Raw genomic sequence first — 57201 nt, 5'->3', positions numbered from 1 at the left:
GGTATTGGGGATGTTTTTCACCTATCTGGTGGTCAAGCGCCTGTCGCCGCGTTATGCGGTGCTGGCGGCGCTGCTGATCGGCACTGCATTGTCCGGCGTCATGGGCCTGCTGGATTTCAGCGGTTTTCATCTGGAAGTGGCCACCCCGGTCTGGACCACCCCGCACTTCTCCCTCGCGGCGACCATCAGCATCGGCATTCCATTGTTCGTGGTGGCCATGACCTCGCAGAACATGCCCGGCATCGCCGTGTTACGCGCAGATGGCTACAACGTGCCGGCCTCGCCGCTGATCACCACCACCGGCATCGCCTCACTGTTGCTGGCGCCATTTGGCTCCCACGGGATCAACCTGGCAGCGATCAGTGCCGCAATCTGCACCGGGCCACACGCCCATGAAGATCGCAACAAGCGTTACACCGCGGCCGTCTGGTGCGGGATTTTCTACGGGATTGCCGGGGTCTTTGGCGCAACGCTCGCAGCGCTGTTCGCCGCCTTGCCAAAAGAGCTGGTGCTGTCGATTGCCGCGCTGGCGCTATTCGGCTCGATCATCAACGGCTTAAGCATCGCTATGGCGCAAGTGAAGGAGCGTGAAGCGGCATTGATCACCTTTATGGTCACTGCGTCGGGGCTGACGCTGTTTTCCATTGGCTCGGCATTTTGGGGAATTGTGGCGGGGGTGATTACGTTAATGATTCTGAATTGGCGCAATGCCTGAAATGCAAAAAAAAAACGGCGACCTTCAGGTCGCCGTTTTTTTGAACATCAGGCTACCGGATTGATCGGCTTTTCCGGGTACCAAACGTCCAGCAACGGGCTGACTTCTACGCTGGTCAGCTCGGTGCGGGCTTTCAGCCAGGCTTCAACGGCGGCGCGTTGTTCAGCGCTGACCGAGCCACGTTTTTGCAGGCAAACCAGACCGTAGTCGTCGCCGCCAACGTAGCCGAGGCCGTTAGCTTCCATGGCTTCTTTCAGAAACGCGTCGAGGAAAGCGTCAACAGCCTCATCAGCCAGATCTTCTTTGAAATCCAGGTTCAGTTCGAAACCCAGCTCTTGAAATTCATCGACGCAGAGTTTTTTGCGCAGACGCTGGGAACGGTTAGTCGCCATTGGAACAATCCTCAAAAGTAATAACGGGCGGCACTTTAGCAGTTTAAGCCGTGGTTTGCCCGATTCTCTGGCGGCTTGCGCCTACCGCCGGTAAAAAAATAGCGGATTCGGCCCTTTGGATACGGCACAAGCCGCTACTCCTTGGGGCATAATGCCGACACTTTCGCGACCACCGAGGGAATTTATTCTCATGCCCTCATCTTTTTCCCCCTCGGCAGTAGGGTTTTATTTCAGATGATCAAATCTTTGCGTCCATTGCTTCTCGCCAGCCTGCTTGTACCGCTGGCCTTCCCTGTTTCCGCTGCCCCGGTCAACACCACCCTGCCACCCAGCGTTGAAAAAGCACTCAAAGCCAGCAAGCTGCAGGACAGCGCCCTGTCGCTGGTGATGATCCCACTCAACGGCCCGGGCACACCGACCGTTTTCAACGCTGACGTTTCAGTCAATCCGGCCTCGACCATGAAACTGGTCACTACCTACGCCGCGCTGGAAATGCTTGGCCCGAACCACCAGTGGAAAACCGAGTTCTACACCGACGGCACCCTCAATGGCGGCATCCTGCACGGCAACCTGTACCTCAAGGGTGGCGGCGACCCAAAGCTGAACATGGAAAAACTCTGGCTGCTGATGCGTGACCTGCGAGCCAATGGCGTGCAGCAAGTTACCGGTGACCTGGTGCTGGACCGCAGCTTCTTCGTCCAGCCGCAACTTCCCGAATTCAATGACGATGGTAAAGACGAGAACAAGCCGTTCCTGGTCAAGCCCGACGCGCTGATGGTCAACCTCAAGGCCTTGCGCTTCGTAGCTCGCAACGACTCGGGCAAGGTGCTGGTGTCGGTCGAACCACCGATCGCCAGTATTCGCATCGACAACCAGGTCAAAGCGCTTAGCGGCAAACAGTGTTCCGGGGGCGTGCGCTACAACCCGGTAACCCAGGCCGACGGCAGCGTGAGCGTGACCGTTGCAGGCCAGTTGGCCGACGGCTGCAGCTCGCAGACGTACCTTTCGCTGCTCGATCATGCGACCTACACCGCCGGCGCCGTACGGGCAATCTGGCAGGAACTGGGTGGCAGCATCCAGGGCAAGGATCGTCTGGCCGCCGTACCAAAGGATGCCAAGGTACTGGCGCGGGCGTTCTCGCCGGACCTGGCGGAAATCATCCGCGATATCAACAAATACAGTAACAACACCATGGCTCAGCAGCTGTTCCTCAGCCTGGGCGCGAAATACCGCACCGATGCCGATGCTGACGATGCAAAAGCCGCACAACGCGTAGTGCGTCAGTGGCTGGCGAAGAAAGGCATCACCGCGCCGCACCTGGTGATGGAGAACGGCTCAGGCCTGTCGCGTGCCGAACGGGTCAGCGCCCGTGAAATGGCGAGCATGCTGCAGGCGGCCTGGAGAAGCCCGTACTCGGCCGAGTTCGTCAGTTCGCTGCCGATCAGCGGCATGGACGGCACCATGCGCAAACGCCTCAAGACCACCGCGATGCGGGGTGAAGCACACGTCAAGACCGGCACCCTGAACACCGTGCGCGCTATCGCCGGTTTCAGCCGCGACAACAATGGCAACACCTGGGCAGTGGTTGCGATCCTCAACGATCCGGCACCTTTTGGTGCGCATACGGTGCTCGATCAGGTGCTGCTGGACCTGTACCGCCAGCCGAAACTGGCAACGGCCGAGTCGGCGCTTTAACGTCTTTCAGATCAATCATGTGGCGAGGGGGCTTGCCCCCGCTGGGTTGCGCAGCGACCCCAAGATCAGTGAATGCGGTTTTTCAGACGTAATGTGTCAGACGGTTTTACGACGGCTTCGCCGCCGAACGGGGCGGTTCGGCGTTCCGACAAGCCCCCTCGCCACAAAAGCTTGTGCGTACCGGCCTACACCAGTTCCATCTCAACCCGATCCCGCCCGGCCTGCTTCGCCGCATAAACCCCCGAGTCAGCGCGCAACAGCAAGGCATCAGCCCCCTCCCCGGAACGCCAACTGGCGATACCAAAGCTGGCAGTCACCGTGCCCAGGCCCTCGATAGGCGCATTGCGCAAGCTCTGCCATAGCTCGACGGCCAACGTATGGGCATGCTGCCCGTCGGTGTCCGGACACAACACCATGAATTCCTCGCCTCCCAGGCGACAGAACACATCGGTGCGCCGCAAGCGTTGGCGAATGCGCTGACAGATCGCCTGCAACACCCGATCGCCGGCCGCGTGGCCGTACACATCATTGATGCGCTTGAAGTGATCGATATCCAGCATGATCACCGCCAAGTCCCCGACACCTCGCTCGACGCGGGCCATTTCCATGGTCAACCGCTCCTGGAAATAGCGTCGATTGTGAATGCCGGTCAGCGAGTCGGTCACCGACAAGGCGCGCAGCTCTTCCTCGACCCGCTTGAGGTCGGAAATATCCGAAATGTAGCCATGCCACAACACCCCGCCGCCGGGCAGTTCTTCCGGCGTTGCCTCACCGCGTACCCAACGCAGACCACGGACCGGCAACTGAACGCGGTACTCTTCGCGCCACGGGCTGAGCTTTAACGAAGAGACCCGGATCGAGGCACGCACCCGAGCGACATCCTGCGGATGGATCCGCTCGAAAATAGCCTCGGCGTTCTGTTGCAGTACGTCCGGGTCGATTTCGTAAATATCGCGAATGCCATCACTGGCGTAGATCACACTGAAGCGCCCGTCTGCCGCCATCTTGAATTGATAAATGCCGCCCGGCACATGAGCGCTGAGTTTCTTGAGCAGTAAATCGCGCGCGGCCAACGCTTCATGCACGCGTTTACTCTCGGTAATGTCGATGCAGATCGCCAGATTCCCGACCCACAGCCCCTGCTCATCAAGCACTGCGGTGGCGAGCATGTTCACCGTCAGATGGCTGCCGTCCTGGCGCACCAAGGTCCATTCACGCGCTTCATGCCCACCCGCTTTGCCACCTTCCACCAGCATCGCCTGACAGCCCGGCACCGGCTTGCAGTAACGCTGACTGAGTTCCACGGCTCGCGCTTCCAGCTCAGCGGGCAGATGCAGGCTTTCCAGGGTCGCCTGTCCCAACACATCGACACTGCGATAGCCGAGCATATGCTCGGCACCGGCATTGAAAGTTGTGATCACACCGCGCAGGTTGGTGGCAATCACCGCCACTTGGGTCGCCGCGGCCAGTACCCCGCGTAATTGACCATGAGCGCCGCTCAACTCCTGTTCTCGCAGGCGCAACTCGCGGGTACGTTGCTCGACCAGCGCCAGCGCTCGTTGCCGTTGACTGACCAGAATGTAGAGCAAGGCACTGAGCAGCACGCTCAACAGCGTCCCCATCACGATCAGGCTGGCAACTGCCGAATGAGTGGCATGTTCAAACACGCTGCTGGTACGAATATCGAGATCGTAGACATGTTCGCCCAGTCGCAACATCGAGCTGTAATGCAGCGGCTGATTCGCCACCGGGTTGGTAGATTCGTAGAGCGCTTGCGCCTGAGCGCCCTGTGCCCGATCACGAATCTGCACCACAAGGTTGTCCTGCCCGGGCAACGGAAAACCATCGACTACCAACTGACGCATGCTGATCACTGCCAGCACATAACCAAGGGGCGTAGCGTCATGAGCTGACGCTGCGGTACCGCGCAAAACCGGCTCGACCAGCAGCACGCCATGGGCATATTCAGGATCGACGCCAATCAGCAGCGTGGGCTCGGACACCGCCATCGCGTTGAGGGTGCGGGCCCTTTCCAGCGTTGCCCGACGTGTCGGTTCCGAGAGCAAATCAAAACCCAGCGGCGCGGCTTTTGAGCCTAGCGCCTGGCTGTACAACACCGGCGCGTATTCATCGCGCAAGGCGGCAGGTTGCAGCTCTGCGGAAGGTGTCAGATCGCGGATGGAAAATCCTGCTTTACCTTGTTCGCGCACCCGTTGCTCGAACGCGGAACGCTCACTGCGGGCAACCAGCGGCGCCCAGGCGTAGGCCTGAGTCCTGTGCAACAGTGCTTTGGTAAAGCCGTCGAACTCCTCACGGGAAACCGACTCGGAGTTGACGAAGAATCGCCGCAGGCTATCAAGGCGCTGCTCCTGATCGTCGAAACGCTCGGCAATCCGGCTCTTGCGCTCGCTGACCAGCATTTGGAAACGCTGTGCCATCTGCTGATGCTGCGCATTGAAGCTGGCCCAGGCGAGCAGCCCCGTCAGTACGCCCCCGGCCAGCAACACCAGCAGCGCAACGAGCCAGGCCGAAACATCTTCACTGATCAAGCCCAGGATCTTGGGTCGTACGGCGTGCAACGGCATAAGCGAAACTCAAAACGCCAGCGTGCTTTGGCGTCACCTTGGCTTTGAGTGATGTTATAGCCATTAGCCATTAGATTAGCCAGCGCAAAAAGACCACAGAACCTCGAAAAATCAAGGCTCTGTGGATCCAATCAGGCCTCAGCGCGCCATGATTTTCCAGGCGCGATGGATCTTGCCGTTGCGGGCAAAGTCCGGGTCGATGGTTTGTGCGGTGATCTCCTCGACGGCATAGCGCGCCGTGAGGTTTTCTTCGAGCTGGAACTTGCGGAAGTTGTTGGAGAAATACAACACACCACCCGGCGCGAGGCGGGCCATGGCCAGGTCCAGCAACTGCACGTGGTCGCGTTGCACGTCGAAGATCCCTTCCATGCGCTTGGAGTTGGAAAAGGTCGGCGGATCGATAAAGATCATGTCGAACTCGTCACGGTTGGCTTCCAGCCAGGCCATCACGTCGCCCTGCTCCAGACGGTTCTTGTCGGAGAAACCGTTCAGCGACAGGTTGCGTCGCGCCCAATCGAGGTAAGTTTTCGACAGGTCGACGCTGGTGGTGCTGCGTGCGCCACCCTTGGCTGCATGAACACTGGCCGTCGCGGTGTAGCAATACAGGTTGAGGAAGCGCTTGCCGGCCGCCTCTTTCTGAATCCGCAGACGCATTGGACGGTGATCCAGGAACAGGCCGGTGTCGAGGTAGTCGGTCAGGTTGACCAGCAACTTCACGCCGCCTTCGTTCACCTCGGTGAACTTGCCCTGCGCGCTCTGGCGCTCGTACTGCTTGGTGCCGCTCTGACGCTCGCGACGTTTGACGACCACGCGGTTTTTGTCGATGTTCAAGGCCTGCGGAATGGCTGCCAACGCATCGAACATCCGCGCCGAGGCTTTTTCCGGATCGATCGACTTCGGCGCCGCATATTCCTGCACGTGGACCCAGTCGTGATACAGGTCGATGGCCATGGAGTATTCCGGCATGTCGGCATCGTAAACGCGGTAGCAGTCGACACCTTCACGCTTGACCCAATTGCCCAGCGCCTTGAGGTTTTTTTGCAGGCGGTTGGCAAACATCTGCCCGCCTTCGCTCAGACGTGGCTGTTCAATAACGGGAGCCGGTGCCGGCGCAGGCTTGATCGGGTTGCCGTTCTTGTTGTACTGACGCTCTTGCGGCTCGGCCGGCGACTGATCATAAGCCGCCTGCTCGCGTTCGGCCTGACGCTGCTCCGGGGTACGACGCTCCCCTGTGACGAACTGGTCCGGCAGTACTTTGATCAGCAGCAATTTGCACGGCAAGGCGCCGTTCCAGAACGAATACTGTTTGTGGCTGCGAATACCCATGCGCTTGCCCAGGTCCGGTGCGCCGGTGAACACCGCCGCTTCCCAGTTCAGGCAGGCCTGGCGCAGACGCTCGCCGAGGTTCTGATAGAGATAGAGCAAGCTCGCCTCGTCGCCCAGACGCTCGCCGTACGGAGGGTTGCAGATCACCAGGCCTTTTTGGTTCTGGTCCGGACGCGGCTCGAAGGTTGCGACTTCACCCTGGTAGATCTTGATCCACTCACTCAGGCCTGCGCGCTCGACGTTATTGCGGCCCGGTTGAATCAGCCGTGGGTCGGCTTCGTAACCGCGAATCCACAGCGGCGGCTTGGCCAGACCGGCAGCGGCGCGGGCGACGGCTTCTTCGTGAAGTTTTTTCCACAGCGCTGGCACGTGACCGAGCCAGGCGGTGAAGCCCCACTGCTCGCGACGCAGGTTCGGCGCCATGTCGGCAGCGATCATCGCGGCTTCGACGAGGAATGTACCGACACCGCACATCGGGTCAGCCAGGGCGCCGCCTTCAGCCGCAATGCGCGGCCAGCCGGAGCGGATCAGAATCGCTGCCGCGAGGTTTTCCTTCAGCGGCGCCGCACCTTGCTGCAGGCGATAGCCGCGCTGGTGCAGGCTGTGGCCGGATAGATCGAGGGACAGAATCGCTTCGCCACGGTCCAGGCGCAGGTGAATGCGCAGGTCCGGATTGAGCTTGTCGATGGACGGACGCTCACCCGATGGGGTGCGCAGCTTGTCGACGATGGCGTCCTTCACTTTCAGGGCGCCAAAGTGCGTGTTGTCGATGCCCGAGCCGTGACCGCTGAATTCGACGGCCAGGGTGCCGTCATTGAGCATATGGTCTTGCCACTCGATATCCAGCACGCCGTGGTACAGGTCTTCGGCATCCTTCATCGGGAAACGCTTGAGTACCAGCAGCACCCGGTTAGCCAGACGCGACCACAGGCACAAGCGATAAGCCGTTTCCATGTCGGCCATGCCGCGCACAGCCGACGTGTGCTCGCGCGCTTCCTCAAGGCCAAGCCCGACGGCTTCCTCGATCAGCAGGCCTTCGAGGCCCTTGGGGCAAGTGAGGAAGAGTTCGTAACGATCCGACATGGGAATTCCAGGGCCTTTAGCAATAAGTGAACGGACAACGCATTGACCGCTCGGTTTTCAATCAAGCGCTTTTCTTGAAGAGCGCTCGCGTGGCACGAAAGTGTGCCGCCCCACCCTGGCCACACAGCCAACCAATCGGTTGAATGAGCTTAGATGCCCGGGCAGATAAAAAATTCTGTGCAACAAAATGTCATAACTCGACCCTTCGTCGAATAGTACCCGAGTGCAACGGGCGGACATTTTTACTCAATCATTAGCCTCATCATCCAGTGAAAGGCTGATCATAGCGAGCTTTGGTCAATGAACACGGGAATTACATCGTGTTACTTATGGCCTTAGCATCATTATCGTTACGTCCTTATGACAAAACGATCATTCCCTCGATGTGACGCATTGGTTAGAACTCAACACAGGTTGACGCCGCAACGACGTCAACACCTTGGCTCGTGACGCCGGCAGCGAGCCACCAACGGCAGAAATTTTTCTGCCTGACCTCAATCGAGGTCGACGCGACAAATACAGTCAACAAGTGAGGGAAACACCCTATGAGAAGACTTAAGCGTGATCCGTTGGAAAGAGCATTTTTGCGCGGATATCAATATGGCGTTGGTGGAAAATCCCGTGAGCTTTGCCCCTTTACTCTACCGTCGGTACGCCAAGCCTGGATCAACGGCTGGCGAGAAGGACGCGGCGACAACTGGGACGGTATGACCGGCACTGCGGGAATCCATAGACTCAACGAACTTCACGCCGTCGGCTAAAACAGGGCACACACTCCGACACGAAAATCTGAACAGGTAACGACTTAACCACGCACGTCCTCTCCGGACGGCGGGCTTCGGCCCAAGGGCTCCTTCGAGGAGCCCTTTTTTATTCCTGCAATCAACTCAAAACCAACGATGAAATACTGTGTGGCGAGGGAGCTTGCTCCCGCTGGGCAGCGAAGCGGCCCCTATCCAGACACCGCGTTATTCCTGATGCACCGCATTTGCTGATTTTAGGGCCGCTTCGCGCCCCAGCGGGAGCAAGCTCCCTCGCCACAAAGGCCTCTCGCCACGTGGGTTGGGGTTATCTCAGGGCGGCGATGGCATCCACCGATTCGCGAATCAACGCAGGGCCTTTGTAAATGAAGCCAGAGTAGAGCTGCACCAGACTGGCGCCCGCAGCGATTTTCTCAGCCGCGTGCTTGCCTTCGGTAATACCGCCCACCGCGATGATCGGCAAACGCCCGGCCAACTCGGCTGCCAACACCTTGACCGTGTGAGTGCTCTTGTCGCGCACCGGAGCGCCGGACAAGCCGCCCGCCTCGTCACCGTATTCCATGCCTTCGACGCCTACGCGGCTCAGGGTGGTGTTGGTCGCAATTACCGCGTCCATCCCGGTGTCGATCAGCGCTTGTGCCACCTGAACGGTTTCTTCGTCAGTCATGTCCGGTGCAATCTTGATCGCCAGCGGTACACGCTTGCCGTGGCGTTGAGCCAGATCTTCCTGACGCTGACGCAAGGCTTCGAGCAGTTGCTTGAGCGAATCGCCAAACTGCAGGCTGCGCAGGCCCGGAGTGTTCGGCGAGCTGACGTTGACCGTTACATAACTGGCGTGGGCGTAGACCTTGTCCAGGCAGATCAGGTAGTCATCGACCGCACGCTCAACCGGCGTGTCGAAGTTCTTGCCGATGTTGATCCCCAGCACGCCCTTGTATTTGGCCGCTGCCACACGCGCCAGCAGATGATCGACGCCGAGGTTGTTGAATCCCATGCGGTTGATGATCGCCTCGGCTTGCGGCAAGCGGAAAATCCGTGGCTTGGGATTGCCCGGTTGCGGACGCGGGGTGATGGTGCCGATTTCAACGAAGCCAAAACCCAATTGCGCAAACCCGTCGATGGCCGCCCCGTTCTTGTCCAGACCGGCCGCCAGCCCCACCGGGTTTGGAAAGTCCAGGCCCATGACATTCACTGGCAACTGCGCTGGCGCCTTGCACAGCAAGCCATTGAGACCCAAACGCCCACCTGCGCCGATCAGGTCCAGGGACAGATCGTGGGAGGTTTCCGGGGAGAGTTTGAACAACAGTTGGCGGGCCAGGGTATACATGGGCGGATTTGACTCGGTTGGCGGCGAAATAAGGCGGCGATTATAGCCGTGCATCGGGGTCGCAAGCGAGGTGCGTGATGAAATCAGCCATCAGTGGCATATGCCTTGCACTGGTACTCACATCGGCACCCATGCCAATGGCGGGATGCGTGCCAGGTAACGATTAAAAAGGACAACGGCGTCGTCACCTGGCCTGGTTTGCACTTGGGGCCTGGGTACGGCGCTTTTTTCATGCAAGGTGCTTATGTGATGACTGAACCTGAAGCAGGACCGCTGGCCTGGGTCAATGGCAGCGATGCCCCGGAAAAGACCGCGATCAACCTCGGTTTCATGGCCCTGAGCGACTGCGCATCCGTGGTGGTTGCGGCGACTCAGGGCTTCGCCCAACCCTACGGGTTGACCCTGAACCTAAAGCGCCAGTCGTCGTGGGCCAACCTGCGGGACAAACTGGTCAGCGGCGAACTGGATGCCGCCCACAGCCTCTATGGTTTGATCTATGCGGTGCATCTGGGCATCGGCGGCGTCGCCGCGACGGACATGGCCGTGCTGATGGGGCTGAATCAGAACGGCCAGAGCATCAACCTTTCTCATGGCCTGCAAGCGCTGGGCGTGACCGGTCCTGAAGCGCTGGAACGTCACGTGCACCAAAGTCGCCCAAAACTCACCTTCGCCCAGACCTTCCCCACTGGCACCCACGCCACGTGGTTGTATTACTGGCTGGCGAGCCAGGGCATCCATCCGTTGCAGGATGTCGACAGCGTCGTGGTGCCACCGCCACAAATGGTCGCGCACTTGCAGGCCGGACGGATCGACGGTTTCTGCGTCGGCGAACCCTGGAGCGCCAGTGCGGTGAAGCAGAACCTCGGCTTCACCCTGGCGACAAGCCAGACCATCTGGCCCGACCACCCGGAAAAAGTCCTCGGCTGCACCCGCACCTTCGTCGAGCAATACCCGAACACCGCACGGGCACTGGTCATGGCAATCCTGGAGGCCAGCCGCTTCATTGAACAAAGCACGGAAAACCGCCGCAGCACCGCGCAACTATTGAGTGCTGCCGAATACCTGGATGCACCGCTCGACTGCATCGAACCGCGCTTGCTGGGCGATTATGCCGACGGCCTGGGCAATCGCTGGCAGGACCCTCACGCGCTGCGCTTCCATGGCGGCGGCGACGTCAACCTGCCGTACCTTTCCGATGGCATGTGGTTCATGACTCAATTCCGGCGTTGGGGCTTGCTGCGCGAAGACCCGGACTATCTGCAGGTGGCGCGTCAGGTCCAGCAACTTGGTGTCTATCGCGATGCCGCCAGTGCGCTGGGCATCGCGGCCCGGGATCAGGAAATGCGCAGCAGCCAGTTGATCGACGGTAAAATATGGAATGGCTCGGACCCGGCGGCGTATGCCCGCAGCTTCAAGCTGCACGCCATGGCCGACACCCCCGCTCTTCTCGCCCGCCGCTGACAGGAGGCTGCAAATATGTTGCGTATCCTGCTGATCAACGACACCGCGAAAAAGGTCGGGCGGCTCAAGGCCGCGCTGACCGAAGCCGGGTTTGAGGTGATCGATGAGTCAGGCCTGACCGTCGACCTGCCTGCGCGCGTCGAAACGGTGCGTCCGGACGTGATCCTGATCGATACCGAGTCACCGAGCCGCGATGTGCTGGAGCAAGTGGTGCTGGTCAGCCGCGACCAGCCACGGCCCATCGTGATGTTCACCGACGAACACGACCCGGACGTGATGCGCCAGGCGATCAAGTCCGGCGTCAGTGCCTACATCGTCGAAGGCATTCATGCCGCGCGCCTGCAACCGATCCTCGACGTGGCCATGGCACGCTTTGAAAGCGATCAGGCCTTGCGTGCCCAACTCCAGGCCCGCGACCAGCAACTGGCCGAGCGCAAGCGCATTGAACTGGCCAAGGGCTTGCTGATGAAAATGAAGGACTGCAATGAAGAACAGGCCTACACCCTGATGCGCCGCCAGGCCATGAGCCGTCAGCAGAAACTGATCCAGGTGGCCGAACAGATCATTGCCATGAGCGAGTTGCTGGGCTGAGCCGATCTTTGTGGCGAGGGAGCTTGCTCCCGCTGGGGTGCGAAACGCCCCCCAAAACCCGCCAGCGCATAGTGTCAGATAAAGCCCGTCAGCCAGATCACGACTGGTCTGCCCGAGCGCGGACCGGCCGACGGGAGCAAGCTCCCTCGCCACAATAGCAAGTTGTTGGCACAGATCTCGCTAGGTAAACCACACAGGTAACCAACGGCGGTTGCCCCACCTACGACAAAGACGTCGCATACCCCTTTCGCGCAAGTGCAGCGGGTTGCGGCGTTTTTTCGTTTTGGCCCCACAGCCCGGGGCCGGTGGTGCGGCCGTCGCGGCGCGCCACCGCAAAGCTCATGACTCCCTTCGAGACTCTTCACAGCTGAGGTGCGCGATGAATTCAAGCTTCTGGAAATCCGGCCATACCCCGACACTCTTCTCGGCCTTTCTGTATTTCGACCTGAGCTTCATGGTCTGGTACCTGCTGGGTCCACTGGCAGTGCAGATCGCCGCCGACTTGCACCTGACCACCCAGCAACGCGGGCTCGTGGTGGCCACGCCGATTCTGGCCGGGGCGTTCCTGCGCTTCGTGATGGGATTGCTGGCAGATCGTCTGTCACCGAAAACCGCCGGGCTGATCGGTCAAGTGATCGTGATTTGCGCCCTGTTTGGCGCCTGGAAGCTGGGCATCCACAGCTACGAACAAGCGCTGCTGCTGGGCCTGTTCCTCGGCATGGCCGGCGCCTCGTTCGCGGTCGCCCTGCCCCTGGCCTCGCAGTGGTATCCGCCACAGCATCAAGGCAAGGCGATGGGCATCGCCGGTGCGGGCAACTCGGGCACGGTATTCGCTGCGCTGATCGCCCCGATGCTGGCGGCCTCGTTTGGCTGGAGCAACGTCTTTGGCTTTGCACTGATCCCGCTGATCCTGACGCTGATTATCTTCGCCTGGCTGGCGAAAAACGCACCTGAACGGCCGAAAGCCAAATCCATGACTGACTACTTCAAGGCCCTCGGTGACCGCGACAGCTGGTGGTTCATGTTTTTCTACAGCGTGACCTTCGGCGGCTTCATCGGCCTGGCCAGCGCCCTGCCCGGCTACTTCAACGACCAATACGGCCTGAGCCCGGTCACCGCTGGCTACTACACCGCAGCCTGCGTGTTCGGCGGCAGTTTGATGCGGCCACTCGGTGGTGCACTGGCGGATCGTTTCGGTGGCATTCGCACCTTGCTGGTGATGTACACGCTGGCCGCGACCTGCATTGCTGCCGTGGGTTTCAACCTGCCCAGCTCCTACGCTGCACTGGCACTGTTCGTCTGCACCATGCTCGGCCTTGGCGCGGGTAACGGTGCGGTGTTCCAGCTGGTGCCACAACGCTTTCGCCGCGAAATCGGCGTGATGACCGGGTTGATCGGCATGGCAGGCGGCATCGGTGGTTTCGCCCTCGCAGCGGGCATGGGTGCGATCAAGCAGAGCACCGGCAGCTATCAACTGGCCTTGTGGTTGTTCGCCAGCCTCGGTGTTCTGGCCTGGTTTGGCCTGCACGGGGTCAAGCGCCGCTGGAGAACCACCTGGGGTTCGGCTGCTGTGACCGCCGCGCGGGTATGATGCGCCAATGAGCCTGCAATTGAGCTTCGCCGAGGCCAGCGCCATCGGCCCACGGGACGAAAACCAGGACGCCCTGCGCCTGGTCACGCCCGCCGCTGAACTGGCGGCGAGCAAGGGGTTTCTGTTCGCCATCGCCGACGGCGTCAGTCAATGCGCCGATGGCGGGCTAGCAGCCAGGGCAACCTTGCAGGCCCTGGCCCTCGATTACTACGCCACGCCGCAAACCTGGGCTGTGGCGCAAGCGCTGGACCGCCTGCTGCTGGCGCAGAATCGCTGGTTGCAGGCCAATGGCGGCGGCCAGCCATTGCTCACCACCGTCAGCGCGCTGGTGCTGCGCGGTCGTCGCTTCACGTTGGCGCATGTTGGCGATTGTCGGGTGTATCGCTGGCACGCCGACCAGTTGCAGCGCATCACTGAGGACCACGTCTGGGAACAACCGGGGATGCAGCATGTGCTCAAGCGCGCATTGGGACTGGATCAGCATCTGGTGCTGGACTTTCTCGATGGTGAATTGCGCGCAGGCGAGAGCTTCGTCCTGCTGAGCGACGGCGTTTGGGCGACGCTGGGCGACACCGCCATCGCCGCCATTCTGCGCGATCAACCCGACCTCGACAGCGCGGCGCAAACTCTGGTCAACGCCGCTCACCTGGCCGGCAGTCAGGACAACGCCAGCGCGCTGCTGGTACGAGTCGACGCCCTCGGCGAAACGAGCATCGGCGATACGCTGATCCAGCTGCAGCAATGGCCATTGCCACCGCCGCTCAAACCCGGTCAGGCCTTCGAGGGCTGGCACGTCGAGAGGCTGCTCGGGCAAAGTCAGCAGTCACTGATTTACCGTGTTCGTGATGGGCAGCAACAGCCCTGGCTACTGAAGACGCTTCCCTCATCGTTGAACAACGACACCACGGCCGCCCAGGCGCTGCTCTCTGAAGAGTGGTTTCTCAAGCGCGTTGCCGGTCGAAGCTTTCCGGAAGTTCACCCGGCGGCGCAACGTCAGCACCTGTATTACGTGATGCGCGAGTATCCGGGGGTGACCCTGGCCGAGCTGTTCGCGCAAAACGGCCCGTTGCCGCTGCCCCAATGGCAACAACTGGCCGAACGTTTGCTGCGGGCGGTGGGCATGCTGCATCGGCGGCAGATCTTCCATCGCGACATCAAACCGGAAAACCTGCTGCTGTCTGAGGACGGTGAGTTACGGCTGCTGGATTTCGGCCTGGCATACTGCACCGGTTTATCCGAAGACCAATCGAACGCGCTGCCGGGCACCCCGAGTTATATCGCCCCGGAAGCGTTCAACGGGAGTCCACCGACACCGCAACAGGATCTGTATGCCGTCGGCGTGACGCTTTATTACCTGGCCACCGGGCATTATCCCTACGGCGAAATCGAAGCCTTTCAACGTCCGCGCTTTGGCCTGCCAATCAACGCCAATCGTTATCGGCCGGATTTACCCGACTGGCTGGGACAAAGCCTGGAGCGTGCGGTGTGCGCCGACCCGGCGCAACGCTATGAAACGGCGGAGGAATGGTTGCTGCTGCTGGAACAAGGCGAACGGCGCAGTTTGAGTGTACGGCCCAGGCCGTTGCTGGAACGTGAACCGTTGAAGGTGTGGCGGACCCTGGCGCTGGTGTCGTTGTTGATCAATCTGGTGTTGCTGTATCTGGCATTTCATACCTGACGCCTTGCTTTACGTAGCAGCTGGCGCAGCCTGCGTTCGGCGGCGCAGCCGTCGTAAACCCTATGTGCAAGGTGTACCTGAAAAACCGCAGTGCCTGATTTCACGACGGCTACGCCGCCGAACGCAGGCTGCGCCAGCTGCTACAGGGATTTGTCGCGCCAATTGCGGGCGGCGCGCCTTGATTTGGTGCAAAAAGCTCAAACCCGACACTGCTTAACGAAGCAAAACCCAACAAAACCACGCCCTCCGCCGATTTGGCACGACCACTGCATTACCTTTTCCAACAGACATAAAGCCCGGCCTTCAACGACGAAGGGTGTGCTTCCCGAGAGAACGGGACCAGGACAAAGGCGTCCTCGCTAGGTAACTAGCGGGACGCCTTTTTTTTGTTTGCGCAAAATTTGTCGAGCCAGCCTGACCGCCCTGATGAGGCAAGCCTGAGCTCCCCGGAGAACCTGATGAAAAAACTAAAACTGGTGATGATCGGCAATGGCATGGCCGGGGTTCGCACCCTGGAAGAATTGCTCAAGCTGAGCAGCGAGCTGTATGACATCACGGTCTTCGGCGCCGAGCCTCATACCAACTACAACCGCATTCTTCTCTCGCCGGTGCTGGCAGGTGAGCAGACCTTTGAAGAGATCGTGCTCAACGATCTTGATTGGTACCTGGAAAACAACATCAAACTGCTGCTCAACCGCAAGGTAGTGGAAATCGACCGGGTCAAACGCCGGGTCATCGCCGAAGACGGCAGCGAAGCCGAATACGACCGGCTGCTGATCGCTACCGGCTCGACGCCGTTTATCCTGCCGATTCCGGGCAATACCCTGGAAGGCGTCATCGGTTACCGCGACATCGCCGACACCCAGGTCATGATCGACACCGCCAAGACCCACAAGCACGCGGTCGTCATCGGCGGCGGCCTGCTCGGCCTTGAAGCGGCCAATGGGCTGATGCTGCGCGGCATGCACGTGACCGTGGTGCACCTCGGCGAGTGGTTGCTGGAGCGGCAACTGGACAAAACCAGCGGCCAGTTGCTGCAAACTGCCCTGGAAGGACGCGGCTTGCACTTTCGCCTGTGCGAACAGACCCAGGCCCTGCACGACGCCGGCAATGGCCGGGTCGGCTCGGTGCAGTTCAAGAACGGCGACATCATTCCCGCTGACCTCGTGGTGATGGCTGCCGGCATTCGCCCCAATACCGAACTCGCGGAAAAATCCGGCATCCCGTGCAACCGCGGGATTCTGGTCAACGACACCCTGCAAACCTATGACCCGCGCATCTATGCGATCGGCGAATGCGCCAGCCACCGGGGCATCGCCTACGGCCTGGTAGCGCCGCTGTTCGAGCAGGCCAAAGTCTGCGCCAACCACCTGGCGCAACTGGGATTTGCCCGCTATTCAGGCTCGGTGACCTCGACCAAATTGAAAGTCACCGGCATCGACCTGTTCTCCGCTGGCGACTTCATGGGCGGCGAAGGCACCGAAACCATCACCCTCTCCGACCCGATCGGCGGGGTCTATAAAAAACTGGTGATCAAGGATGACGTGCTGGTCGGTGCCTGTCTGTACGGCGACACCGCGGATGGCGGCTGGTATTTCCGGCAGATTCGCGAGAACCACGCCATCGGCGAGATCCGCGATCACCTGATGTTTGGCGAAAACGCTCTGGGCGATGTAGGCCATCAAGGCCAGGACAAAGCCATGAGCATGGCTGACAACGCCGAAGTCTGCGGTTGCAATGGCGTCTGCAAGGGCACCATCGTCAAGGCGATTCAGGAACACGGGCTGTTCAGTGTCGATGAGGTCAAGAAACACACCAAAGCGGCCAGCTCCTGCGGCTCTTGCGCCGGACTGGTGGAACAGATCCTGATCAACACCGTCGGCGGCGCGGCGGACGTCAAACCGAAAAGCGAAAAAGCCATCTGCGGTTGCAGCGACCTCAACCACGGACAGATCCGCCAGGCGATCCGCGAAGAGCATCTGCTGACCATCGCCGGGACCATGAGCTACCTGAACTGGCGCACCCCGAATGGCTGCGCCACCTGCCGCCCGGCGCTCAACTACTACCTGATTTCCACGTGGCCAGGCGAGGCCAAGGACGATCCGCAATCACGGCTGATCAACGAACGGGCCCACGCCAACATCCAGAAAGACGGCACTTACTCTGTAGTCCCTCGGATGTGGGGCGGTGTGACCAATCCTTCGGAGCTGCGGCGCATTGCCGATGTCGCCGACAAGTACAACGTGCCCATGGTCAAGGTCACGGGCGGCCAGCGCATCGACTTGCTGGGGATCAAGAAGCAGGATCTGCCTGGCGTCTGGAAGGACCTCGACATGCCGTCCGGCCATGCCTACGGCAAATCGATCCGCACGGTGAAAACCTGCGTCGGCAGCGAGTTCTGCCGCTTCGGCACACAAAACTCCACGCAACTGGGCATCGAACTGGAGCATGACCTGTTCAACATGTGGTCGCCGCACAAGGTCAAGCTGGCGGTCTCTGGTTGCCCACGCAACTGCTCGGAAGCCGGGATCAAGGACGTCGGCATCATCGGCGTCGACTCTGGCTGGGAGATGTACATCGGCGGCAACGGCGGGATCAAAACCGAGGTCGCGGAATTCTTCGTCAAACTGAAAACCGCCGAAGAGGTGCGCGAGTACAACGGCGCGTTCCTGCAGCTGTATCGCGAAGAAGCCTTCTACCTCGAGCGCACCGTGCACTACCTGCAACGGGTCGGCATGGAGCACATCAAGAAAGCCGTGCTGGAAGACCCGGAGCGCCGCAAAGCGCTCAACGACCGGCTGCAATTCTCCCTGTCGTTCGAGCAGGACCCATGGAAAGAACGCCTTGAGCAGCCATTGCTGAAGAAGGAGTTCGATGTGATCCCCGTGAAAAACCTGGAGGTGCCGGCATGAACTGGCTGGATATCTGCGCACTCGAAGAAATCAACGCCTTGGGCTCGCGCATCGTCAGCGGTCCCAAAGGTGACATCGCGATTTTTCGCACCAGTGACGACGAGGTTTTCGCTCTCGACGACCGCTGCCCACACAAGGGTGGACCGCTGTCCCAAGGACTGATCTACGGTAAACGCGTCGCCTGCCCGTTGCACAACTGGCAGATCGACCTGGAGTCCGGTCAGGCCCTGGCGCCTGATGTCGGTTGCGCCCATCACCATCCGGCACGGGTGGAGAACGGTCGGGTCATGCTGGCTCTGCGGGAAGCAGGCTGATGAGCCGCCAGACGACCGCCTCGACCTGCTGTTATTGCGGGGTGGGCTGCGGCGTACTGATCGAGCATGACGGCGAGCAGATCCTCGGCGTCAGCGGCGACCCGACGCACCCGGCCAACTTCGGCAAGCTGTGCAGCAAAGGCTCAACCCTGCACCTCACCGGCGACCTCGCGGCACGGGCGCTGTACCCGGAACTGCGCCTCGGCAAAGGTATGGCCCGCAGCCGTACCGATTGGGACACCGCCCTCGATCACGCCACCAGCGTTTTCGCCGACACCATCGCCGAGCACGGCCCGGACAGTGTGGCGTTCTATATCTCCGGGCAATTGCTGACGGAAGACTATTACGCCTTCAACAAGTTGGCCCGGGCGCTGGTTGGCACCAACAACATCGACAGTAATTCGCGACTCTGCATGTCGTCGGCGGTGGTCGGCTACAAGCGCAGCCTGGGCGCCGACGCCCCGCCGTGCAGCTATGAAGACCTTGAGCTGAGCGATTGCGTGATGATTGTCGGCAGCAACATGGCCTACGCCCATCCGGTGCTGTTTCGCCGACTGGAAGAAGCCAAATCCCGCCGACCACAGATGAAAGTCATCGTCATTGATCCTCGACGTACTGACACCTGTGACCTCGCCGACCTGCACCTGGCCATTCTGCCGGGCACCGATGTCGCGCTGTTCCACGGAATTTTGCACCTGCTGTTGTGGGAAGACTGGGTCGACCGTGAGTTCATCAAGGCGCACACCGAAGGCTTGGCCGAGCTGAAGAACCTGGTGCGCGATTACACCCCGCAAATGGTCGCGCAACTTTGCGGGATCAGCGTTGAACAGCTGCAGCAATGCGCCGAGTGGGTCGGCACCTCAAGCAGTTTTCTCTCGCTATGGTGCATGGGGCTGAACCAGTCCACTGCCGGCAGCGCAAAAAACAGTGCACTGATCAACCTGCACCTGGCCACCGGGCAAATCGGTCGGCCGGGCGCCGGCCCCTTCTCGCTTACCGGTCAGCCGAATGCCATGGGCGGGCGCGAAACCGGCAGTTTGTCGAACTTGCTGCCTGGCCATCGCGAAGCAACCAATGCGCAACATCGCGCCGAAGTGGCGGCTTACTGGGGTGTCGAAAAACTACCTGACACCACCGGGCTAACCGCCATTGAACTGTTCGAACAGGTCCAGAGCGGCAAGATCAAAGCATTGTGGATCGCCTGCACCAACCCTGCGCAGTCGCTGCCGGATCAGCAAACCGTGCGCGCTGCATTGCAGGCTTGCCCATTCGTGGTGCTGCAAGAAGCCTTTCGCACCACCGAAACCGCGCCGTTTGCCGACCTGCTGCTGCCGGCCGCCAGTTGGGGTGAGAAGGAAGGGACGGTGACCAACTCCGAACGGCGGATTTCCCACGTTCGCCGCGCCATCAGCGCACCGGGTGAAGCGCGCCCGGACTGGGCGATCACCGTGGATTTCGCACAACGCCTGGAGCGGCGCCTGCGTCCAGGACAGCCCAGCCTGTTTACTTTCGAACAACCGGCGCAGGTCTTCGATGAATACAAACAACTGACACGCGGACGCGATCTGGACCTCTGCGGGATCAGCCATGCGCTGCTCGACCGCCTCGGCCCGCAGCAATGGCCGTTCCCGGACGGCGCCTCGAGCGGAACGCCACGGCTTTACGCGGACGGGATTTTCCCTACCGAGAGCGGCCGTGCACAGTTTGTCGCCGATCCATATCGCGCGGCCAAAGAGCAGCGTGACGCACGCTTTCCGCTGACCCTGATCACCGGGCGCCTGCGCGATCAATGGCACGGCATGAGCCGCACTGGCACGGCTGCACAATTGTTCGGCCACGTCAGCGAAGCCCTGCTGAGCCTGCACCCTGATGAACTGCGTCGCTATCGACTGCAGACCGGCGATCTGGTCAACCTCAAAAGCCGTCGAGGCAGCGTGATCGTTGCGGTCGGCAGTGATGACAGTGTGCGCCCGGGCCAGGCGTTTCTGCCGATGCACTGGGGAGACCGTTTCCTCAAGGGTGGCGTCAATACGCTCACGCAGCCGGCATTCGACCCCCTGTCGAAGCAACCCGAACTCAAGCACAGCGGCGTGCGTATCGAGCCGGTAAAGCTGCCATGGCATTTGTTCGCACTGGTTGAGGGCGATGTTCAGCAGCATTTCGAGACCTTACGACCTCTCTGTGAGGACTTTTCCTACGTCAGCCTCAGCTTGGCCGGCCGTGAACGCCCGGCGCTGCTGATACGCGCTGCCAGCGCCCAGGCACCCGACCCGCAGCGGCTGCATGCCATCGATCAGCAACTGGGACTCAACGATGGCCCGGTCCTGGCTTACGACGATCCACGGCGCGCCATTGGCAAACGCGTGCGCATCGAACAGGGCCGGATTACCGCCATTCGCCTGGCCGGTGAAACCCTTGCCCAACACTGGCTGCAAAACCTCTGGCTGGAAGGCCGCGCTGACGAACAACTGCGGCGCTGGCTCTTGGCACCGTTGAGCACACCACCCGGCAGTGCGGGCTCATCCGTCAGCACCACGAAAACTCTGTGCAACTGCAAGAACGTCAGCGAAAGCGCGGTGTGCGCCGGCATTCGCAGTGGCCTGGATTTGCAGGGCCTGAAACAACAACTCGGTTGCGGCACGCAATGCGGTTCCTGTGTCCCGGAAATCAAGCGTCTGTTGGCGGCCAATGTGCAGCCCATCGCAATCACCTCGTGAGGAATAGAACATGAGCGCAAAAGTCTGGTTGGTAGGCGCAGGTCCGGGTGACCCTGAATTGCTGACCCTCAAAGCTGTACGGGCGCTGAACGAAGCCGATGTAGTGCTGATCGATGACCTGGTCAACGACGCAGTGCTGGTGCATTGCCCGCAGGCACGGATCATTGCGGTCGGCAAACGTGGTGGCTGTCGCTCTACTCCGCAGGCATTCATTCATCGCTTGATGCTGCGTTATGCCCGCCAAGGCAAGTGTGTGGTGCGGCTCAAGGGCGGCGATCCGTGCATTTTCGGGCGTGGCGGCGAAGAAGCGCAGTGGCTGCGCGAGCGCGAGATTGAAGTGGAGTTGGTCAATGGCATCACCGCAGGCCTGGCCGGCGCAACGCAATGCGATATTTCCCTGACCCTGCGCGGCGTTGCCCGCGGCGTAACTCTGGTCACCGCGCACACTCAGGACGACAGCGAGCTTAACTGGCGAGCCTTGGCCCAAAGCGGTACGACACTGGTGATTTACATGGGCGTAGCGAAACTGAGCTCAATTGGCGAGCAATTGCTCGCCGGTGGGATGGCGGCTGATACGCCCGTGGCGATGATTGAAAACGCTTCATTGCCTCACCAGCGCGAATGTCGGAGCAACCTGACGGCAATGCAGGAAGCCGCCCACAGCTTCCAACTGAAAAGCCCGGCGATCCTGGTGATCGGTGCGGTGGCTGCCAGTGACAATGCCAAGAGATCGCGGCCTGCAACAGCTTCTAGAGAAGAGTTCTGGAACGCTAACCTGGCGTAAGTGCCCTCAAAGGCTCGGACCGCGCTCGAACGATCTTTCAAAAAGCTAAATCGCAGACAAAGAAAAGCCCGGCCTAAGCCGGGCTTTTCCGAACTACCAGGCTAATTACTTAGCGGTAGCTTCAACCTGCGCTTCTACGCGACGGTTTGCAGCGCGGCCAGCTTCAGTGCTGTTGTCAGCAATTGGGCGGGACTTGCCATAACCAACCGAGTGAACGCGGTTAGCTTCAACGCCGTCTTTGACCAGAACTTGCTTAACAGCGTCAGCACGACGCTGGGACAGCTTCTGGTTGTAAGCGTCAGGACCGACGTTGTCGGTGTGACCTTCAACTACGGTGGTGGTGTTCGGGTACTGCTTCATGAAGTCAGCCAGGTTCTTCACGTCGCCGTAGCTGTTTGGCTTAACAACAGCCTTGTTGAAGTCGAATTTCACGTCCAGTTGAACGCGAACAACTTCAGCAACTGGAGCTTCTGCAACTGGCTCTGGAGCCGGTGCCGGAGCTACTGGAGCTGGAGCAACTTTGCCGCCAGTGCCGCCGAAGTTAACACCCAGGCCGATCAGAGCCTGGTAGTCCCAACGACCGTTGTCCAGCTTGTAGTCGGCTTCAACGCCAGCACGAGCGTACAGGTTGTCGGTCATGTACCACTTGGCGCCAGCGCCAGTGGTCAGGTAGGTGGACTTGTCACGACCAGTGTGACCGTCAGCAGCGACGTTGGTCATGCTGCCGTGGGATACACCGCCTTCAACGTAAGGACGGATAGCGTCGCCTACGGTACCGAAGTGGTACTGGGATTTCAGACCGAAGTGATCGCCTTTGATCCGCTGGTTGCCAGTATCGGTGTCCGAACGGGTGTATTCGTCTTTGCGATAGGTCGCGTTCACAGACACGTCATCGGTCAGGAAGTAGCCGATCGAGACGCCAGGAGTGCGGCCGTTCTCGTAGGAATCGACGCTGTGGTTCCAGGTTTTGCCCCAGAATGCTTCCCCTTCGACCGCGCCTTGGCCTTGTGCCAGAGCGCCGAACGAAGTAGCGGCAATAAGAGAACCAATGGCCAAGCCCAAGGTGTTTTTCAGTTTCATCCGTTAAATCCCCATCTGGTGATTGTAAAGCAGTCCCGCAAACCGGGGGACAACTCGGCGGCAAGTCTATCAGAACTTGCCTACACGTAAGAAATATTTGCGCTGAACTAAGTTTCAGCGATGCCCGCAAATTTCTCACGCAATTTGTCAAGAGCGCGTTTGTACCGCATTTTCGTTGCACTCAAACCCATGTGCATGATGTCCGCGATCTCCTGAAACTCCAACTCTGCGACAAATCGTAGCACTAGAATTTCTCGGTCAATCGGGTTCACATACACTAACCAGCGATCAAGTCCACCCTTTTCCTCAGGTTTCGGCGCCTTCTCTTCAGACGCTTCCTCAAGGGGGTCCAGACTCAAAGCATCCATCAAGCGACGCTTACGCCGTTCCTTCCGATACTGAGTGATGCATTCGTTGTACGTGATGCTGTAGAGCCACGTTTTGAACTTCGATTTACCCTCGAAGTTCTTCAGACCGTACAACACCTTCAACATCACTTCCTGACAGACATCATCTGCATCACGATCGTTCCCAAGATACCGTGCACAAACGTTAAATAATGTTCTCTGATAACGCCGCATCAGCTCTTCGTAGGCGCGCGTCACGTGAAACAGCTCCGTGTGCGAGCGCGCGACCAACTCCTCATCAGAGAGCTCGCGGGGGTCGTAGCGCATGGATAGCGATTGGGCTTTATTCAAAACAAGTCGGGCCGACAGTCAGGTCAATGTCCGCCGCAGCCCATCGTATCGGGCATTTTGCGGCGGCATACATTAGCAGGGTTTGCCGGGTTAGCGGCTACTAACATGCTGTTCCAGGAGGATCCGATTGGAAAGTGAGACTAGCTCACCCTCATCGGTCAGCAATGTAGTTTTAACCGTGCCGATCTCTTCGATCTGACCTTCGACCTCACCAACACGCACTTGTTGCCCAACCTGATACAACTCACGCACATAGATTCCAGCAAGAATCTGACCGGCGATATCCCGGCTTCCCAACCCCATGGCCAAGGCAACTGCCAGACCAACGGTAATCAAGACAATCACGATCACATGGTTCAGCAGGTCTGTTTTGACCTCAAGCTGACTGATCGCAACCGAAATACTGATGATGATTACCAGGCCCTGAGCGATACGTCCAAGGCCCGATGCGTAATCCAGCCCTACGCCTTCTGCGGCGCCACGCACCAGCCCGTTGGCCAATTGAGCGAGCAATACGCCCACCAGCAACACCAGCGCGGCACCAAATACTTTCGGTAAATACAGTGCCAGCATGTCGAGCGTAGCCGAAACTCGCTCCAAGCCAAGGGATTCTGCAGCAGAAACCAGGAAAATCAGCAAAACGAACCAATAAACGATCTTGCCGATCAGCGTAGAAATCGGCACCCGCAGCCCTGCGCGGGACAGCAGCTTGGTCAAGCCGGTACCGCCCATCAAGCGATCCAGGCCAAGTTTTGCAAGCAATTTCGAGAGCAGGGTGTCGAGCAGCTTGGCCACGACAAACCCCAGCAGAAGCACTACCAGTGCGCCGAACAGGTTCGGAATGAAGTTCGCTACCTTGGTCCACAACGCGGTCATTGCCGTGACGAGGCTCTGAGTCCAGAGATCAAGTTCCATATTCAATCAGCCTTATCAGCAGTGCGGGCAGCAGGTTTATGACGGGAAACCGGCATGACATGGGCCGATCCGTTATTCAGGGCGATCATCAGCGCGGGCAGCCAGCGGCCCAGCAGACTGAACAGATCACCGGCGCCAACCTGGCGGTTGGCGGTTTTCAGCACACGCCCCAGACAGGCATCGTCGTCACGGGTGGACGGTGATGCCTTGAGCATGTCGCGCAAGGACTGTTCAAACGGATCGTGCATACGCACCTCTCGTGATATCTGTGAAAGACGCGATCAAAATTCTTCGGGTCACATGGTTCTCCCTCATACCCAGCGCAAACGCCGGAACAACCACCACTGCCCCACCCCTACTGTCACCATCATCAGGCAGGCAATCACGAAGCCATAAGGGTTCCCGGAAAAAGGAATTCCGCCGACGTTTATCCCGAGCAAACCGGTCAGAAAACTCATCGGTAAAAAGATCCCGGTGATGATCCCGAAGCGGTACATGATGCGATTCATGTGCACGTTCAAACGCCGGTCTTCAGTCTCAAGCACCAGCCCCACGCGCTCCCGGGTCAATTCCAGCTCTTCCAGGTAACGCGTCAGGCTGTTGTTCAATTCGTTCCAGTAGTCGCCGTCATCGTCGACAAACCATGGCAGTTTTATCCGCGTCAGTTGGCCGAAGATATCCCGCTGCGGAGCAAGGAAGCGCTTCAGTCCGGCCGCTCGCCGACGGATCTGCACAATGGCGCCATGCTCTGGAGTATACCGTTCGTCGGCATCCAGCTTTTCTTCTTCGTCATCGACGATTTCGGAGAGATCGCTGACCAGATCCTGCACTTTATGGGTGAGGTACTGAGCCATATAAAGGACCAGTTCGGAGGTGGTTTTCGGCCCCTTGCCCTCAGTCAGTTGCACCAGCAACTCATCGGTGGCGCGCAACGGGCGTAAACGCAGGGAAATGACCCGCTGAGCAGAGGCGAAGATCCGCACCGACACCATGTCTTCAGGCTCGGCACCCGGGTTGAGGTTGATTCCGCGCAAAAACAGCAACAACTCGGAGTCCGGCAGCGCCAGCAGGCGCGGCCGGGTGTTCTCTTCGAGGAGCAGGTCACAGCTGAACTCACTCAGACCGCTGGATTTACGCAACCAGGTCTGAGTTTGCGGGTGACTACGGTCCCAATGCAGCCAAAGGCTTTCATGAGGTTGCAGTTGCAGGTCATCCAGTTCAGTCCGGGCAAGCCAACGCGCACCACCTTTACCATCCAGCACCAGGGCATGCACCAGCCCCCACTGCGCGTTTTCTTCCTCGAACATCCTCACCCCTGGCTTGAATCAGCTGTTTATTCTGGCATTTTCAACGGACTGGGCGAGACGATCACGCCGTTATTGTCCGCGTAAATGTATTCACCCGGACGGAAAGTCACGCCGGCGAAGGTTACCGCAATGTTCAGTTCACCAACGCCACGCCTGTCGGTTTTCATCGGGTGGCTGGCCAGCGCCTGCACGCCCAGGTCGGTTTGCGCGATAACGTCGACATCACGGATGCAGCCGTAGATAACCAGCCCTTCCCAGCCGTTTTTCACGGCTTTCTCGGCAATCATGTCGCCCAGCAATGCGCGGCGCAGCGAACCACCGCCATCAACCACCAGCACCTTGCCATTCCCCTTGTGCTCGACCTGCTCCTTGACCAGCGAGTTGTCTTCGAAGCACTTGATGGTAACGATTTCGCCGCCAAAGGAGTCACGGCCACCAAAATTGCTGAACATCGGCTCAAGCACCTGCACCAGTTCCGGGTAGGCATCACACAGGTCGGGAGTAAGGTAATGGTTCATCGAGAAACTCCTGTAAGAGAAAGAACAGATCGTGGGCTGTCGAAAATCGCAGGGGTTACGGTATTGAACGTGTATTCGCCACGGTTAAACATCGATCCCGACGCGATCACCCTTGTAAGCCACCTTCAGCATACTCAAGCCAGGGCACTGTGCCTGTACCGGCACGCCGCTGGGCAACTGAAACTCGATACCGTGGCGCTGACAACGCAGGATATTTCCCGACAATGTCGCGCTGCCGAGCGGCGAGCCTTGGTGCGGGCAGCTGTCTATCAGCAACAACGGCTGATTATCCAGCACCAACAGCAGCAGGCTACGCCCTTCAACCTGGAACGTCCGCCGATAACCTTCATTCAGATTGATCAGACGCTCAAGTGGTACGAACATAAGGTCGACTCAACAACCGTTTGTGACCAGAACAGCTCAATGCGTCATATCTTAGCCGTTCGCTGATCGGAGTGAAACGCTCTTGTCAGAGCATTCGTACTCAGACTGCTGTCGCCAAACTCGGCTTGTCAGCCAACAACGGCGCCTGCGGATCTGTCAGCCAGCGCTGCACCAACGGCCAGACTTCGGCCTGAGCAGCTTTGCTGACAAGCATTTCAACATGCCCGAAATTATCCGAAAAACCCTGCTCGCGCCCCAGGCAGACGAACTGCTTGTGCTCGGAACCGATCTGATCGAACAGCTTGCGGCACGCCCAATCCGGGTCCTGATGATCGCTGGTCGCGCTGACGCCCAGGACCGGCACCTGAACCTCCGCCAGCCCGGCCCACCAGTCTTTCTCGGCATCGCCGAAACGTCCGAACAGGCCATACCAGCGCATGCCCTCCAGGGCCAGGCCTATCGGCTCGTCCTCCGGACCACGCTTGAGGCGAGAGCCCGAAATTTGCGCGAAACGCTTCAGGATGAACCGCCCGCTCCACTCCACCGGGGGAATTTTCAACGGCCAATAGGTGCGACTGACCTGCGTACCAAAAAATGCCGCAGAGGCCACGGCAGGCTCACCCAGGTACTGACCACCCAGCGCTGCCGCCAGGGTGATGCCGCCCAGTGAATGGCCAATCCAGTGCGGAACCTGAGCGCTTTGCTCACGAACGAACGCAGCAATCGCCGGCAGATCGTAACGGGCATAGTCGGCAACGCGGTTCTTTCGATAGTTCTGGTTGCGCTGGGACAAGCCGTGACCGCGCATTTCCGGTATCCACACATCAAAGCCGGCACGCGCCAGATAGGCGCCCAGACCAAGGCCTTTGGGGGAAAACCAGAAACGCCGATTGGAAAAGCTGCCATGCAGCAAAATCACCGGAACGCCACGCACGGCGGGCTCATCGGCCATACCCAGGCGGGTAACCGCCAGTTCTACGGTGCCGTCCGGGCTGTTGCCGGGTTTCAAACGATAGACGTCCTCGCTCAGATCGCCGCGACGCTCGGCGCTGATCAAGGCGACAGGAAACAGGTTGCTGCTGCTTTGCATAATGCTCTTGCACAAAAAAGGGCGGCGTCCACCGGAGCCCGCCCTACTTGAATCTTAAAGCCCGTGTCAGCAGTGTAGCCGACCCGGGCTTCATTCACGGATCAGACCTCAGCCTGACCTTCAGCCAGGAAGAACCAGGTTTCCAGTACGGAATCGGGGTTCAACGAAACGCTTTCGATACCCTGTTCCATCAGCCACTTGGCCAGGTCTGGGTGGTCGGAAGGGCCCTGGCCGCAAATACCGATGTATTTGCCGGCCTTGTTACAGGCCTGAATCGCGTTGGACAGCAGCTTCTTGACCGCTGGATTACGCTCGTCGAACAGATGCGCGATGATCCCGGAGTCGCGGTCCAGGCCCAGGGTCAGCTGGGTCAGGTCGTTGGAGCCGATGGAGAAACCGTCGAAGAACTCGAGGAACTCTTCAGCAAGGATCGCGTTGGACGGCAGTTCGCACATCATGATGACGCGCAGACCGTTTTCGCCACGGGCCAGGCCGTTTTCGGCCAACAGCTCCACAACCTGGCTGGCTTCGCCCAGGGTACGGACGAACGGCACCATGATTTCGACGTTGGTCAGGCCCATCTCGTTGCGCACGCGCTTCAGCGCACGGCATTCGAGTTCGAAGCAGTCACGGAACGACTCGCTGATGTAACGCGAAGCGCCACGGAAGCCCAGCATCGGGTTTTCTTCTTCCGGCTCGTAGAGCTTGCCGCCGATCAGGTTGGCGTATTCGTTGGACTTGAAGTCCGACAGACGCACGATGACCTTTTTCGGCCAGAACGCGGCAGCCAGGGTGCTGATGCCCTCGACCAGTTTCTCGACGTAGAAGCCGACCGGATCGTTGTATCCGGCAATGCGCTTGTCGACGCTTTCCTTGATTTCCAACGGCAGGCCGTCGTAGTTCAGCAGTGCTTTAGGGTGCACGCCGATCATGCGGTTGATGATGAACTCCAGACGGGCCAGGCCCACACCGGCGTTCGGCAACTGCGCGAAATCGAAGGCGCGATCCGGGTTACCGACGTTCATCATGATTTTGAACGGCAGTTCCGGCATGGCGTCGACGGAGTTTTTCTTGATGTCGAAGCCCAGCTCGCCTTCGAAGATGAAGCCGGTGTCGCCTTCAGCGCAGGAAACGGTCACGCCCTGGCCGTCTTTCAACAGTTCGGTGGCGTTACCGCAACCCACGACGGCCGGGATCCCCAGCTCACGCGCAATAATCGCCGCGTGGCAGGTACGGCCGCCACGGTTGGTGACGATGGCGCTGGCGCGCTTCATGACCGGCTCCCAGTCCGGGTCGGTCATGTCGGAAACCAGAACGTCGCCCGGCTGGACTTTGTCCATCTCGGAAACGTCTTTGATGATGCGCACTTTACCGGCGCCGATGCGCTGGCCGATGGCGCGACCTTCCACCAGCACGGTGCCGGTTTCTTTCAGCAGGTAACGTTCCATGACGTTGGCGTGGGTACGGCTTTTCACGGTTTCAGGGCGAGCCTGAACGATGTACAGCTTGCCGTCGTCACCGTCTTTGGCCCATTCGATGTCCATCGGGCACTTGTAGTGTTTCTCGATGATCATCGCCTGCTTGGCCAGTTCGCTGACTTCTGCATCAGTCAGGCAGAAACGTGCACGCTCGGCCTTGTCGACATCGACAGTCTTGACCGAACGACCGGCCTTGGCTTCGTCGCCGTAGATCATCTTGATGGCTTTGCTGCCCAGGTTACGGCGCAGGATCGCCGGACGTCCGGCTGCCAGCGTGCCTTTGTGGACGTAGAACTCATCCGGGTTCACCGCGCCTTGTACGACGGTTTCGCCCAGGCCGTAGGCGCCGGTGATAAACACTACGTCACGGAAGCCGGATTCGGTATCGAGGGTGAACATTACGCCAGCAGTGCCGGTTTCCGAACGGACCATGCGCTGTACGCCGGCCGACAGGGCAACCAGTTTATGGTCGAAGCCCTGGTGCACGCGGTAGGAAATGGCACGGTCGTTGAACAGGGAAGCAAATACTTCCTTGGCAGCGCGAATGACGTTTTCGACGCCGCGGATGTTCAGGAAGGTTTCCTGCTGACCGGCGAAGGAAGCGTCCGGCAAGTCTTCGGCCGTTGCCGAAGAGCGCACGGCCACGGCCATGTCCGGGTTACCGGCCGACAGCGTGGCGAACGCGGTGCGGATTTCGGCGTTGAGCTTCTCCGGGAACTCGGCTTCCATGATCCATTGACGGATTTGCGCACCGGTTTTCGCCAGGGCGTTCACGTCGTCGACGTCCAGCGCGTCGAGGGCTGCGTGGATCTGGTCGTTCAAACCACTTAATTCGAGAAAATCACGATAAGCCTGAGCCGTCGTGGCGAAGCCACCCGGGACCGATACACCGGCACCTGCAAGATTACTGATCATCTCGCCCAGGGATGCGTTCTTGCCCCCCACATGCTCTACATCCTGGACGCCGAGCTTATCGAGGGAAACTACGTACTCTACCAAGGTGATCTCTCCACTAACTGTGTTGGAAAAGCTCAGGGCGCTGGCAGCTCATCAGGAGCATTTGCCAGCAATATGGCCTGGACCTGGAAAATAAGTGAGAATGCGGGCCAATCCAGGCCGACAAACCGCGCCTATCATATCCAAGAATCGTCACCAGCTTAAGGCCCAAGGCGCAAATGAAACGATCTGCTTTCTTTATCTCCGATGGCACGGGCATTACAGCCGAAACCCTGGGTCAAAGCCTGTTGGCGCAGTTCGAAAACATTACCTTCAGCAAAGTCATACGACCGTACATCGACAACGTGGACAAAGCGCGGGCCATGGTACAACAAATCAATATGGCCGCCGAAAAGGACGGATTTCGTCCGATCATCTTCGACACGATCGTCAACCAGGATATTCGTGAGATCCTCGCGACCTCCAATGGTTTCATGATCGACATTTTCTCGACCTTCCTCGCACCGCTCGAGCAGGAGTTGAGCGAGCACTCGTCGTATTCGGTCGGCAAGTCCCACTCCATTGGCCACAACTCCAATTACATGGAGCGTATCGAGGCAGTGAACTTCGCCCTCGACAACGACGACGGCGCCCGCACCCACTATTACGACAAGGCCGACCTGATCCTGGTCGGTGTGTCACGCTGCGGCAAAACCCCGACCTGCCTGTACATGGCCATGCAATTCGGCATTCGCGCGGCCAACTACCCGCTGACCGAAGACGACATGGAGCGCCTGCAACTGCCATCGGCGTTGCGCGCCCACAAGCACAAGCTGTTTGGCCTGACCATCGATCCGGACCGTCTCACCGCGATCCGCAACGAACGCAAGCCCAATAGCCGCTACTCGAGCTACGCCCAGTGCGAGTTCGAAGTGCGTGAAGTCGAAAACCTGTTCCGCCGCGAGAACATCGCGCACATCAACTCCACGCATTTTTCCGTGGAAGAGATTTCGGCGAAGATCCTGGTGGAAAAAGGCGTCGAGCGGCGCTTCAAGTAGGAGCTGCCGCGGGTTCGGCTTCAGATCACGAAGAGATCCATGAAACGGTTAACCGGCGTAGCCTCGAGTTTTGCCTGATCCTGGCACAAGGCAAAGATCTGCGCCGACCGTTGCGCAGTGAAGCGCGTCGCCAGATTGGCCTTGAACTTGTCCTCCAGCAAGGGAATGCCCTCGGCGCGGCGACGACGATGACCAATCGGGTATTCGACCACCACTTGTCCGGTGCTTGAGCCGTCCTTGAAGAACACTTGCAAGGCGTTGGCGATAGAGCGCTTGTCAGCCTCCAGGTACTCGCGGGTGTAGCGCGGCTCTTCGACAATGACCATCTTCTCGCGCAACTCGTCGATGATCGGGTGCGCCGCGTGAAACTCGTCTTCGTACTGTTCAGCCACCAGAGTGCCGAAGGCCAGCGGCACGGCGGTCATGTACTGGATGCAGTGATCGCGGTCGGCGGCATTGGCCAGTTGGCCGACCTTGGAAATGATACGAATCGCCGACTCGTGAGTGGTGATAACGATCTTGTCGATTTCATCCAGACGATTGCTCACCTGTGGGTGCAGGATCACCGCCGCTTCGCAAGCGGTTTGCGCGTGAAACTCGGCCGGGAAACTGATCTTGAACAGCACGTTTTCCATCACGTAAGTGCCGTACTTCTGCGAGAGGCTGAACGTACGTTTATCCGCGGGTTTGAGCGCCAGGTCCTTGTTGGTGTGGCTGAACAGCACGTCGTAGAAACCCCACTGCGGCGCGGTCAACACACCCGGAATGCCCATCTCGCCACGCATGGCGATGTCCGCCAACCGCACGCCACGACTGGAGGCGTCGCCCGCTGCCCAGGACTTGCGCGAACCGGCGTTCGGCGCATGACGGTAAGTGCGCAGTGCCTGACCGTCGACAAACGCGTGGGACAGCGCCGCCAACAGTTGCTCGCGATTGGCACCCATCAGTTTCGCGGTCACCGCCGTCGAGGCGACTTTGACCAGCAGCACATGGTCCAGGCCAACCCGGTTGAAGGAGTTCTCCAGGGCAATCACACCCTGAACCTCGTGGGCCATGATCATCGCGTCCAGCACCGCTCGCATGGTCAGCAGCGCATCGCCATTGGCCACGCGTTTTTGCGACAGGTGGTCGGCAACCGCGAGGATCCCGCCGAGGTTATCGGACGGATGGCCCCACTCGGCAGCCAGCCAGGTGTCGTTGTAATCGAGCCAGCGGACGATACAGCCGATGTCCCACGCCGCTTTTACCGGGTCGAGACGAAAATGGGTGCCGGGAACACGTGCGCCAAAGGGCACGACCGTGCCTTCAACGATAGGGCCCAGGTGTTTGGTGCATTCGGGAAAGCGCAGGGCCAGCAGGCCGCAACCGAGGGTGTCCATCAGGCAATTGCGGGCGGTGTCCAGCGCCTCTTTGGACTCGATCTTGAAATTGAGAACGTAATCGGCAATGTCCTGCAGGACCTTGTCGTAGTCGGGACGAATGTTCAGGTCGACGTTGGCGCTCATGTTTGGTTTCCTCCGCAAATGGACGGACCTGCGACGCGCCCCGCAGCAACTGGCGAAGCCTGTTGCTACGGAGACTGCGTTCACCCTGCTGTTTCAGCTCCCCCTCAGAAAGAATCGCCCGGCACGCGCACCCAGCCTTCCATCAATACTCGCGCACTGCGGCTCATGATGGCTTTGGTCACGGTCCATTCGCCATCGACCTGTTGGGCTTCGGCGCCAACGCGCAAGGTGCCGGACGGATGCCCGAAGCGCACCGCGTTGCGAGGAATACCGCCCGCGGCGAGGTTGACCAGCGTGCCGTCAATCGCTGCCGCGGTGCCAATCGCTACAGCAGCCGTGCCCATCATCGCGTGGTGCAACTTGCCCATGGACAGTGCCCGAACTAACAGGTCGACATCGCCTGCCGCCACCGGCTTACCGCTGGAAGCGAGGTAATCGGCAGGCCGTGCGACGAACGCCACCTTGGGGGTGTGCTGACGCTTGGCGGCGTCTTCAAGATTCTGGATCAGCCCCATGCGCAGCGCGCCATACGCACGAATGGTCTCGAACATCGCCAGCGCTTTCGGGTCGCCGTTGATATCGCCCTGCAACTCGGTGCCGGTGTAGCCGATGGCTTCGGCGTTAACGAAGATGGTCGGAATGCCGGCGTTGATCATGGTCACTTTGAGCGTGCCGACACCGGGCACTTCCAGGTCATCGACCAGGTTACCGGTCGGGAACATCGAGCCGCCTGCGCCCTCTTCCTCGGCCGCCGGATTCATGAATTCGAGCTGCACTTCAGCCGCCGGAAAGGTCACGCCATCGAGTTCGAAATCACCGGTTTCCTGCACCGCGCCGTCAGTGATCGGCACGTGGGCAATGATGGTCTTGCCGATATTGGCCTGCCAGATGCGCACCACCGCGATACCGTTACGTGGAACGCGACTGGCCTCGACCAGACCGCTGCTGATGGCGAACGAACCGACCGCCGCCGAGAGGTTGCCGCAGTTACCGCTCCAGTCGACAAAAGGCTTGTCGATGGAGACCTGACCGAACAGGTAATCGACATCGTGATCGGCCTTGATGCTCTTGGACACGATCACCGTTTTGCTGGTGCTGGAGGTCGCCCCGCCCATACCGTCGATTTGCTTTTCATACGGGTCAGGGCTGCCGATCACTCGCAACAACAGCGCATCGCGGGACGGGCCCGGAACCTGCGCCGATTCAGGCAGGTCTTGCAGGCTGAAGAACACGCCTTTGCTGGTGCCGCCGCGCATATAGGTGGCGGGAATCTTGATCTGAGGTACGTGGGACATGTGGGTCCTTTTAGGCCAGCGCGGGACTTAAAATCCCGCGTGGCTCGTCGTATTAAACGGCAACAGCCGATTCAAGGAAGTCCTGGGCGAAACGCTGCAACACGCCGCCGGCTTCATAGATCGAGACTTCTTCAGCCGTGTCGAGACGGCAGGTCACCGGCACCGACACCTGCTCACCGTTCTTGCGGGTAATAACCAGGGTCAGCGTGGCACGCGGCGTGCGCTCGCCGATCACATCGAAAGTTTCAGTGCCGTCGATGCCCAGCGTCTTGCGGTCGGTGCCCGGCTTGAACTCCAGCGGCAACACGCCCATGCCCACCAGGTTGGTGCGGTGGATGCGCTCGAAACCTTCGGCAGCGATGGCTTCGACACCGGCCAGACGCACACCCTTGGCCGCCCAGTCGCGGGACGAACCCTGACCGTAGTCGGCGCCGGCGATGATGATCAGCGGCTGCTTGCGCTCCATGTAGGTTTCGATGGCTTCCCACATGCGCATGACCTGGCCTTCCGGCTCGACACGCGCCAGCGAACCCTGCTTGACCTTGCCATTTTCCTGAACCATTTCGTTGAACAGTTTCGGGTTGGCGAACGTCGCGCGTTGCGCAGTCAAGTGGTCACCGCGGTGTGTCGCGTAGGAGTTGAAGTCCTCTTCCGGCAAGCCCATTTTCGCCAGGTATTCGCCAGCGGCGCTGTCGAGCATGATGGCGTTGGACGGCGACAGGTGATCGGTGGTGATGTTGTCCGGCAGCACCGCCAGCGGGCGCATGCCCTTGAGCGGACGCGCCCCGGCCAGTGCGCCTTCCCAGTACGGTGGACGACGGATGTAGGTGCTCATCTCGCGCCAGTCGTACAACGGTTTGACTTTCGGGCCGGTGTCTTCGTGGATGGCGAACATCGGGATGTAGACCTGACGGAACTGCTCCGGCTTGACCGATGCCTTGACCACCGCGTCGATCTCTTCGTCGCTCGGCCAGATGTCCTTCAGGCGGATTTCCTTGCCATCCGCCGACAGGCCCAACACGTCTTTTTCGATGTCGAAACGGATGGTCCCGGCAATCGCGTACGCCACTACGAGCGGCGGCGACGCAAGGAACGCCTGCTTGGCGTACGGGTGAATCCGGCCGTCAAAGTTGCGGTTACCCGACAACACAGCAGTGGCGTACAGGTCGCGGTCGATGATCTCTTGCTGGATCACCGGGTCCAGCGCACCGGACATGCCGTTGCAGGTGGTGCAGGCGAATGCCACCACGCCGAAACCAAGCTGCTCCAGTTCAGAAGTCAGGCCGGCTTCATCGAGATACAACGCCACGGTTTTCGAACCCGGTGCGAGGGACGATTTGACCCACGGCTTGCGGGTCAACCCGAGCTTATTGGCATTGCGTGCCAACAGGCCTGCCGCGATGACGTTGCGCGGGTTGCTGGTGTTGGTGCAACTGGTGATGGCGGCAATGATCACCGCGCCGTCCGGCATTTGGCCGGGCACATCGTCCCACTGGCCGGAAATGCCCTGGGCCGCGAGATCAGAGGTAGCGACACGGGCGTGAGGATTGCTCGGCCCCGCCATGTTGCGCACCACCGAAGACAGGTCGAAGGTCAAGCCGCGCTCGTATTGTGCGCCCTTCAGGCTATCGGCCCACAGGCCTGTGGTCTTGGCGTAATTCTCGACCAACTGCACCTGCTCGTCTTCACGGCCGGTGAGTTTCAGGTAGTCGATGGTCTGCTGGTCGATGTAGAACATCGCCGCGGTGGCGCCGTATTCCGGAGCCATGTTGGAAATGGTTGCACGGTCGCCGAGGGTCAGCGCGGAGGCGCCTTCACCGAAGAACTCCAGCCAGGCTCCAACGACTTTTTGCTTGCGCAGGAACTCAGTCAGCGCCAGCACCATGTCGGTGGCGGTGATGCCTGGTTGCAGCTTGCCGGTGAGTTCGACGCCGACGCTTTCCGGCAGACGCATCCAGGAGGCACGGCCGAGCATCACGCTTTCCGCTTCCAGACCGCCAACACCGATGGCGATCACGCCCAGGGCATCGACATGCGGGGTGTGACTGTCGGTGCCGACGCAGGTATCCGGGAAGGCCACGCCGTCACGCACCTGGATCACCGGCGACATTTTCTCCAGGTTGATCTGGTGCATGATGCCGTTGCCTGGCGGGATCACGTCGACGTTCTTGAAAGCCTTCTTGGTCCAGTTGATAAAGTGAAAACGGTCTTCATTACGACGGTCTTCGATGGCGCGGTTCTTTTCGAACGCTTCCGGATCGAAGCCACCGCGCTCGACGGCCAGGGAGTGGTCGACGATCAATTGTGTCGGTACCACCGGGTTCACTTGCGCGGGATCACCACCTTGCAGGGCAATGGCATCACGCAGGCCAGCGAGGTCGACCAGGGCGGTCTGCCCAAGAATGTCGTGGCACACCACGCGGGCCGGGAACCATGGGAAATCGAGGTCGCGTTTGCGCGCGATGAACTGTTTCAGGGATTCGGTGAGCGTGGCCGGGTCGCAGCGGCGCACCAGGTTTTCCGCCAGTACGCGGGAGGTGTACGGCAGGGTGTCATAGGCGCCGGGCTGGATGGCCTCGACTGCCGCGCGGGTGTCGAAGTAATCCAGATGGCTGCCGGGCAGCGATTTGCGGAAATCTGTGTTCATCGTCAGGACTCGGTCACGGTGATTACAAAAGGTGGGGCCTGGCGCCGGATTTGAAACCCGACCTTTGTAGGAGCCGAGCTTGCTCGCGATAGCGGTGTAACGGTTGACATCAATGTTGAGTGTCAGTCCGTCATCGCGAGCAAGCTCGGCTCCTACAAGAGTTTTCGGTTCATCCAGCAAGCAGCGCCGGCACCCACCGGTCAGCGTTGTTCGATTGGCACGAACTTGCGCTGTTCGACGCCGACGTACTCGGCGCTCGGGCGGATGATGCGGTTATTGGCACGCTGTTCGAACACATGCGCCGCCCAGCCGGTCAGGCGCGAGCAGACGAAAATCGGCGTGAACAGCTTGGTCGGAATGCCCATGAAGTGGTACGCCGAGGCATGGTAGAAGTCCGCGTTGGGAAACAGTTTCTTCTGCTCCCACATGGTCTTGTCGATGGCTTCGGAAACCGGGAACAACACGGTGTCGCCGACTTCGTCAGAGAGCTTTTTCGACCAGCCCTTGATCACTTCATTACGCGGATCGTTGTCTTTGTAGATCGCGTGACCAAACCCCATGATCTTGTCTTTGCGCGCAAGCATTTCGAGGGTGCCTTTGATCGCCTCTTGCGGCGACGCGAAGCGCTCGATCATTTCCATCGCCGCTTCGTTGGCGCCGCCATGCAGCGGGCCGCGCAGGGAACCGATGGCCGCGGTAACGCAGGAGAACAGGTCGGACAAGGTCGATGCGCACACGCGGGCGGTGAAGGTCGATGCGTTGAACTCGTGTTCCGCATAAAGGATCAGCGAAACGTTCATCACCTTGACGTGCAGCTCGCTCGGCTTCTTGTCGTGCAGCAGGTGCAGGAAGTGCCCGCCAATCGACTCTTCATCGGTCACGCAGTTGATGCGTTTGCCGTCATGGCTGAAGCGATACCAGTAGCACATGATCGCCGGGAACGCGGCCAGCAGCCGGTCGGTTTTGTCATGTTGCTCGGAGAAGTCATGCTCCGGCTCAAGGTTGCCGAGGAACGAGCAACCGGTGCGCATCACGTCCATCGGGTGGGCGTCGGCCGGGATGCGTTCGAGCACTTCCTTCAGGGCTTGCGGCAGGTCACGCAGCTTGCTCAGTTTGTTGATGTAGGCGGCCAGTTGCGCCTTGTTCGGCAGTTCGCCGTACAACAGCATGTACGCCACTTCTTCAAAATGCGCCTGGGCCGCCAGTTCGCGAACGTCATAGCCGCGATAGGTCAGGCCTGCGCCCTCTTGCCCTACGGTGGACAATGCGGTTTGCCCGGCCACCTGGCCACGCAGACCGGCGCCACTCAATACTTTTGCTTCGGCCATTGCTGTCTCCAATCTTGAATTTGTTAGGGAATCTGCAACATCTAAACGATGAATCGAGTATTGCCGATCAACCCTTTTTCTGGGCAAACAACGCATCGAGCTTCTGCTCGAAGGTGTGGTAATCGATGCGATCGTAAAGCTCCATGCGGGTCTGCATGGTGTCGATGACGTTCTGTTGCGTACCGTCGCGACGGATCGCGGTGTAGACGTTTTCCGCTGCTTTGTTCATCGCGCGAAAGGCCGACAGCGGGTACAGCACCAGCGACACATCGGCGGCTTTCAGCTGTTCGGTGGTGTACAGCGGCGTGGCGCCGAACTCGGTGATGTTGGCCAGGATTGGCGCTTTGACGCGGCTGGCGAACAGCTTGTACATGTCCAGTTCGGTGATAGCTTCCGGGAACACCATGTCGGCGCCGGCTTCGATGCACGCCGCGGCGCGATCCAGTGCCGACTCCAGACCTTCCACCGCCAGGGCGTCGGTGCGGGCCATGATCACGAAGCTGTCATCGGTGCGCGCATCGACTGCCGCCTTGATCCGGTCGACCATTTCCTGCTGGGAAACGATCTCTTTATTCGGGCGGTGACCGCAGCGCTTGGCGCCGACCTGGTCTTCGATGTGAATCGCTGCCGCACCGAACTTGATCATCGACTTCACGGTGCGCGCGACGTTGAATGCCGAGGAACCAAAACCGGTGTCCACGTCCACCAACAGCGGCAGGTCGCAGACATCGGTGATCCGGCGTACGTCGGTCAACACGTCATCGAGCCCGGTAATCCCCAGGTCCGGCACACCGAGAGAACCGGCAGCGACCCCGCCACCGGACAGATAAATAGCCTTGAAACCGGCGCGCTTGGCCAGCAGCGCATGGTTGGCGTTGATCGTGCCGACCACTTGCAAAGGATGCTCGCTGGCAACCGCATCGCGGAAACGCTGGCCTGGTGTGCTCTTGTTCGAACTCATGACTCACCTCGTGGAGTGGCTGTCTGATGGGCTCCGTCCTGATAGTGACGGGCGATATTGCGTTTTGAAGCGCCGATGTGACGACGCATCAACAACTCGGCCAATTCACCGTCACGGTCGGCGATGGCATCGAGAATCCGGTGGTGCTCGGCAAACGCCTGGCGCGGCCGATTGGGCGTGGCGGAAAACTGGATGCGGTACATGCGCACCAGCTGATACAGCTCGCCGCAGAGCATTTGCGTCAGCGTGCGGTTGCCGCTGCCTTGAATGATTCGGTAGTGAAAGTCGAAATCGCCTTCCTGCTGGTAATAGCCGACGCCTGCCTGAAACGCCGCATCGCGCTCATGGGTTTCCAGCACCTGACGCAACTCGTCGATTTCTTCGGTGGTCATGCGCTCGGCGGCCAGACGACAGGCCATGCCTTCCAGGGACTCGCGAATTTCGTAGAGCTCAAGCAGTTCGGCGTGACTCAGCGACACCACCCTCGCCCCTACGTGCGGGACGCGGACCAGCAGGCGCTGACCTTCGAGACGATGGATCGCCTCACGCAACGGCCCACGGCTGATGCCGTAAGTGCGCGCCAGTTCAGGCTCGGAAATCTTGCTGCCCGGGGCGATCTCGCCTTTGACGATGGCCGCCTGAATGCGTCGGAAGACGTTTTCGGAAAGGGTTTCCGAATCGTCTGACGCCATCACTGGGGGATCAAGTTGATCCAGCATATTGTCGACACCTCATAAGCCAATGCGCCAAAAACTAACCAATATCGCGCAACCAGTCAAAGGAAAAAGAACTATTGTCGACAATCGTCTAATAAACGCCTTAAGTAAAACCTAAGTAAAGGACTGACCCGCGGCTGGCGCCATAAAACCACCGTGCTAGAATGCCGCCCGCATTTGTCTGTCATCTTTTTATGGCAGGCACTAGAAGGAGCTTGTGCAGCAATGCCAGTCGCCTTGAACTGAAGAACGGACGGCACCGCGCCAGGATCTATGAGACTCAAGCCCTTCACCCTGTTGATCTGTTTACTCCTCTGCCTGCCAGGTCTCGCTATCGCGGGTGAAAAGACTGTGTACGGTCTCAACGAATACGCGCAGTTGGCAGGAATCGACCTGGAAGTCGCGGCCAAACTCGACACGGGGGCCAAAACCGCCTCCCTCAGTGCCCGTGACATCAAGCGCTTCAAACGCAATGGCGAATCGTGGGTGCGCTTTTATCTGGCCATCGACACCGCCCACTCGCACCCGATCGAGCGCCCATTGGCACGCGTCAGCAAAATCAAACGCCGCGCTGGCGACTTCGATCCCGAGGAAGGCAAGCAGTACACCGCTCGCCCGGTGATCGAGCTGGATATCTGCATGGGCACGGCGTTGCGCAGCATAGAAGTGAACCTGACCGACCGAAGTGCATTCCAATTCCCGCTCTTGATCGGTTCCGAAGCCTTGAAACGCTTTGATGCGCTGGTCGACCCGAGTCTTAAATACGCTGCTGGCAAACCCGCCTGCGCCACCGACGCTCATACCGCAGAGTAATGCCCATGCGCTCCCTTACCCTCCACCTGAAAATCCTGATCACCCTATTGGTGGTGCTGGGCCTTTCGGTTACGGCCTATCAGATTTTCGTGCTGGGCATTCCGGTGACCGAAGACGCCACCGACGACTTGTGGAACATCGACGCCAAGGTCGAGTTCGTCGCCAGTGCCAAGGACCCGGTCAAGATCCAGATGTTCGTGCCACCGCTGAGTCGCGACTACGTCAGCCTCAATGAAAGCTTTATCTCCAACAACTATGGCGTTGCAGTGAACCGCGTCGACGGCAACCGCAAGGTCACCTGGTCGGCACGCCGGGCCAAGGGCAACCAGACGCTTTACTACCGCCTGGTGCTGACCAAGCGCTACACCGGTGAAAAATCCAAAGTCAAAGGCCCGACCTTCCGCGACAGCATCGCCGTCGAAGGCCCGGAGAAAGTCGCCGCCGACGCCCTGCTCGCGCCGATTCGCCAGCACTCGGCAGACGTCGAGACCTTCATCGGCGAAGCGATCAAACGCGTCAACAATTCCAATGACGACAATGCAAAACTGCTGCTGGCCGGCGATCCGTCACCAGCGCACAAAGCGAAAATCGTCGAACTGCTGCTGTCCATCGCCCACGTACCGTTGGAAAAGGTCCACACCATCCGCCTGGTCGCCGATCAGCCGCAAACCCCGGAGCTCTGGCTGCGTAGCTTCAACGGCACCGACTGGCTGTACTTCAACCCGGAAACCGGCGAGCAAGGCCTGCCCACCGATCGCCTGCTGTGGTGGACCGGCGATGACAACCTGATCACCGTCGAGGGCGGCAAGAAGGCCAACGTCACCTTCAGCCTGAACAACAGCGAAATGAACGCCATTCGCCTGGCCAAGCTGACCGACGAAAATACCGACGCCAGCTTCCTCGATTACTCGCTGTACGGCTTGCCGCTGCAAACCCAGCAAACCTTCATGATCATGGTGATGATCCCGATCGGCGTGCTGGTTATCCTGATCCTGCGCAACCTGATCGGCTTGCAGACCCTCGGCACCTTTACCCCGGTGCTGGTTGCCCTGGCCTTTCGCGAAACCGGGTTGGGTTTCGGCATTACGCTGTTTACAGTGATCACGGCACTGGGGCTTTCGTTGCGCTCCTACCTTGAGCACCTGAAGCTGCAAATGCTCCCGAGGCTGTCGGTGGTGCTGACCTTCGTTGTGGTGCTGATTGCCGCCATCAGCCTGTTCAGCCATAAACTGGGGCTGGAGCGCGGGCTGTCGGTAGCGCTGTTCCCGATGGTGATCCTGACCATGACCATCGAACGCCTGTCGATCACCTGGGAAGAACGTGGCGCCGGGCATGCGCTGAAAGTCGCGATTGGTACGCTGTTCGCCGCCTCTCTGGGACACCTGATCATGAGCATTCCGGAACTGGTTTATTTTGTGTTCACCTTCCCGGCGATCCTGTTGATCCTGGTGGGCTTCATGCTGGCCATGGGTCGCTATCGCGGCTACCGCCTGACCGAGCTGATGCGCTTCAAAGCCTTCGTCAAGGCCGATTCGTAATGTTCGGTTTCTGGAAGACCTGGAAGGCCCTGCACGCCCAAGGCATCATGGGCATCAATCGGCGCAACGCTGACTACGTACTCAAGTACAACAAGCGCAGCCTGTACCCGATTGTCGATGACAAGATCATCACCAAGGAACGCGCAATCAAGGCCGGCATTCACGTGCCGGAAATGTACGGCGTGATCTCCACCGAGAAAGAAATCGAAAAGCTCGGCGAGATCATCGGCAACCATAGCGACTTCGTGATCAAACCGGCACAGGGTGCCGGCGGTGACGGCATCCTGGTGATCGCCGACCGCTTCGAAGGCCAGTACCGCACGGTTTCCGGAAGGATCATCAGCCATGAAGAAATCGAGCACCAGATCTCCAGCATTCTGACCGGCCTGTATTCCCTGGGCGGTCACCGCGACCGCGCACTGATCGAATACCGGGTGATTCCCGACCAGATCTTCAAAAGCATCAGTTATGAAGGCGTGCCGGACATCCGCATCATCGTGCTGATGGGTTACCCGGTGATGGCCATGCTGCGCTTGCCCACCCGGCAATCCAGCGGCAAGGCCAACCTGCACCAGGGCGCTATCGGCGTCGGTGTCGACCTGGCCACCGGCATGACCTTGCGCGGCACCTGGCTGAACAAATTCATTCTCAAACACCCGGACACCACCAACGCGGTAGATGGCGTGCAACTGCCCTACTGGGACGGTTTCATGAAACTCGCCGCCAGCTGTTATGAGCTGTGTGGCCTGGGCTACATCGGTGTCGACATGGTGCTGGACCAGGAAAAAGGTCCGCTGATTCTCGAACTCAACGCACGGCCCGGGCTGAACATTCAGATCGCCAATGATTGCGGGTTGACCACGCGCACTCATGCAGTCGAGGCACGCCTGGAAGAGCTGAAAGCCAGAGGGATTACCGAAACACCGCAAGAGCGCGTGGAGTTTGTTCAGCACATGTTCGGGAATATTCCCTCGGCCGAAGACTAAGCCTTTGTGGTGAGGGAGCTTGCTCCCGCTGGGGCGCGAAGCGGCCCTAAAACCCGACAACACAACCTTACAAGCAGAACACATGTGCCGGTTTTACGACTGCTTCGCCCGAGCGCGGACCGCCCCAGCGGGAGCAAGCTCCCTCGCCACAGGGTTTGTGCAGTCGCACATGATGTATCTCTTCCCGACATCCCCTCTAGGAGCAAATCCCGCAGAGGACTACAATCGCCACCCCCGCCTCGATGGCTGATCTGCCCCGCTCATGTTGACCTGCTCCGTATACCCGCTTCCCTATCGCGCCAACCCCGCCGAGTATTTCGCGGCGATTCGCCATGCCCCGGGCAGCGTACTGCTCGACAGTGGCCGACCGAGTGCCGAGCGCGGACGCTATGACGTGCTCAGCGCCTGGCCAGTGGCAACACTGGCGGTTTCGCCTGACGAAAGTGGCGGCGCATTCCTGCAACGCCTGCGCGACACGCTGGCCCGGCTCGGCAATGCAGCGATCCCGGCCCCCTACGAATTACCCTTCGCCGGTGGCTTGATCGGCTACCTCAGTTACGATTTCGGCCGTCACCTGGAGGCCCTGCCCTCCCAGGCTCACGATGACCTGCAACTGCCCGACGCGCGCTTCGGCCTGTATGACTGGGCGTTGATCAGCGATCACCTGACCGGCAGCAGTCAGTTGGTGTTCCATCCCAACCTGATCGAATCCGAGCGCCAGCGCCTGATCGAACTGTTCAGCCAGCCCGCCGCTGCAGCGACCGAACCGTTCACCCTGAGCGGCGCCATGAGCCCCGATCTCAGCGCCAGCGACTATCAGCAGGCGTTCGTGCGTATCCAGCAGTACATCCAGGCCGGCGACTGCTATCAGGTCAACTTCGCACAACGCTTTCGCGCACAATGCCAAGGCGATCCGTGGACCGCGTATTGCGCGCTGCGGGCAGCTTGCCCAACACCGTTCTCTGGCTTCCAGAGCCTGCCCGACGGCGGCGCGGTGCTGAGCCTGTCGCCAGAGCGTTTCGTCAAAGTCAGCGAAGGCCACGTGGAAACCCGCCCGATCAAAGGCACTCGCCCACGTGGTCAGAACGCCGCCGAAGATGCGGCCAACGCTGCCGAACTGTTGGCCAGCCCCAAGGATCGCGCGGAAAACCTGATGATCGTCGACCTGTTGCGCAACGATCTGGGCCGCACTTGCCGCATTGGCTCGGTGCGTGTGCCCGAGTTGTTCAGCCTGGAAAGCTACCCGAACGTGCATCACCTGGTGAGCAGCGTCACCGGCGAATTGGCTGACAACAAAGACGCCCTCGACCTGATCGCCGGCAGCTTCCCCGGTGGCTCGATCACTGGCGCACCGAAAATCCGCGCCATGCAAATCATCGACGAGCTGGAACCAACCCGCCGTGGTTTGTACTGCGGTTCGTTACTGTATCTGGACGTACGCGGGGAAATGGACAGCTCGATCGCCATCCGTAGCTTGCTGGTCAAGGATGGCCAGGTCTGCTGCTGGGGCGGCGGCGGGATCGTCGCCGATTCAGACTGGCAGGCCGAATATCAGGAGTCCATCACCAAGGTGAAGGTGTTGCTCGAAACCCTGCAAGGCCTCTGATGCATGGCTGTTGTGGCGAGGGAGCTTGCTCCCGCTGGGGAGCGGAGCGCCCCCAAAACCTGACGCCGCGAATCTTCAGAAAGTTCGCGTGTACTGGTTTACGACTGCTACGCCCGAGCGCGGACCGGCCGGCGGGGGCAAGCTCCATCGCCACAGAGTTCACTTACAAACTCAAATCACGGTTTGAAGCTTTGAGAAACTCCTGCTTCAGCTCGGCGAAGCTATGCACCGCCGGGAACTGCGGGAACTCGCGGATCACGTTGTCTGGTGCGTGGAACAGGATTCCGGCGTCCGCCTCACCCAGCATGCTGGTGTCGTTGTACGAATCACCGGCGGCGATCACCCGATAATAGAGGCTCTTGAAGGACAATACCGACTGACGCTTGGGATCTTTCTGACGCAGTTGATAGCCCGTCACTCGACCGGTGTCATCCGTAATCAGACGATGGCAGAGCAAGGTCGGGAAGCCCAGTTGACGCATCAGCGGCTGGGAAAACTCGTAGAACGTGTCAGAAAGAATCACCACCTGGAAGCGCTCGCGCAGCCAGTTGACGAACTCGATGGCACCGTCGAGTGGCTTCAGGGTGGCGATCACTTCCTGAATATCGGACAGCTTCAGGTCGTGCTCGTCGAGGATGCGCAGGCGCTGCTGCATCAGCACGTCGTAATCGGGAATATCCCGGGTGGTTGCCTTGAGGGATTCAATCCCGGTTTTTTCGGCAAAGGCGATCCAGATCTCCGGGACCAACACACCTTCCAGATCGAGACAGGCAATTTCCACAAGACACTCCCATTTGTACTGATTATTGAGTTGAGCGAGCAAAAGGACTGCCGAACTCTAGCGAGACATACCGACCGACGCAACGCAGAGGAGCGCCCCTGTCGCTTCGGGATTTTGCTACCATCGCCACCATATAGAGCGCTTAGCGCCACCGACCTGTAGGAAACCGCCCTGATGAGCCCATCGTTCGACGTTACTGAACTCGCCGCGACCTATGCCACCAAATCCGCCCAGGACATTCTCAAACTCGCCTTTGCCGAGTTCGGGGACGACCTGTGGATCTCCTTCAGCGGCGCCGAAGACGTGGTGCTGGTGGACATGGCCTGGAAAATCAACAAGAACGTCAAGGTCTTCAGCCTCGACACCGGACGCCTGCATCCGGAAACCTATCGCTTCATCGATCAGGTGCGCGAGCACTACAAGATCGAGATCGAACTGGTCTCCCCGGACCATACAAAGCTCGAACCGTTCGTCAAAGAAAAAGGCCTGTTCAGCTTCTACAAGGATGGCCATGGCGAATGCTGCGGCATCCGCAAGATCGAACCACTGCGCCGCAAGCTGTCCACCGTCAGCGCCTGGGCTACCGGCCAGCGCCGCGACCAGAGCCCGGGCACCCGCAGCCAGGTTGCCGTACTGGAAATCGACAGCGCGTTCTCGACGCCTGAGCGCACTCTGTATAAATTCAACCCGCTGGCACAAATGACCAGCGAAGAGATCTGGGGCTATATCCGCATGCTGGAGCTGCCGTACAACAGCCTGCATGAACGCGGCTTCATCAGCATTGGCTGTGAACCGTGCACCCGCCCGGTACTGCCAAACCAGCACGAGCGCGAAGGTCGCTGGTGGTGGGAAGAAGCCACGCAGAAAGAGTGCGGCTTGCACGCGGGCAACATCATCCAGAAAGCCTGATCCCCGCCCTGCGAAATCCCCCTGTGGGAGATTGCTCGCGATAGCGGTGTAACGATCAACATCAATGTTGAATGTCAGTCCGTCATCGCGGGCAAGCCTTGCTCCTACAGGTTCAGTGTCGAATACATCATTGTGGCTCGACTCGAATTCGTAGGAGCAAGGCTTGCCCGCGATGGCAGCACCTCGGTCCTGCGCCAAGCTCAAACAGCGCTGAACCGCTGCGCCAATTGCTGCTCGGCAAACTGCTCGATAATGAAATCCACGAACGCCCGCGTTTTCCCCGGCAACAGTTTGTGTTCGGCATAGTAGATCGAGATATTGCCATCATCGACGTACCAGTCCGGCAGCACGCGCTGCAAAGTGCCGGCATTCAGGTAGCCAACCGCAAACGGCATACTCACCAGCGCAATCCCCAAGCCTTGCGCCGCAGTGGCGCAAGCCGCTTCGGAGTCACTCATGGTCATCCGCGCCTTGAGGCTCAGCGGGCTGTGCTCCTGACGACGGCTGGTCAATTGCCAGGAACGCACGCGACCGGTCTGCGGTGAACGAATCAGAATCCCGTCGCAGTCACTTAAATCATCCGGCTCACGAATAGCCTCGCGCTGCGCCAGATAATCCCTGGATGCCACCAACACCCGGTGAGCCGGCGTCAGCTTGCGCGCCACTACCCCTGGCGGCAGTTCAAAACCGCCACCAATCGCTGCGTCGAAGCCTTGGCCGATCAAATCGACCTGGCGGTTATCAAAATGCCAATCCGGATTGATCGCCGGAAAACGCCGCAGAAACTCACCCAGCAGCGGCACGATGTACAGCCGTCCAAACACCGTGCCCATGCTGACTTTCAGCGTCCCGGCCGGACGCCCTTCAGCGCTGGCCAGATTGGCCACCGCATTCTGAATGGTGTGCAGACTGGCACTGACTTCGCCGAGAAACAGTTGACCGGCTTCGGTCAACGTCAGGCTGCGCGTGCTGCGCTGAAACAGCCGAACACCCAGGCGCGCCTCAAGTTTGGCGACACTTTTGCCTACCGCGGCGGGGGTCAGGCTCAGGCGCCGCGCGGCTTCGGCGAAGCTGCCGACCTCGGCGCTGCGCACGAAGCATTCGATACTGCTGAAGGTTTCCATGGCCGCCACTATAAACTTCTGGTTTACACAGACTATAGCAATGACCGTCTACACAGGGGGTAATCCAGTATCGATACTAGGCTCCATCAACCGAGACATTTCGCCTCGGGACTTTGGAGATAGACATGACCACTCAGAACCTCAGCGGTAAAGTAGCTCTGATCCAGGGCGGTTCCCGCGGTATCGGCGCCGCCATCGTCAAACGCCTGGCCGCTGAAGGCGCAGCGGTTGCCTTCACTTACGTCAGCTCGGCTGCCAAGGCTGAAGAATTGCAAAACAGCATCACTGCTACCGGCGGTAAAGCTTTGGCCATCAAGGCCGACAGCGCTGATGCGGCCGCCATTCGCAATGCCGTCAACAGCACCGTCGAAACCTTTGGTCGCCTCGATATTCTGGTCAACAACGCCGGTGTGCTGGCCGTCGCCCCGCTGGAAGACTTCAAACTCGAAGACTTCGACCAAACCCTGGCGATCAACGTACGCAGTGTGTTCATCGCGACTCAAGAAGCGGCCAAACACATGACCGCAGGCGGTCGCATCATCAACATCGGCAGCACCAACGCCGACCGCATGCCCTTCGCCGGTGGCGGCCCTTACGCCATGAGCAAGGCAGCACTGGTCGGCCTGACCAAAGGCCTGTCCCGCGACCTGGGCCCGCGCGGCATCACCATCAATAACGTGCAGCCTGGCCCGGTCGATACCGACATGAACCCGGCCCACGGTGAGTTCGCCGAGAGCCTGATCCCGTTGATGGCTGTTGGTCGTTATGGCACCGCCGCCGAGATCGCCAGTTTCGTTGCTTACCTGGTCGGCCCGGAGGCCGGCTACATCACCGGTGCCAGCCTGAGCATCGACGGTGGTTTTGGCGCCTGATTCAGCTTTTTTGCAGCGTAAAAAAACGCCGGGCACCCTTGATCAGGTTGCCCGGCGTTTTGTTGTCCAGTGTTTTCCCGTTACGCCTGCTCGAGTGTCGGCAAACCATAGGCATGCGGCTGGAACGCTTTCAACGTACGAAGAATGCTGTCGGCATGCGCATATTTTTCGTCAGCCATGGCCGCATCCGGCACCGCAATCGCAGTCATCCCCGCCGCTTTTGCTGCGGTGACGCCAAACGGCGAGTCTTCAAACACCAGGCAATCGCGCGGTGCCACCCCCAAGCGTTGCGCAGCGATGAGGAAAATATCCGGCGCTGGCTTGGCCGCGCCGACCTCAGGATCATCAGCGGTCACAATGGTGTCGAACAGCGCAAACCAATCGCCATGCAACGTGGTTTTCTGCCCGAATGACTGACTCGAAGAGCTGGTGCCCACGGCAATCGGAATATTGTTCGCCTTCAAATGCTGAACCAGCTCCCGCGCGCCCGGCATCGCCAGCGCACGCGGGAAACGTTCACGCATCAACGGCTCGCGGATCAGCAGAAACTCTTCGGCGCTGATCGGCAGCTCCAGCGCCTCGACGACATAGCGCGCCAGATCGCCAGCACCGCGGCCGATGATGTTCTGCTTGATGTGCCAGTCGAAGGTTCGGCCATAGCGTTCAGCAATGATTTGCGTGACCTCGGTGTAGATACCCTCGGTATCGAGCAGCAGACCATCCATATCGAAAATCACGGCCTTGATCGGGCCGAAGTCGAGCGGTGCATTCATCGCATCTGATCCGTTATCAACACAACATTCCGGGAAGCGGCTCAGGTACGGCCAGTGCCTTGATCGACCGAAAAAAGGATCGACCAAAGGGCCCGGCAGCATAACGAGCGCGGCTCACATGCGGCAACTGTTTGCCGCACCTCCCCCTCAGATCACGGCCTAGGGTGTGTAGTGAGCGCAAGGAAAGCGCCGCACGGTCACTTATAGAAATATAAGAAAATCATTGCATAACTTATGGAAGACTTATTAAGCTCTCATGAACGAAATCTACTGGACCCGCAAAGCCGTAAAGCAACTGCTCAGGGTACACACGGAGCACCGGGTGCAAATCCGCGATGCCGTAACGCAGTTGGAGCGCATGCCCGACGCAATCAACGTCAAGGCGCTGGCCCTGCACAATTGCGGGTATCGCCTGAGAGTCGGTAACTACCGGGTTCTGTTTGACTGGGACGGCTCGGTCCAGGTGGTCAGCATTCAAGAGGTCAAAAAACGTGACGAACGCACCTACTGACATACAAATCATCAACGGCCCGGACGGTGAGCCGGCCTTTGTGGTCATCCCCTACCAGCAGTATGTCGCTCAACACGGCGGCACCGAGCTGATTCCTCATCAGGTGGTCAGCCGTATTGTCGACGGTGCCACCCCAATCCGCGCCTGGCGCGAACACTTGAACCTGACGCAGGAAGAAGTGGCAAAGCGAATGGGGATTTCACAACCTGCGTTCGCCCAGCAGGAGGCGGTAAACAAACCGCGCCGAGCCACTCGGGAAAAGATCGCCATGGCGTTCGGGATCAGGGCTGATCAGCTGGAGTTGTGAAGTCCGGGTCATTGCAGGCTCTGGATTCAGGTAGCGCACTAGCATGGGGCGCCAGGGCCCGAGTCACCCAAAACGAAAAAGCCCGGCAATCAGCCGGGCTTTTTCAAATCGTATCGCTGGAACCAGTGCGCTTACTTGCCCATGAGCGCGCCGCCGGCTGCGCCACCAAGGCCAGCACCAATGGCGGAACCGGTCTTGCCGCCCAGCGAGTTGCCGATGACCGAACCACCCGCTGCGCCTACACCACCGCCGATTGCTGCTTTAGCGCGATGGCCCTTTTTCGCGCCGGCAGCACTGCCTGCAGCGCCTGCAACGCCTGCACCGATCGCCGCGCCGGTGCTGCCACCAAGCTTCTGACCAACCACATTACCCAGCGCACCACCCAAGCCGCCGCCGAGCGCTGCGCTGCCATCACCGGCCATTGCGCCTTGAGCGACCAGAAGACCCAGAACCAGAGCAGGCAAAGTTAAACGCATGACATGAACCTCAAAAAGGGTACTGATTAGTAAAAAACCGGATGCTAAAAAGGGCCGTCGGTTCAGTCAAAGAACCGGCCCAACCCTCATGAGCGCGAGGGTTGGACAGTTTATACGCAAAGAGTTTTATCGCAGGCAAAAAAAAAGCCCGCTGGGGAGACGGGCTAATGGAATTGCTTTTTAACGGATGAGTTGAGCCTACGGATATGCTTGTGAAAGAAGCGTGAAAGAAACGCCCGAAAATCAATAATGTTGATACCGCGCATGACACGTCACAAGCTCCCACTAACCTCCTGCACCACGCCACACGCTCAGACACCACTCAAAAAAAAACCCCGCTCAATGGCGGGGTCAGTCTAATTTTCAATTACTTGCGTACAGGCACGGAGACCTTGGGCATGAACGGCTTTGTGGTGTTTTTTGTCACCGCAGGCAGCCTGGCCTTGCCCGGTTTGGTCGGTGTTTCACCAAACCCCGCCACATAATCCGTCTGGCCACATTGCACACAATTGTTGACCGGATACTCAGCGCCATCATCTTCAATGTAAGGAATGCTCATCTATCAGTCCCTCCAGACAGATCGATACCGGCAAGCAATTGATTGCCTAAAAAAATACCGACCTCCAAGGTTTCTGAGACTAGCCGGTCATTCCCAGACCAATGATTCAAATGCGCAACACCCGACGAACGGCCAGGAAAAGCCTCTGACTTCCTCTACCTGTTTCTGACAGATAAAACGTCAATCAGCCTATTTGAGCGTCACCGCCGTTCCGGTCACAAACACCACCAGCATGCTGCCCCTGCCCGAGGGCATACTGATCTCGAAGTCCACCCCGACCACCGCATCCGCCCGAAGACTCTGCGCACGCTCCTTGAGCTCATCCGTTGCCTGGGCTCGCGCCTCCTGCAACGCCCTTTCCAATGTCTGGGAACGCCCGCCGAAGAAATCCCGCATTCCGGCGAACATATCCCGCACAACGTTGATGCCCTGCACCGATTCGGCGCTGACAATGTCCAGGTAGGCTGCGATCTGACGGCCTTCGATGGATTGGGTGGTGGTTATGATCACGTGGCATTCCTTTATTGACTGAGTGTCAGCCATGCTGCTGGCTGAAGCTGGAGAGACATACATACTAAGGACTAAGTTCAACCCGCGGTTTTGATGTTGGGTGCACAGGAGGTTGTATGACGGTATTTTTGCTGCTGTACCTATGCACTGACGCCTCCCGCACTGACTGCCAGGTGATACCCGTGGAACACTGGGTACACGCTGATGCTTACAAACAATGCATGGCTGCAGCCAAAAAGCTGACGATCGATCTCACCGCCAAGAATCGAAAGAGCAATTACTTTGTCTGCGAAACTCAAGTCGGTCAGTGACCGCCAATGAAGACACCTGTTAGTGTTCTTGCATCAGGAAAAAGTCGCCAAGCCGTCTCGACGGATACACCCCATGCCTAGCAACGCCGCTTCGACAGCCTCATCCAACGGCGTATGCGGCTCGCGACCCAGCACCTCGATCAATCGCGCATTGTCCATTTGCACTGGCGTGCGCCACAAATAACGCATTTCCAGCATTTCACGGAAGGTCACGACAAAAGGCGAAGCCAGTGTCAGCAACCACCACGGGAACGCTGTCACACGCGGCTCCATGCCTGCGTGCCGATAAACAACACGCTGGATAGCACGGCTCATTCGAGTACCGTCGGTATCCAGATGACCAGCCATATGAAATCTTTCGAAGGCTTGGAGAGTGGTGCGGCGCTCCAGCAACTCGACCATGCTCCGCGCAACGTCAGGCAGATAGGCCCACTGGTGAGCAACGCCCTGCTCACCTGGATAACTCACTGCGTTGACGGGTCTCCCCGGCTTGATCAAGCCCATGGAAAACCAGTTGTTACCGGCTCGCGGCCCGAAAAAATCTCCGGCGCGAACGATCAACGCACGAGCCCCCTTGTCAGCAGCCTTGCGCAAGCGCTGCTCCATCTCCACCCGAATAGCGCCTTTTCGGGTAAGCGGCTGCTGTGGTGAGTCTTCATGCAATACCGGAAAAGCATCAGGGCCAAAGTTATAAACCGTACCGGGCAGCACAATGGTTGCACCCTCGACCACGGCCGCAGCGATGGTGTTGTCGAGCATCGGCAACACCAGCTCCGGCCATCGACGATAGCCCGGCGGATTGACCGCATGCACAATCACCGAGCAGCCTTTCGCGGCCTCGATAACCTCCTGCCGATTCAGCGCATCACCGCGTAACCACGTGATGTCCACTTGTTGATCGACAGCTTTTTCGAGATGACGTGTTAGCGCGCACACCTCCCAACCGGCGTCTTTCAATTGACGTGCCACTTCCCCGCCAATCCCTCCTGTCGCTCCCAGTACCAGCACTTTATTGCCGTTCATGCCTGACGCCTCAAGGTTATAGAGGGCTTGATCCTGAGCGAATGGGCGCTATAGATAAATTGCAGAAGATCAGTGGGACGCTATACATTTATGCATGGCATCGAATATTGGTTGGGAGCTCTATCGATCCTTCCTGGGCGTACTCAATGAAGGATCGCTGTCGGGCGCGGCGCGCTTGCTCGGCATCACACAGCCAACGGTCGGCCGGCACATCGCCGCGCTCGAAAAAGCGCTGGATGTCGTTTTGTTTACACGATCACAAACAGGGCTGATGCCCACCGAAGTGGCACTGACCCTGCGCGCCCACGCACAAACCATGGAAAGTACAGCGGCCTCGATTGAGCGAGCCGCCTCAAGTCAAGGCGCGGCTGTACACGGGATTGTCCGTATTTCAGCCAGCGACGTGATTGGCGTCGAAGTATTGCCACCCATCATCACCCGGCTTCGCCAACAACACCCGGCGTTAAAAGTAGAACTCGTACTGACTAACCGCGTGGTCGATCTCTTGCAGCTCGAAGCCGACATCGCCGTGCGCATGATGCGCCCCCGCCAAGAGCAGCTGGTGGCACGTCGGATCGGTAAAATCGAACTTGGGCTACATGCGCGTGCCGAGTACTTGAACCAACATGGCATGCCGCGCGACCTCAACGAACTGGCCGGCCATTCGATCATCGGCTACGACCAGCCGAACGCCTTTATCCGCAATATCACCAAGTCCATCAAAGGCATTGACCGCCAGCTCTTCTCACTGAGCAGCGACAGCGATCTGGCGCAGCTGGCATTGATACGCGCGGGGGCCGGTATCGGCTTCTGCCAGGTTCCGCTGGCCAAGCGTGATGCAGCATTGCAACGCGTGCTGTCGACGACGTTTTCGCTGGGATTGGACACCTGGGTCACCATGCATGAAGACTTGCGCAATAGCCCGCGATGCCGCGCGACCTTCGACGCGCTGGTTGAAGGGTTGCAGCGGTATGCAAGTCCGGATGGGCAGGATGATTGAGATAGCGCCTTAGGCATCCAGTCCAGTTACAATTTGATACCTATTCACTCCTGCAGACTCACAGCCATGACTGAAGACTTCGAAGTCCCCAGCCCCCACGAAAAGCATCTGGAACACGCGACCGAACACGCCCAGGCCCGCGGGGACAGTTTCGCCAGCAAGATAGCGGTGATGACGGCGATCATGGCAACCATCGGTGCCATGCTCAGCTACCAGGCGGGCTCCACGGAAAGCGAAGCGGCCATGGACAAGAACAACGCCGCCATCAAGAAAACCGAAGCCTCCAACGAGTGGAATTACTACCAGGCGAAATCCAGCCGACAAAACCTCTCTGAACTGGCGATTCACATCCCCGGCCTCGATGCCGCGCACTACACCGCCGAAGCGCAACGCTACAAAACCGAAAAAGAAGAAGTGCGCAAGAAAGCGGAAGCCCTCGAAGCAGAAGCTCGCGAGTGGGATGAAAAATCAGAATTGGTATTGCATCAGCATCACCGTTGGGCACAGGCAATGACGGCGATTCAGATTGCCATTTCGCTGGCAGCGATCACTTTGTTGACGCGTAAGGAGTGGCTGAAACGGGTCGCGTACAGTGCCGCTGGCATTAGCGTCGTGCTGGGTTCGCTGGCGTGGTTGCATCTATGAGTTTATTGAGGGGGACGACATCAGGTCATCCCCCTTCGACCCGGCTTTTTGGCACGCAGGCAATCAATAAACAATCGTGACCAGAACAGACAGCCAAAGCAGCAGTGCGCGCATCCGGCATCATTCCAACGTCAATTCATCAGGCAGGAATTACAAACAGTCGTGCACCGACTTCATCAGAGCGCGGGATTTGGCCCACGGCGGGCCTTGATACAGCGATATGCGGCTCCCATTCTTGTACTTCACGATATCCAGCGTCTCATCGGCCGTCACAATGCTTGGCGCAGTAATCCTGTAGCCGTTTGAAATCGAGGTCTGGGTGGTTTTAGGAATCTCGCGCTGCCAGGCCGGCAGAACGCACTGGGCGTAATCCTTGGGAACCTTGGCAGTGATCTCGCTGACATTTGGTTCTCCCGGAACCAAGGAGGCCGGCAAAGAGCACCCCGCCAACGCTGCAACAGCAAGCGCACCTATCAAAATTCGCATAATTATTCTCTGCAATAAAATGTGGCAAATGTAACGCGAGGCCGGGTATACATCCAGCGTAATTAAGGGAACGCACTGTTGCATTATTGAGAACAAACCTATCGAAAAGGAACGTTTTCAAGCGTTTCTGAAAATCGCTCTGCTTCTTTTCGCAAACCCCGCCACGCGTGGGTTTCCTGTTATCTGCCCTTCCCTTGCACGCCAATGCCCCAGCCTTGAGGATATTTGGCGTACACCACCGAACTCGACTTTACTTTTATTGATGCACCCAAGAGTTTTTTCACGACACTCACTTTCGGGAGCCCAGTCATGAACACCCATCTATTCGCACTGGTCGTCGTGCTGTCCGCGGTGGCTGGATGCAGCTCCGAGACATCGGTCTATCGAGAGCAACCGCTGGTCGCAAAGGTAGAAATGGGCATGAGCAAGGATCAAGTCCAGCAAATCGGCGGCAAACCCTTATCAATCAGTGATCGCACCGTCGAGCCCGGCACCTGTTTTGACTACATGCTCACGCAAGCCGGCCAAAAGCACACGTTCAATGTCAGTTTCGATGCTCGAGGCAAAGTCGACCATAAGAGTTTTATGACGTGCGCGGAATGGAGTCACGTGCAACAAAAGGCCAGAGAACCATCCGGCAGTATGGGTGGGATGGGTGGTGGCGGTTATTAGCCGATGACAGCCCTTGCCCTCACGGACTTCTATCTCCCTCTCCGACATCAGTTCAACAGTATTTCGTCGCAGAGTCGTTGACGCGCCCCTTTTGGGGGCGTGGAATATTCTGGATGTGTTGACGTTTGGTGGCGAACCGGGTTGCGATGCCCTGCATCAAATGGGCAGCGTCGCGGTCATCACATAACATCAATAGCCCCTGATGCAACAGATGTCGGGAGGATTTCCACATGGCTAAAATAAAAGTTCTAGCTGGTGATTTTCTTCATGGAGTGGGGGCGTACGACTCCGGTGTTGTCAGTATCGAGACAGCACTCTATCCGTGGCCAGGTATCAGTGTCCCGGTTACCGATATCAAACACATTAACGTCATAAACCAAACTCCGATCGCACTGACACAACGCTGTGCCGGAATGGGCTTGGCCGCTGCGATGGCTATTGCCCCCACCTGGTCCGTGACAGACACCGCCATGGCCCGGGCTGATGCAGACGTGACGTTCTGGATTGAGCTCAGGGATGGCAGGAAAATGCTCTGCCTGACAGATATCGACACCTATCGACATCTGGAAGCGGGATGCTCGCACCCCATCTCGGGAATCGACCAAGAGGAGAGGTGACAATGGCCGACGGCAGCCTGATCATCAAAGGCGAATGAGCCGGTGAAAGCCCTGCCTCTTGCCGGGAAACCGGCAAGGGGCTTTTAGAGAAGCTTGATCAACACCGCAGTGACCGCAGCCACCGTGCCGATCAGGCCAGTCGCAACGGCAACCGGATACCAGAAAGTTTCACGGGTCATCTTGCCGGCCTCGGCGTTCAGCTTGCGCTGCTCAGCCATCAGCTTGACGATTTCCACGTGAACCTTTTCCAGTTCGGCCTGTTGCATTGTCAGCTCCTGCATAACGTTCGTCCTTTCGGGTGGCGGATTGCGTCGGGTACGCTGCGCTTTGATTCATTTTCTACCCTAATGGTGTGAAATGAATACCCCCTCCGGACGTGTTTCGTGTGAAGCGCTGAACCCCATGGAAGCGCTCAAGCACCCGGCTTTTCAGCGTTGCTTCCCACACCTCCATCATTTGCCCTACAGCAATTTCGGAAGTCCCCCCCGTAATGGCCTAATGAAAAAGCCCAGCGCTAGGCTGGGCTTCGGAATCGAGGACCATAGTGTTGTTGCCAATCAGTTAAGCCGTATCACGCACCGCAGCTGGCGAAGCCTGCTGCTACAGGTCAAGCATCAGCATCGTGCCCTGAGTCTCCCGACTGACCGACATTAGCCAATGGGCTGCTTTTGCCGGCCTTAACGGCACTCATGTTGTTCCACTTCGGTTAATCGCTCAACGAGCTCGTTTTGATCGTAAAAGAAGGTGAGGATTTATTTTGTCTAGTCCTGAAATAGGTTTACACCTGTTTCACTTCAACGCCCGATGCACCGCATCGGGCGTTTTGTATTTCAA

General features: G+C 59.1%; 53 protein-coding genes (1 of these 53 only partly in view). 25 read left to right on the top strand and 28 right to left on the bottom strand.

What is annotated here, in order from left to right:
* Positions 1-715, top strand: partial view of a benzoate/H(+) symporter BenE family transporter gene (locus AC1RJ3_RS23760; protein WP_493080824.1) — the 3' portion only. It extends 476 nt beyond the left edge of the window; only the last 715 of its 1191 coding nucleotides appear in the window; its start codon lies beyond the left edge, outside the window; its stop codon occupies positions 713-715.
* Between the two features lie 47 nt (positions 716-762).
* Here the strand turns inward: AC1RJ3_RS23760 and AC1RJ3_RS23755 are convergent, their stop codons facing one another.
* Positions 763-1107 (bottom strand): YggL family protein, encoded by a 345-nt coding sequence (locus AC1RJ3_RS23755; protein ID WP_054593237.1) that lies wholly within the window; start codon positions 1105-1107, stop codon positions 763-765.
* A 234-nt stretch (positions 1108-1341) separates the two neighbouring features.
* Here AC1RJ3_RS23755 and dacB point away from each other — a divergent pair, with 234 nt between their 5' ends.
* Positions 1342-2802 (top strand): D-alanyl-D-alanine carboxypeptidase/D-alanyl-D-alanine endopeptidase, encoded by a 1461-nt coding sequence (gene dacB, locus AC1RJ3_RS23750; protein ID WP_477771268.1) that lies wholly within the window; start codon positions 1342-1344, stop codon positions 2800-2802.
* Between the two features lie 185 nt (positions 2803-2987).
* On the opposite strand, the gene AC1RJ3_RS23745 is transcribed toward dacB, so the two are convergent.
* Both AC1RJ3_RS23745 and rlmKL read right to left on the bottom strand, forming a co-directional pair.
* Entirely contained in the window at positions 2988-5387 is a 2400-nt protein-coding gene (locus AC1RJ3_RS23745) for a sensor domain-containing diguanylate cyclase (RefSeq protein WP_103315368.1), read from the bottom strand.
* Positions 5388-5525: 138 nt separating this feature from the next.
* Positions 5526-7796, bottom strand: a complete 2271-nt coding sequence (gene rlmKL, locus AC1RJ3_RS23740; protein WP_493080821.1) for a bifunctional 23S rRNA (guanine(2069)-N(7))-methyltransferase RlmK/23S rRNA (guanine(2445)-N(2))-methyltransferase RlmL — start codon at positions 7794-7796, stop codon at positions 5526-5528.
* A gap of 545 nt (positions 7797-8341) precedes the next feature.
* Here rlmKL and rmf point away from each other — a divergent pair.
* Positions 8342-8557, top strand: coding sequence for a ribosome modulation factor (rmf, locus tag AC1RJ3_RS23735; RefSeq protein ID WP_003223300.1), 216 nt, complete (start codon positions 8342-8344; stop codon positions 8555-8557).
* 307 nt (positions 8558-8864) lie between these two features.
* Here rmf and AC1RJ3_RS23730 read toward each other — a convergent pair whose 3' ends face one another.
* Positions 8865-9884: a quinone-dependent dihydroorotate dehydrogenase gene (locus AC1RJ3_RS23730; RefSeq protein WP_054593241.1), complete on the bottom strand. Its 1020-nt coding sequence runs from the start codon at positions 9882-9884 to the stop codon at positions 8865-8867.
* 249 nt (positions 9885-10133) lie between these two features.
* On the opposite strand from AC1RJ3_RS23730, the gene AC1RJ3_RS23725 reads away from it, so the two are divergent.
* The 8 genes from AC1RJ3_RS23725 (at position 10134) to cobA (ending at position 21932) form a co-directional block, all read left to right on the top strand.
* Positions 10134-11345 (top strand): CmpA/NrtA family ABC transporter substrate-binding protein, encoded by a 1212-nt coding sequence (locus tag AC1RJ3_RS23725; RefSeq protein WP_493080819.1) that lies wholly within the window; start codon positions 10134-10136, stop codon positions 11343-11345.
* A gap of 15 nt (positions 11346-11360) precedes the next feature.
* Positions 11361-11936 carry an ANTAR domain-containing response regulator gene (locus tag AC1RJ3_RS23720; protein WP_054593242.1) on the top strand — a complete coding sequence of 192 codons (576 nt, stop codon included), beginning with the start codon at positions 11361-11363 and terminating at the stop codon, positions 11934-11936.
* 379 nt (positions 11937-12315) lie between these two features.
* On the top strand, positions 12316-13527 hold the full coding sequence (locus AC1RJ3_RS23715; protein WP_054593243.1) for a nitrate/nitrite transporter: 1212 nt from the start codon (positions 12316-12318) through the stop codon (positions 13525-13527).
* Positions 13528-13534: 7 nt separating this feature from the next.
* Positions 13535-15205, top strand: coding sequence for a bifunctional protein-serine/threonine kinase/phosphatase (locus AC1RJ3_RS23710; RefSeq protein ID WP_493080816.1), 1671 nt, complete (start codon positions 13535-13537; stop codon positions 15203-15205).
* Positions 15206-15663: 458 nt separating this feature from the next.
* Positions 15664-18117, top strand: coding sequence for a nitrite reductase large subunit NirB (gene nirB / locus AC1RJ3_RS23705; RefSeq protein WP_054593245.1), 2454 nt, complete (start codon positions 15664-15666; stop codon positions 18115-18117).
* Complete coding sequence (gene nirD, locus AC1RJ3_RS23700) at positions 18114-18431, top strand: nitrite reductase small subunit NirD (protein WP_054593246.1); 318 nt, start codon at positions 18114-18116, stop codon at positions 18429-18431. Before nirB ends, nirD begins: the two co-directional genes overlap by 4 nt.
* Positions 18431-21148, top strand: a complete 2718-nt coding sequence (locus tag AC1RJ3_RS23695; protein WP_493080813.1) for a nitrate reductase — start codon at positions 18431-18433, stop codon at positions 21146-21148. Before nirD ends, AC1RJ3_RS23695 begins: the two co-directional genes overlap by 1 nt.
* 10 nt (positions 21149-21158) lie before the next feature.
* Positions 21159-21932 (top strand): uroporphyrinogen-III C-methyltransferase, encoded by a 774-nt coding sequence (gene cobA / locus AC1RJ3_RS23690; protein WP_493080811.1) that lies wholly within the window; start codon positions 21159-21161, stop codon positions 21930-21932.
* A gap of 105 nt (positions 21933-22037) precedes the next feature.
* Here the strand turns inward: cobA and AC1RJ3_RS23685 are convergent, their stop codons facing one another.
* The 9 genes from AC1RJ3_RS23685 to ppsA form a co-directional block, all read right to left on the bottom strand.
* Entirely contained in the window at positions 22038-23012 is a 975-nt protein-coding gene (locus AC1RJ3_RS23685; protein WP_347929425.1) for an OmpA family protein, read from the bottom strand.
* 107 nt (positions 23013-23119) lie between these two features.
* Complete coding sequence (sigX, locus tag AC1RJ3_RS23680) at positions 23120-23710, bottom strand: RNA polymerase sigma factor SigX (protein ID WP_075949123.1); 591 nt, start codon at positions 23708-23710, stop codon at positions 23120-23122.
* 90 nt (positions 23711-23800) lie between these two features.
* Positions 23801-24625, bottom strand: a complete 825-nt coding sequence (locus AC1RJ3_RS23675; RefSeq protein ID WP_054593250.1) for a mechanosensitive ion channel family protein — start codon at positions 24623-24625, stop codon at positions 23801-23803.
* Between the two features lie 2 nt (positions 24626-24627).
* Positions 24628-24873: a hypothetical protein gene (locus AC1RJ3_RS23670; RefSeq protein WP_054593251.1), complete on the bottom strand. Its 246-nt coding sequence runs from the start codon at positions 24871-24873 to the stop codon at positions 24628-24630.
* A 63-nt stretch (positions 24874-24936) separates the two neighbouring features.
* Positions 24937-25932, bottom strand: a complete 996-nt coding sequence (locus AC1RJ3_RS23665; RefSeq protein ID WP_103315376.1) for a zinc transporter ZntB — start codon at positions 25930-25932, stop codon at positions 24937-24939.
* Positions 25933-25958: 26 nt separating this feature from the next.
* The gene (gene rraA / locus AC1RJ3_RS23660; RefSeq protein WP_054593253.1) at positions 25959-26450 is read right to left on the bottom strand and encodes a ribonuclease E activity regulator RraA; all 492 of its coding nucleotides are present in this window, start codon (positions 26448-26450) and stop codon (positions 25959-25961) included.
* 84 nt (positions 26451-26534) lie between these two features.
* Entirely contained in the window at positions 26535-26834 is a 300-nt protein-coding gene (locus AC1RJ3_RS23655) for a Rieske (2Fe-2S) protein (protein WP_054593254.1), read from the bottom strand.
* Positions 26835-26934: 100 nt separating this feature from the next.
* Positions 26935-27924 (bottom strand): alpha/beta fold hydrolase, encoded by a 990-nt coding sequence (locus tag AC1RJ3_RS23650; protein ID WP_347929424.1) that lies wholly within the window; start codon positions 27922-27924, stop codon positions 26935-26937.
* Positions 27925-28025: 101 nt separating this feature from the next.
* Entirely contained in the window at positions 28026-30401 is a 2376-nt protein-coding gene (ppsA, locus tag AC1RJ3_RS23645) for a phosphoenolpyruvate synthase (RefSeq protein WP_054593256.1), read from the bottom strand.
* A 176-nt stretch (positions 30402-30577) separates the two neighbouring features.
* Between ppsA and ppsR the strand changes: the two genes are divergently transcribed.
* Entirely contained in the window at positions 30578-31396 is an 819-nt protein-coding gene (gene ppsR, locus AC1RJ3_RS23640) for a posphoenolpyruvate synthetase regulatory kinase/phosphorylase PpsR (protein WP_054593257.1), read from the top strand.
* Positions 31397-31416: 20 nt separating this feature from the next.
* On the opposite strand, the gene prpD is transcribed toward ppsR, so the two are convergent.
* The 6 genes from prpD to AC1RJ3_RS23610 form a co-directional block, all read right to left on the bottom strand.
* Positions 31417-32901, bottom strand: a complete 1485-nt coding sequence (gene prpD, locus AC1RJ3_RS23635) for a 2-methylcitrate dehydratase (RefSeq protein ID WP_493080805.1) — start codon at positions 32899-32901, stop codon at positions 31417-31419.
* Between the two features lie 104 nt (positions 32902-33005).
* Positions 33006-34196 (bottom strand): 2-methylaconitate cis-trans isomerase PrpF, encoded by a 1191-nt coding sequence (gene prpF / locus AC1RJ3_RS23630; RefSeq protein WP_493080803.1) that lies wholly within the window; start codon positions 34194-34196, stop codon positions 33006-33008.
* A 52-nt stretch (positions 34197-34248) separates the two neighbouring features.
* A complete protein-coding gene (gene acnD, locus AC1RJ3_RS23625; RefSeq protein ID WP_493080801.1) occupies positions 34249-36843 on the bottom strand; it encodes a Fe/S-dependent 2-methylisocitrate dehydratase AcnD in 2595 nt (864 codons plus the stop codon).
* Positions 36844-37043: 200 nt separating this feature from the next.
* Positions 37044-38171, bottom strand: a complete 1128-nt coding sequence (gene prpC / locus AC1RJ3_RS23620; RefSeq protein WP_493080799.1) for a bifunctional 2-methylcitrate synthase/citrate synthase — start codon at positions 38169-38171, stop codon at positions 37044-37046.
* A gap of 67 nt (positions 38172-38238) precedes the next feature.
* Complete coding sequence (gene prpB, locus AC1RJ3_RS23615; protein WP_054593262.1) at positions 38239-39132, bottom strand: methylisocitrate lyase; 894 nt, start codon at positions 39130-39132, stop codon at positions 38239-38241.
* The gene (locus tag AC1RJ3_RS23610; RefSeq protein ID WP_019689463.1) at positions 39129-39851 is read right to left on the bottom strand and encodes a GntR family transcriptional regulator; all 723 of its coding nucleotides are present in this window, start codon (positions 39849-39851) and stop codon (positions 39129-39131) included. The genes prpB and AC1RJ3_RS23610 overlap by 4 nt, the downstream gene beginning before the upstream one ends.
* A gap of 270 nt (positions 39852-40121) precedes the next feature.
* On the opposite strand from AC1RJ3_RS23610, the gene rloA reads away from it, so the two are divergent.
* The 4 genes from rloA to pabB all read left to right on the top strand — a co-directional run bounded on the left by rloA (position 40122) and on the right by pabB (position 44791).
* A complete protein-coding gene (rloA, locus tag AC1RJ3_RS23605; protein ID WP_477766436.1) occupies positions 40122-40661 on the top strand; it encodes a retropepsin-like aspartic peptidase RloA in 540 nt (179 codons plus the stop codon).
* A 5-nt stretch (positions 40662-40666) separates the two neighbouring features.
* Positions 40667-42199 carry an osmotic stress tolerance membrane protein RloB gene (gene rloB, locus AC1RJ3_RS23600; protein WP_054593264.1) on the top strand — a complete coding sequence of 511 codons (1533 nt, stop codon included), beginning with the start codon at positions 40667-40669 and terminating at the stop codon, positions 42197-42199.
* Complete coding sequence (locus tag AC1RJ3_RS23595) at positions 42199-43185, top strand: alpha-L-glutamate ligase-like protein (RefSeq protein ID WP_347929420.1); 987 nt, start codon at positions 42199-42201, stop codon at positions 43183-43185. The genes rloB and AC1RJ3_RS23595 overlap by 1 nt, the downstream gene beginning before the upstream one ends.
* A 262-nt stretch (positions 43186-43447) precedes the next feature.
* Positions 43448-44791 (top strand): aminodeoxychorismate synthase component I, encoded by a 1344-nt coding sequence (pabB, locus tag AC1RJ3_RS23590; RefSeq protein WP_347929419.1) that lies wholly within the window; start codon positions 43448-43450, stop codon positions 44789-44791.
* Positions 44792-44954: 163 nt separating this feature from the next.
* On the opposite strand, the gene thrH is transcribed toward pabB, so the two are convergent.
* Positions 44955-45572 (bottom strand): bifunctional phosphoserine phosphatase/homoserine phosphotransferase ThrH, encoded by a 618-nt coding sequence (thrH, locus tag AC1RJ3_RS23585; RefSeq protein WP_347929418.1) that lies wholly within the window; start codon positions 45570-45572, stop codon positions 44955-44957.
* 174 nt (positions 45573-45746) lie between these two features.
* On the opposite strand from thrH, the gene AC1RJ3_RS23580 reads away from it, so the two are divergent.
* The gene (locus AC1RJ3_RS23580; RefSeq protein WP_054593268.1) at positions 45747-46481 is read left to right on the top strand and encodes a phosphoadenylyl-sulfate reductase; all 735 of its coding nucleotides are present in this window, start codon (positions 45747-45749) and stop codon (positions 46479-46481) included.
* Positions 46482-46681: 200 nt separating this feature from the next.
* On the opposite strand, the gene AC1RJ3_RS23575 is transcribed toward AC1RJ3_RS23580, so the two are convergent.
* Entirely contained in the window at positions 46682-47605 is a 924-nt protein-coding gene (locus AC1RJ3_RS23575; RefSeq protein WP_427540286.1) for a LysR family transcriptional regulator, read from the bottom strand.
* Between the two features lie 125 nt (positions 47606-47730).
* Here AC1RJ3_RS23575 and AC1RJ3_RS23570 point away from each other — a divergent pair, with 125 nt between their 5' ends.
* Positions 47731-48477: a 3-oxoacyl-ACP reductase family protein gene (locus tag AC1RJ3_RS23570; protein ID WP_493080794.1), complete on the top strand. Its 747-nt coding sequence runs from the start codon at positions 47731-47733 to the stop codon at positions 48475-48477.
* 80 nt (positions 48478-48557) lie between these two features.
* Here the strand turns inward: AC1RJ3_RS23570 and AC1RJ3_RS23565 are convergent, their stop codons facing one another.
* The gene (locus tag AC1RJ3_RS23565) at positions 48558-49250 is read right to left on the bottom strand and encodes an HAD-IA family hydrolase (RefSeq protein WP_054593271.1); all 693 of its coding nucleotides are present in this window, start codon (positions 49248-49250) and stop codon (positions 48558-48560) included.
* 256 nt (positions 49251-49506) lie between these two features.
* Here AC1RJ3_RS23565 and AC1RJ3_RS23560 point away from each other — a divergent pair, with 256 nt between their 5' ends.
* Positions 49507-49761, top strand: a complete 255-nt coding sequence (locus tag AC1RJ3_RS23560) for a type II toxin-antitoxin system RelE family toxin (RefSeq protein ID WP_103315387.1) — start codon at positions 49507-49509, stop codon at positions 49759-49761.
* Positions 49742-50068, top strand: a complete 327-nt coding sequence (locus tag AC1RJ3_RS23555) for a helix-turn-helix domain-containing protein (protein ID WP_019689429.1) — start codon at positions 49742-49744, stop codon at positions 50066-50068. The genes AC1RJ3_RS23560 and AC1RJ3_RS23555 overlap by 20 nt, the downstream gene beginning before the upstream one ends.
* A 131-nt stretch (positions 50069-50199) precedes the next feature.
* Here the strand turns inward: AC1RJ3_RS23555 and AC1RJ3_RS23550 are convergent, their stop codons facing one another.
* From AC1RJ3_RS23550 to AC1RJ3_RS23540, 3 genes are all read right to left on the bottom strand, one after another.
* Positions 50200-50544 carry a hypothetical protein gene (locus AC1RJ3_RS23550; protein WP_054593274.1) on the bottom strand — a complete coding sequence of 115 codons (345 nt, stop codon included), beginning with the start codon at positions 50542-50544 and terminating at the stop codon, positions 50200-50202.
* 367 nt (positions 50545-50911) lie between these two features.
* Complete coding sequence (locus AC1RJ3_RS23545) at positions 50912-51103, bottom strand: hypothetical protein (protein WP_493080790.1); 192 nt, start codon at positions 51101-51103, stop codon at positions 50912-50914.
* A gap of 189 nt (positions 51104-51292) precedes the next feature.
* The gene (locus tag AC1RJ3_RS23540) at positions 51293-51613 is read right to left on the bottom strand and encodes a YbjQ family protein (protein ID WP_493080788.1); all 321 of its coding nucleotides are present in this window, start codon (positions 51611-51613) and stop codon (positions 51293-51295) included.
* A 116-nt stretch (positions 51614-51729) separates the two neighbouring features.
* Between AC1RJ3_RS23540 and AC1RJ3_RS23535 the strand changes: the two genes are divergently transcribed.
* Positions 51730-51924, top strand: a complete 195-nt coding sequence (locus AC1RJ3_RS23535; RefSeq protein ID WP_054593277.1) for a hypothetical protein — start codon at positions 51730-51732, stop codon at positions 51922-51924.
* 33 nt (positions 51925-51957) lie between these two features.
* Here AC1RJ3_RS23535 and AC1RJ3_RS23530 read toward each other — a convergent pair whose 3' ends face one another.
* Complete coding sequence (locus AC1RJ3_RS23530) at positions 51958-52947, bottom strand: SDR family oxidoreductase (protein ID WP_493080786.1); 990 nt, start codon at positions 52945-52947, stop codon at positions 51958-51960.
* Between the two features lie 94 nt (positions 52948-53041).
* On the opposite strand from AC1RJ3_RS23530, the gene AC1RJ3_RS23525 reads away from it, so the two are divergent.
* Together AC1RJ3_RS23525 and AC1RJ3_RS23520 are read left to right on the top strand one after the other, a co-directional pair.
* Entirely contained in the window at positions 53042-53947 is a 906-nt protein-coding gene (locus AC1RJ3_RS23525; RefSeq protein ID WP_347929413.1) for a LysR family transcriptional regulator, read from the top strand.
* Between the two features lie 66 nt (positions 53948-54013).
* A complete protein-coding gene (locus AC1RJ3_RS23520; RefSeq protein ID WP_054593280.1) occupies positions 54014-54592 on the top strand; it encodes a DUF4337 domain-containing protein in 579 nt (192 codons plus the stop codon).
* A 150-nt stretch (positions 54593-54742) separates the two neighbouring features.
* Here AC1RJ3_RS23520 and AC1RJ3_RS23515 read toward each other — a convergent pair whose 3' ends face one another.
* Positions 54743-55078, bottom strand: a complete 336-nt coding sequence (locus AC1RJ3_RS23515) for a hypothetical protein (protein WP_493080783.1) — start codon at positions 55076-55078, stop codon at positions 54743-54745.
* 309 nt (positions 55079-55387) lie between these two features.
* On the opposite strand from AC1RJ3_RS23515, the gene osmE reads away from it, so the two are divergent.
* Positions 55388-55750: an osmotically-inducible lipoprotein OsmE gene (gene osmE, locus AC1RJ3_RS23510; protein WP_347929411.1), complete on the top strand. Its 363-nt coding sequence runs from the start codon at positions 55388-55390 to the stop codon at positions 55748-55750.
* Positions 55751-55980: 230 nt separating this feature from the next.
* Positions 55981-56367 carry a hypothetical protein gene (locus tag AC1RJ3_RS23505; protein WP_347929410.1) on the top strand — a complete coding sequence of 129 codons (387 nt, stop codon included), beginning with the start codon at positions 55981-55983 and terminating at the stop codon, positions 56365-56367.
* 83 nt (positions 56368-56450) lie between these two features.
* Here the strand turns inward: AC1RJ3_RS23505 and AC1RJ3_RS23500 are convergent, their stop codons facing one another.
* A complete protein-coding gene (locus AC1RJ3_RS23500; protein WP_081013684.1) occupies positions 56451-56633 on the bottom strand; it encodes a hypothetical protein in 183 nt (60 codons plus the stop codon).
* Positions 56634-57201 lie beyond the last annotated feature (568 nt).

This window comes from Pseudomonas sp. GW822-FHT04C11, assembly GCF_058800905.1.
This window is presented reverse-complemented; position numbering and strand designations above follow the sequence as displayed.

Excerpts from the sequence above, each read along its gene's own strand:
- AC1RJ3_RS23755 (WP_054593237.1), bottom strand. The coding sequence starts at position 1,107 with ATGGCGACTAACCGTTCCCAGCGTCTGCGCAAAAAACTCTGCGTCGAT.
- dacB (WP_477771268.1), top strand. The coding sequence starts at position 1,342 with ATGATCAAATCTTTGCGTCCATTGCTTCTCGCCAGCCTGCTTGTACCG.
- AC1RJ3_RS23745 (WP_103315368.1), bottom strand. The coding sequence starts at position 5,387 with ATGCCGTTGCACGCCGTACGACCCAAGATCCTGGGCTTGATCAGTGAA.
- rlmKL (WP_493080821.1), bottom strand. The coding sequence starts at position 7,796 with ATGTCGGATCGTTACGAACTCTTCCTCACTTGCCCCAAGGGCCTCGAA.
- rmf (WP_003223300.1), top strand. The coding sequence starts at position 8,342 with ATGAGAAGACTTAAGCGTGATCCGTTGGAAAGAGCATTTTTGCGCGGA.
- AC1RJ3_RS23730 (WP_054593241.1), bottom strand. The coding sequence starts at position 9,884 with ATGTATACCCTGGCCCGCCAACTGTTGTTCAAACTCTCCCCGGAAACC.
- AC1RJ3_RS23725 (WP_493080819.1), top strand. The coding sequence starts at position 10,134 with ATGACTGAACCTGAAGCAGGACCGCTGGCCTGGGTCAATGGCAGCGAT.
- AC1RJ3_RS23720 (WP_054593242.1), top strand. The coding sequence starts at position 11,361 with ATGTTGCGTATCCTGCTGATCAACGACACCGCGAAAAAGGTCGGGCGG.
- AC1RJ3_RS23715 (WP_054593243.1), top strand. The coding sequence starts at position 12,316 with ATGAATTCAAGCTTCTGGAAATCCGGCCATACCCCGACACTCTTCTCG.
- AC1RJ3_RS23710 (WP_493080816.1), top strand. The coding sequence starts at position 13,535 with ATGAGCCTGCAATTGAGCTTCGCCGAGGCCAGCGCCATCGGCCCACGG.
- nirB (WP_054593245.1), top strand. The coding sequence starts at position 15,664 with ATGAAAAAACTAAAACTGGTGATGATCGGCAATGGCATGGCCGGGGTT.
- nirD (WP_054593246.1), top strand. The coding sequence starts at position 18,114 with ATGAACTGGCTGGATATCTGCGCACTCGAAGAAATCAACGCCTTGGGC.
- AC1RJ3_RS23695 (WP_493080813.1), top strand. The coding sequence starts at position 18,431 with ATGAGCCGCCAGACGACCGCCTCGACCTGCTGTTATTGCGGGGTGGGC.
- cobA (WP_493080811.1), top strand. The coding sequence starts at position 21,159 with ATGAGCGCAAAAGTCTGGTTGGTAGGCGCAGGTCCGGGTGACCCTGAA.
- AC1RJ3_RS23685 (WP_347929425.1), bottom strand. The coding sequence starts at position 23,012 with ATGAAACTGAAAAACACCTTGGGCTTGGCCATTGGTTCTCTTATTGCC.
- AC1RJ3_RS23675 (WP_054593250.1), bottom strand. The coding sequence starts at position 24,625 with ATGGAACTTGATCTCTGGACTCAGAGCCTCGTCACGGCAATGACCGCG.
- AC1RJ3_RS23670 (WP_054593251.1), bottom strand. The coding sequence starts at position 24,873 with ATGCACGATCCGTTTGAACAGTCCTTGCGCGACATGCTCAAGGCATCA.
- AC1RJ3_RS23665 (WP_103315376.1), bottom strand. The coding sequence starts at position 25,932 with ATGTTCGAGGAAGAAAACGCGCAGTGGGGGCTGGTGCATGCCCTGGTG.
- rraA (WP_054593253.1), bottom strand. The coding sequence starts at position 26,450 with ATGAACCATTACCTTACTCCCGACCTGTGTGATGCCTACCCGGAACTG.
- AC1RJ3_RS23655 (WP_054593254.1), bottom strand. The coding sequence starts at position 26,834 with ATGTTCGTACCACTTGAGCGTCTGATCAATCTGAATGAAGGTTATCGG.
- AC1RJ3_RS23650 (WP_347929424.1), bottom strand. The coding sequence starts at position 27,924 with ATGCAAAGCAGCAGCAACCTGTTTCCTGTCGCCTTGATCAGCGCCGAG.
- ppsR (WP_054593257.1), top strand. The coding sequence starts at position 30,578 with ATGAAACGATCTGCTTTCTTTATCTCCGATGGCACGGGCATTACAGCC.
- prpD (WP_493080805.1), bottom strand. The coding sequence starts at position 32,901 with ATGAGCGCCAACGTCGACCTGAACATTCGTCCCGACTACGACAAGGTC.
- prpF (WP_493080803.1), bottom strand. The coding sequence starts at position 34,196 with ATGTCCCACGTACCTCAGATCAAGATTCCCGCCACCTATATGCGCGGC.
- acnD (WP_493080801.1), bottom strand. The coding sequence starts at position 36,843 with ATGAACACAGATTTCCGCAAATCGCTGCCCGGCAGCCATCTGGATTAC.
- prpC (WP_493080799.1), bottom strand. The coding sequence starts at position 38,171 with ATGGCCGAAGCAAAAGTATTGAGTGGCGCCGGTCTGCGTGGCCAGGTG.
- prpB (WP_054593262.1), bottom strand. The coding sequence starts at position 39,132 with ATGAGTTCGAACAAGAGCACACCAGGCCAGCGTTTCCGCGATGCGGTT.
- AC1RJ3_RS23610 (WP_019689463.1), bottom strand. The coding sequence starts at position 39,851 with ATGCTGGATCAACTTGATCCCCCAGTGATGGCGTCAGACGATTCGGAA.
- rloA (WP_477766436.1), top strand. The coding sequence starts at position 40,122 with ATGAGACTCAAGCCCTTCACCCTGTTGATCTGTTTACTCCTCTGCCTG.
- rloB (WP_054593264.1), top strand. The coding sequence starts at position 40,667 with ATGCGCTCCCTTACCCTCCACCTGAAAATCCTGATCACCCTATTGGTG.
- AC1RJ3_RS23595 (WP_347929420.1), top strand. The coding sequence starts at position 42,199 with ATGTTCGGTTTCTGGAAGACCTGGAAGGCCCTGCACGCCCAAGGCATC.
- pabB (WP_347929419.1), top strand. The coding sequence starts at position 43,448 with ATGTTGACCTGCTCCGTATACCCGCTTCCCTATCGCGCCAACCCCGCC.
- AC1RJ3_RS23580 (WP_054593268.1), top strand. The coding sequence starts at position 45,747 with ATGAGCCCATCGTTCGACGTTACTGAACTCGCCGCGACCTATGCCACC.
- AC1RJ3_RS23575 (WP_427540286.1), bottom strand. The coding sequence starts at position 47,605 with ATGGAAACCTTCAGCAGTATCGAATGCTTCGTGCGCAGCGCCGAGGTC.
- AC1RJ3_RS23570 (WP_493080794.1), top strand. The coding sequence starts at position 47,731 with ATGACCACTCAGAACCTCAGCGGTAAAGTAGCTCTGATCCAGGGCGGT.
- AC1RJ3_RS23565 (WP_054593271.1), bottom strand. The coding sequence starts at position 49,250 with ATGAATGCACCGCTCGACTTCGGCCCGATCAAGGCCGTGATTTTCGAT.
- AC1RJ3_RS23560 (WP_103315387.1), top strand. The coding sequence starts at position 49,507 with ATGAACGAAATCTACTGGACCCGCAAAGCCGTAAAGCAACTGCTCAGG.
- AC1RJ3_RS23550 (WP_054593274.1), bottom strand. The coding sequence starts at position 50,544 with ATGCGTTTAACTTTGCCTGCTCTGGTTCTGGGTCTTCTGGTCGCTCAA.
- AC1RJ3_RS23545 (WP_493080790.1), bottom strand. The coding sequence starts at position 51,103 with ATGAGCATTCCTTACATTGAAGATGATGGCGCTGAGTATCCGGTCAAC.
- AC1RJ3_RS23535 (WP_054593277.1), top strand. The coding sequence starts at position 51,730 with ATGACGGTATTTTTGCTGCTGTACCTATGCACTGACGCCTCCCGCACT.
- AC1RJ3_RS23530 (WP_493080786.1), bottom strand. The coding sequence starts at position 52,947 with ATGAACGGCAATAAAGTGCTGGTACTGGGAGCGACAGGAGGGATTGGC.
- AC1RJ3_RS23525 (WP_347929413.1), top strand. The coding sequence starts at position 53,042 with ATGGCATCGAATATTGGTTGGGAGCTCTATCGATCCTTCCTGGGCGTA.
- AC1RJ3_RS23520 (WP_054593280.1), top strand. The coding sequence starts at position 54,014 with ATGACTGAAGACTTCGAAGTCCCCAGCCCCCACGAAAAGCATCTGGAA.
- AC1RJ3_RS23515 (WP_493080783.1), bottom strand. The coding sequence starts at position 55,078 with ATGCGAATTTTGATAGGTGCGCTTGCTGTTGCAGCGTTGGCGGGGTGC.
- osmE (WP_347929411.1), top strand. The coding sequence starts at position 55,388 with ATGAACACCCATCTATTCGCACTGGTCGTCGTGCTGTCCGCGGTGGCT.
- AC1RJ3_RS23505 (WP_347929410.1), top strand. The coding sequence starts at position 55,981 with ATGGCTAAAATAAAAGTTCTAGCTGGTGATTTTCTTCATGGAGTGGGG.
- AC1RJ3_RS23500 (WP_081013684.1), bottom strand. The coding sequence starts at position 56,633 with ATGCAACAGGCCGAACTGGAAAAGGTTCACGTGGAAATCGTCAAGCTG.